The sequence below is a fragment of the Mucilaginibacter sp. genome, from assembly GCF_039921305.1.
Classification (GTDB): domain Bacteria; phylum Bacteroidota; class Bacteroidia; order Sphingobacteriales; family Sphingobacteriaceae; genus Mucilaginibacter.
In genome coordinates, this window is sequence record NZ_JBDSCA010000022.1 from 1 (window position 1) to 57671 (window position 57671).

The window sequence follows — 57671 nt, forward strand, 5'->3', positions numbered from 1 at the left end:
ATTCACATCCTTACCCAATGAAAGCTCCGCATTTAGGCCCTGCGCCTAAGGGTAGCGGTGCTAAAAAAGGTGGTGGCGGCGGTGGTCCACGTGGCGGCGGCAGTAGTGCTGGCCGTGGTGGTGCCAAGAAGCATGGTGAGTTTAGGAGTAGGGCCCGCAGGGACTAAATATTTTCTTACAATTCCCCCCCCTTTGTTAATGATTGAAGGATTGAATGAATGAGGGATTGAATGGGATTGAGTAAATAAAGTATTAAAGTTTCTTACAATATCCCCCCTTTACTCTTTGTCATTTCGAAACGATTGATAAATCTTCTGCGCGCGGCTTTGCAAGTGATCGTGTCCCATGCAGAAGATTTCTCTCTCGTACCTCGTTCGAAATGACGGTCAGGGTTTGTTGACTGTTAACAAGTTAATAACCCCAAGTTGCTAAACTCACAATTTTGAAATAATTTTAACCGGATAAATTATTAATTTAGTTGCTATGAAACGGCTTGTAGATCTGCTTAAGAATAAGTTCTTTTTAGTGACCATCGCTTTTATTGCCTGGTTGTTGTTTTTAGATAAGAACGATCTGTATTCGCAATATACGAAGCATAACCAGGTGGTTGAGTTGCAAAAGCAGCGCGACTTTTTGGTGACAGAAACCGCCCAGGTTTCTAAAGATCTGGATGAGTTAACTTCTAATCGCGAAAAGCTGGAGAAATTTGCCCGCGAGAAATATTTGATGAAGAAGGATAACGAGGATGTTTTTGTGATTGTGAAGAAGGAGAAAGAGGAAAAGTAAGCTATATCAGCAATACTTTCCAGGCTTCATTTACTCTACCTTCATCCAATAACTGTTTGGCTTTTAAATGTAATTGAAGATCGCGGGTTTGGCTGTCGCCGATGGTTGCATCAAGCAGTTGTTTGATCTCATCAGTTTGGCTATAAGCTTCTATTTCTTCGTCTGATGGTAAGGCTTCTACATTACCTAATTGGCCAAGGTTATTCCCGGTTAATACATTTGAGTTACGGATAGCTTTTGGTAGGGCATCAACGCCAATACCTATTGTGGTAACGGGTTTAGCTACTTTAAACAAGTTATCGGCAGTTACACGGCAATACCAATCGCCGCCTAAACGGGCCACATGGTTAACTTTATGCTGAACGATTTTGCCATCGGTGTCCAGAATGTCATCACTTAAGTGGATGCGTTTGATCTCGGCAATAACCAAATTGCCAGAGCCGGGGCCTTCCCCTAAAGATATTACATCTTTAACCACACACTCTAATTGTATGGGCGATTCGGCAACTCTTGGCGGGCGAACTAACTCGGAAGGTAACTCGGTAAAGCCAGCTTTGGTAAATTCGTTTATGCCTTTGGGATACTCCACACTGGCTAACGAGGCTTGCTGAACCATCTCGTAGTTCACAATATTGATCACACACTCAGGTACTTCGAGGATGTTTTCGAGTGTGTGCTTGGTGGTATTATCGCGCACCCGCCTTGACGGTGAAAACACACAAATAGGCGGATTAACGCTGAATACATTGAAATAGCTGAACGGGCTTAAATTAACATTGCCCGCACTATCAATGGTCGAGGCGAAGCATATCGGCCTTGGGGCGATGGCGTGGTTTATATAATTATGAAGCTCGGCTATGGATAGTGATTCAACTTTGACGGTTTTCAATTTTTGTTGTAATGTTAGAAGGTTGGAAAGTTAAACGTTACCCAGGAGCTTCGTTTTTTCATTTGTATTTTTAGCAGCTTCGAATTTCTTTAGATAATCTATCAGGCTTTTTATTTTGGAAGAAAGTTCAAAACTTCTGGAGTAGAAGGTGTCAAATGTTTCGTTGGAGATTTTACCAGCCAGACTAAGAATGGTTATCTTATTCCTAAATTCGCCACAAGAACCTTTTGCATACTTTAAATATCTGATAAAATCTGGATTGTTATTATATTCAAAGCCTTCGGCAATATTGTCTGATATTGAACACGCTGCTCGTCTAATCTGATCTTTCATTCCCCAATCGGATTTTAGCGGTTCATTATCACAAAGTAAATAAACATCCACCGCGATAGATACCCCTAATTTCCAAATATCTAAATCTTCAAAACGATCAACTTTAGCCATTAAAAATAAACCTTATAACCTTTCAACTTTACAACATTCCAACTTCATTTCCCTTTTTGATGTCTAGAATTGAGAACTCGTCTTTGGCTTTGATGATGGTGTTGCTTAGTATACCTAAGCCTGTTATTTCCATTTCTACTATGTCGCCGTCTTTAAGCCATTGGGTTTTGTAGCTGGCATCATTCAATAAGCCGGTACCATTTAACTCTAAGAAGCATCCGGTACCAACCGTGCCAGAGCCTATTACATCGCCGGGCAATACATCGCAACCGTAGGCGCAACGCTCTATGATTTCGGCGAAGGTCCAGTCCATATCCGCCATTGATCCGTTTGAAACCTGTGTGCCATTAACCCAGCATTTCATTTTCAAATCGTAAGCGTTACCGGTATGGCCATCTTTTGGTGCTATTTTATATTGCTCCAATTCATCGGGAGTAACCAACCAGGGGCCAATAACGGTAGAAAAATCTTTTCCTTTAGCGGGGCCAAGGTTGAGCAGCATCTCTTCCATTTGCAGCGTGCGTGCGCTCATGTCGTTCATTACCATAAAGCCTGCAATATAGCTGTCGGCTTCGCTTGCGCGGATGTTACGGCCTTTTTTATTAAGCACTACGGCTACTTCGAGTTCAAAATCAAGCTTTTCGAAATGATCGGGCATGCATTCGATATCACCGGGACCTTGTATGGCGTTGTGATTGGTGAAATAGAATATGGGGTATTGGTCAAACTCAGGGATCATATCAACCCTGCGGTTACGGCGTGCCGCGGCCACGTGCTGCCTGAAGGCGTACCCATCCCGGCAAGATGTTGGGTGTGGAACGGGAGCGATAACCTCGTAAAAAAACTCCTCTTTGGCCTGTATCTTGCCCGATCGGATATCTTCGTTAACGCGCTTGGCGTGTTCCATTAACTCCTCGCCCTCAAATAAAAAATCCCGCATATTATCGGGAATCAGTTTATCGCAGCTATTCAGGTTGTAAATATGGCCGTTTATAAAAACACCCAGGTGTTCGCGCTCTTCTGTTTTATAGGATACGAGTTTCATACAGGTTGAATTTGTTGGTTAATGGTTACTCAAATTTAAACAATTTACAATCATCAATTCCAATAGTTGGCTCAAAAAATTATGCTTGCATAATAAACTAATTCCATCTAACTTTGTTGTACCAATATATGAATTTTAATAAGTGTCAATATCTTAAACAAGGGCTCATTGCAACCAATGTGGCATCGGAGTTTAGGTATGCTATGCTTACCAAAATTATCTTCGCGCAATATTCGCTATAATTTTTGTTGATCTGTTTCGGGATTGAACCCTTGTAAGCTGTTGCTTTACAAATCAATTCAAGCATCAGCAAATTCTCTTCTATCCCGAAAGTAACACCAATTAGCTTTCAAACCTTATCAACTTATTTAAACCTAAAAATAAAGCATATGCCTATTTACCATACATTGGGTACCATTCCGCATAAAAGGCACACCGTTTTCAGGAAGCCCGATGGTGAGCTATACGCCGAGGAACTGGTTTCTACCGAAGGTTTTTCGAGCTTGTATTCGCTGGTTTATCATTGCTATCCGCCAACTATCGTTAAAGAATTAGGCGAACCTTATTCGGTAGAGCCTAAAATAGCCCGCGAAAAGCATCTTAAACACACCAGTCTGATCGGCTTTAATGTAAAGCCTGAAGACGATTACCTGCAAAGCCGGAAACCTGTGTTGGTAAATAAAGATCTTCATATCTCTCTGGCCGCTCCGCGTAAATCTATGACGGATTACTTTTATAAGAATAGCCAGGCTGACGAGGTTATTTTTATTCATGTGGGCTCAGGTACATTAAAGACGGGTTTTGGTGAGATCAAATTTGAATACGGAGATTATTTGGTTGTACCGAGAGGAACTATTTACCAATTGGAGTTTGATAGTGAAGATAACCGATTGTTCATTGTAGAAAGTTTTAGCCCAATTCGTCCGCCTAAGCGTTACCGTAACCAATACGGGCAATTAATGGAGCATTCGCCTTATTGTGAGCGTGATATTAAGCGACCAATCAACCTGGTTACCCATGATGAAAAAGGCGATTTTAAAATATTGATCAAAAAGCAAGGACTGATCTATCCATACATATACGGTACCCACCCATTCGATTTTATTGGTTGGGATGGGTTCCATTACCCATGGGCGTTTTCTATTCATGATTTTGAGCCGATCACGGGGCGTGTACATCAGCCACCACCCGTACACCAAACCTTTGAAGGAAATAATTTTGTGATCTGTTCATTTGTGCCGCGCAAGTACGATTATCACCCTGATTCTATACCTGCTCCCTATAACCACAGTAATGTGGATAGCGACGAGGTTTTATACTATGTGGATGGCGATTTTATGAGCCGTAAGAGTGTGGTAAAAGGACAGATCACGCTGCATCCTGGTGGTATCCCGCATGGTCCGCATCCGGGTACTGTCGAGAAATCTATCGGGAAAGAAAAGACAGAAGAACTGGCTGTAATGATAGACCCCTTTCATCCCTTGATGATAACCGAAGAAGCCATAAAAATTGAAGACGAAAACTATTATAAAAGCTGGCAAACAAGCTAATACCTAATTATGGAAACACAAACAATAGATAAACCGGTAAATAAGACTAACGATTTTCTTCCCCTTAACGGGACAGATTATGTAGAGTTTTATGTAGGTAATGCCAAGCAGGCAGCGCACTTTTATAAAACGGCTTTCGGTTTTCAGAACCTGGCTTATGCCGGACCTGAAACAGGCGTTAGGGATAGGGCATCGTACGTTTTACAACAAGGTAAAATACGTTTGGTACTAACTGCACCTTTGCACTCCGATCACCCGATTGCCGAGCATGTTAAAAAACATGGCGATGGTGTAAAGATACTGGCCCTTTGGGTTGATGATGCTTATGATGCTTTTGAGCAAACCGTTAGTCGGGGTGCCAGGATATTTCAAGAGCCGCAAACTATTGCCGATGAGCATGGTGAGGTACGTACCAGCGGTATTTACCTTTATGGCGAAACCGTTCACTTATTTGTTGAGCGCAAAAACTATACTGGTGCATTTTTACCCGGCTATAAAGCTATAACATCGGATTATAATCCCGAGCCAACAGGTTTACTTTACGTAGATCATTGCGTGGGTAACGTAGGCTGGCATAAAATGGACCAGTGGGTTAATTTTTATGAAGATGTAATGGGTTTCAAAAACATCCTCACCTTTGATGATAAAGCCATTTCAACAGAATACTCCGCTTTAATGAGCAAGGTAATGAGTAATGGAAATGGTTACGTTAAGTTTCCAATAAATGAACCTGCGGAGGGCAAAAAGAAAAGCCAGATTGAAGAATACCTCGAATTTTACGAAGGCGAAGGTGTACAGCATTTAGCCCTGGCAACGCATGATATTGTTGATACTGTAACCAAATTGCAAAGCCGTGGTGTTGAGTTTTTAACCGTTCCAACAACTTATTATGATACCTTGGTAGATCGTGTTGGTCATATTGACGAAGATTTGGAACCGCTTAAAAAGTTAGGTATTTTGGTTGACCGGGATGATGAAGGTTACTTATTACAAATATTTACCAAACCGGTTGAAGACCGGCCTACGGTTTTCTTTGAGATCATCCAGCGTAAAGGAGCCCGCTCCTTTGGAGCCGGTAATTTTAAGGCCTTATTTGAGGCTATTGAACGCGAACAAGAGTTAAGGGGGAATTTGTAATCGGTTACCGCTAAAACTTTAATAATGAGCCGGGTATATCCCGGGTTTTTTGTGCATAATTCACTTTGTAATTTTTGTATTACCATTAATATTTATATTTTTACCAAACCATATAATAATTGTGATTAGTGTTGAATGCTATTTGCATTCTTTTTTTGATTCTGATTATAACCAATTGATGCTTAAAAGTTAATGTGTGCGGGTGATTGGGCATCGTGTTTTGATTGCAATTTATAACAAGATATTATAATATAGCCGTTATTATTAACTCCAAGCTGTTAATACTATTGGTTTGCGAAAACGTATGTCTGATGAAACTTACATGAGTATTGGTGATAACCCAATGGGCTTTTATGCGCTTGCTGATCAATACCTGGTAAACCAACAGTTGCATAACCTGATTGAGAGTACCAATACAGGTTTGTGGGAGCGTAGTATTACTACGAATGAGGCTTGGTGGTCGCCTAAGTTTTGTGAATTGCTAGGCTATGCCTACGGCGAGCTGGAATCTAATTACCTTATTTTTATTCAAAAAATAGTTCATCCGCATGACAGCGAGATGGTGTTTAATGCATTTCAGAGCCATCTTAAAACCAATACTCCTTACAAAGTTGAATTGAGGTTGCTTACCAAAGCCAATGGTTATCACTGGTATGAAAGCTCGGGTAAGGCCTGGCCAGATAAAGACGGCGAACTAACCCGGATGATTGGTGGTATTATTGATATTGATACCAAAAAACGTAACGAGATCAAACTTAAGCGTAACGAAATTCAGTTACGCGAAAACAACAAAATAGCACATATCGGCGGCTGGGAATTTGATACCAAAACAAATGATCTTTTCTGGTCGCCCGAGATTTATGAGATTCATGAGTTGGATCACGATACTGATATAAATGTTAGCAATGCTATCAACTTTTATGAGCCTCCTTATCGCAATATCATAACTACGGCAGTTAATAACGCCATTGAACATTGCAAAGCATATGATCTGGAATTGCAGATAAAAACCGCTAAGGATAATGTGATATGGATACGCACCAAAGGTGTGCCTATTATTGATGAGCATGGTAAATGCATTGCCCTTCGCGGGATATTCCAAAATATTAACGAAGCTAAATTAAGAGAGCTTGAGTTACATAATTCGGTTGATTTGTTAAGCGATCAAAATCGTCGCCTGCAAAACTTTGCACACATTGTATCGCATAACCTGCGCTCACATACAGGTAATCTGCAATTTATGGTGAATTTATTTGAGGAGGTTAGCGAAGTTGAGGATCAGAAAGAGATCTTTAACAACATCCGCACCATTAGCGAGAGCCTGGCCAATACCATTGAGCATTTAAACCAGATTGTTAAGATACAAACAGAGATATCAAACGAAAAGCAGGAGTTGCATTTTGAGGACTTTTTTAACAATACCATAAACGCTATTGATAATAATGTGGCCGAAACGGGCGCTATAATCTGTTGTGATTTTACCAGCTGCCCTACAGTAAATTATGTGCCAGCTTACCTTGAAAGTATCTTCTTAAACTTAATAACTAATGCGCTTAAATACAGGCATCCCGATCGTAAACCACAAATAATTTGTGAAACTTATTTGGAACTTGGGCATACTTATTTAACCTTTGCCGACAATGGCCTCGGCATCGATCTGGAAAAATACGGTGACAAGGTTTTTGGGATGTATAAAACCTTCCATAAAAACGCCAATGCAAAGGGCATTGGTCTCTTTATCACCCGTAACCAGATAGAGTCGTTAGGCGGAACTATTAAAATTGAAAGCACCGTAAATGTTGGCACAACATTTATAATTAAGTTAATATAAATTCCCCTATAACACGAATGACTATTGTAAAACCTATTAACACCGTTTGCGTAGTAGACGATGACGAGATCTATGTATACGGAATAAAAAAACTCATCAATTTAAAGCAATTGTGCCCTAATTTGATCGAATTCCGTAATGGTAAAGATGCCATTGAGTTTTTAATGAACCCCGAAAATAACGACCAGCTTCCTGATGTTATCTTTTTAGATATCACCATGCCCATAATGGATGGCTGGGATTTTATGGATAATTATGCGAAAATTAAACCCCAACTGAGTAAAAAGATCACCGTTTATATGGTAAGCTCATCTATAAATGATGAGGATATTAAACGAGCTAAAGCTATTGCTGATATTACTGATTATGTGGTAAAACCAGTTTCTTACGATAAACTATTGAAGCTATTTCAATTGGCAGCATAACGTAAAGAAGGGCGGTTGAACCTGCCCTTCTTTATTTTGAATTGCCCTGATTTCTGTTTTTAGCTCGTTATGCCGTTGTTAGGCCTGTCTGTTTTTAGTTATATCGAATAAATTTTATTCAATATAGCTTTCAAGTATTTTGAAACCGGTAGTTGTGCTAATAATAATGTTATTTACAGTGTTAGGCAACAATATGCATTCGCCCATTTTTACATTATAAGTATTACCGGCATGTGTAATAGTATAGGCACCGGCAACGCAAACATGTATTACAAACGAATCCAAATTTGAGTAATCCTTTGTAGTTCCTTCAGTAAAATCCATCACATTGGTAGTGAAGTAAGGGCAGGTAACTAAGTGTACATCCTCGTTTTTAACAGGGTTATATCGGGTTTTATAATCGGGGTATTGTTTGTAATCTATAGCAGCAAGGGCTTCTTCTGTATGTAGCTCCCGTTTATTGCCTTTGTCATCAACACGATCAAAATCATAAATGCGATATGTAATGTCTGAGGTTTGCTGGATTTCGGCTAATAATAATCCTTTACCTATAGTATGTACGCGTCCGGCTGGTAAAAAGAAAACATCATCGGCGTTAGCTTCTTCCTTATTCAGGATATCTTCTAAATGACCGCTATTAAACTTTTCAAGATACTTCTTCTCGTCAAGTTCCTGATTAAAGCCAGCGATCAGGGTTGAACCCGGATCCGATTCAATAATATACCACATTTCGGTTTTACCGAATGAGTTATGGCGTTTTTTAGCCAGTTCATCATCAGGGTGGACCTGGATGGAAAGCCAATCGTTAGCATCAATAAACTTCACCAATAACGGGAAGATGTTGCCAAACCTGTCGTAAACCTTTTTACCAACCAGTTGGTCTTTATATTTTTCCAAAATATCCGCTAAAGATTCACCTTGTAAAGCCCCGCTGCTTACTACAGATACATCAGATTTTACTCCCGATATCTCCCAGGTTTCGCCGCAATTTGGCAGGTTCCCAAAATCTTTACCTAAATAGGTTTTGATTTTTTGACCGCCCCAAATTTTATCTTTATAAATGGTTTTAAATTTTAATGGATATAATGCCGACATAGCTTTGTTTTATTGTAAGATGCTAATATATAAGTTAATACTTGTTATCAAAACGATTTAAACTTCGGGCTCCTGCTGGCTTAAACAATGGAAGCTTCCCAGGCCCCAAATAATATCTGTAGAATCTATCCCCACTACTTTTCTATCGGGAAAGCATTGTTCTAATATTTGCAAAGCCTTATCATCATTCTTATCACGATAGGTTGGAACAACTACCGCCGCGTTGCTAATATAAAAATTAGCGTACGATGCCGGTAAGCGCTGGTCATCATAAATTACCGGTTTGGGCATTGGCAATTCCACAATATTTAGTTGCTTGCCGTTAAGCAGGCGCATTGTTTTAAGTGTATCTAAATTCTCTTGTAGCAAGTGGTAGTTATCATCGTTCTTGTTCTGTTCAACAACAGTAACAACGGTATCATTGTTTACAAAACGTGTAATATCGTCAATATGCCCGTCGGTATCGTCACCAACAATACCATCGCCAAGCCATAATATTTGCTCAACGCCATAGTAATTGTGCAGGTATCGTTCTATCTGCTGCTGATTTAAATTAGGGTTACGGTTTTCGTTTAACAGACAGGCGGTAGTGGTTAATAAGGTACCTGCCCCATTAAAATCAACCGAGCCACCTTCCATCACGATGCCAGGATTAAACACTGGTAAACCGAAATGATTCCCGATTTGTGTCGGGATAACATCATCCAGATCAAACGGCGGATACTTACCGCCCCATGCATTATATCCCCAATCAACAATAGCCTTTTCCTTAGTTTTACGGTTAACTAAAAATGCCGGACCATGATCTCTGCACCAGGCATCATTGGTTGCAAAATGAAAGAACTCAATCTTATTCAGATCAGCCCCAACTTTATCTAATTGCTCTTTAGCGAACATTTCCATTTGAGCATCAACCACATTAATACGCACCAATTGCCCGGTAGAAACCACCTTAATAAACTCGCAATAAGGTTGATAAACAGTTTCGATCTTACCTGGCCACGATTCCTCTTTGTGAACCCAGCTTAACCACATAGCCCTTTGCTTTTCCCATTCGGCAGGAAAAATAAATCCCTGTGATGCAGGAGTTTTAGTCAGATCAATCATTATCGATAAGTCTCTTTGTTATAGGTTGGTATGAGTCAATGCGTCTGTCACGTAAAAAAGGCCAATGTGTCCTATAATAATCCGTTTTATTCAGATCCAATTCATGGATGATATTCTCTTCTTTGTTATGCGATGCCTGATAAAGTATGGTACCAAAGGGGTTTGATATAAAAGAACCACCCCAAAATTCAACCCCTGCTTCTTCGCCAACACGGTTAATGCCGATGACGTGAACGCCATTAGCAACAGCGTGCCCGCGTTGTATGGTTTGCCACGCGTTGTATTGCTCAACGTTGGTCGTTTCATCCTGTGTTAAGGCCCAACCTATGGCGGTTGGATAGAATAAGATCTCGGCGCCCATTAAAGCGGTAATACGGGCCGCTTCCGGATACCATTGATCCCAGCAGATCAATACACCTATGGTAGCGAATTTGGTTTTGAAAACCTTGTAACCCAAATCGCCGGGGGTAAAGTAAAATTTTTCGTAAAAACCCGGATCATCCGGTATATGCATTTTGCGGTACTTGCCTAAGTAGCTGCCATCGGCATCTAAAACGGCGGTAGTATTGTGGTAAACGCCTTGTGCGCGTTTCTCAAATAATGAAGCAATAATTACTACACCAAGTTCAGCCGCAACTTTAGATAACTCATCAGTCGACGGGCCAGGAATAGATTCAGCCAAACTAAAGTTATCATGATCTTCAACATCGCAAAAGTAGAGCGAAGTAAATAACTCCTGTAAGCAGATGATCTGCGCACCACCTTTTGCTGTTTCCCTAACCTTCGCAATCGCCTTAGCCAGATTATCTGCCTTGCTTGCAGTGCAACTCATTTGCACCAGGCCAACTTTCACTTTTGCCATACCGCTTTCCTCGTTTTAATATTTGCGCAAAAGTAAAACTTTAATGTTAAATCGAGTGTCATAAATGAGAGTAGATTTGAGTCTGCCTGTCGGCAGACAGGTATTCAGATAAGAGACTTTAGACAATATCGCTTAATAACGCCGAAATATTTACGAGTTTATCGCACCCATTCTGTTTGAATCCAACTTAATGAGTGTAAACAGTAACAAGGTAAAACTCCATAATGAAGAACCGCCATAGCTAACAAATGGCAGTGGGATACCAATTACCGGCACGGCGCCAATAGTTAAGCCAATATTGATAAAAAAATGGAAGAATATAACACAGGCTACGCCATATCCATATATCCGCGAGAAAGGGGAACGCTGTCGTTCGGCCAGGTAAATAATCCGTAATATTAAAAAGAGGTATAAGCCAACTACCGTTACCGATCCTGCAAATCCCCACTCTTCACCAACGGTACAGAAAATGAAATCAGTACTCTGCTCGGGTACAAACGAAAAGCGGGTTTGTGTGCCTTGTAAATAGCCCTTACCCCAAAGCTTACCCGAGCCAATAGCTATTTTTGATTGGTTAACATTATAACCGGCTCCCTTTAAATTTGAGGCGCGGCCCAGCCATTCGTCAATACGCACGCGTTGGTGTTCTTTAATGATATGGGTATAGATAAACGGAACCGTTAAAATAAAAGCGATGGATAACACCATGGCCGCGCTGGTAAGCAGTATGATTTTCTTATTTCTCCGGAAAATGGCAATTGCCGTCCCTGCGATAATTAATATTGCACCTATAATATAAATAGGCTTCATTAACAAGCCAAAAATGAACAAGGCTATAAATATTCCGGCCAGTATCAAAACATTTGCCGATAGGCCTTCCCGGTAAAGCACAAATATGAGTGAACAAAATACCAGCGTTGAGCCATCGTCAGGTTGCATTTTGATCATGATCATGGGCACAAAAATGATCATCAATGCTATCAGTAACGATTTTAACTCCGTTACCTTAACATTCACACTACTCAAATATCGCGCAAGCAACAAGCATGTAGAATATTTGGCAAACTCGGATGGCTGCAACCTGAACGTACCGATGGCTATCCAGGCCTGATTACCGCCAACGTTACGGCCTACAACCAGTACAAGTACCAATAAAACTAAAGTAACACTGTAAAACACAGGTGTAAGGGCGCTAAAAAAGCGGCTATCCAGCAATAGTACAACACCGCCCAAAACAACACCACCAATTATCCAGATAAATTGTTTGCCATATTGGGTAGCGGGATCAATGATGCTTGGGTGTGTTTCATCATAAACCGCGGCATGAATATTGAACCAGCCAATGGTGCACAGGGCAAGGTATATTAACACCGTTATCCAGTCCACATTAAAAAAGAAACTACGCTGGTTATTCATGTTCCTTCCGTTTTGTTTGTACAGCTACCAAATTCTTAGTATCGCGTTTTGCTTTACGCGATGCACTTTTTATTTGCTTTGTGCTATCTGTTTGTACTTTTTTTAAGGAATCGGTAATGATTTTTTTGGGATCAGCAACAGGGGCGTCTGTTTTCAAAGCAGGCAATAAATTCTGCGCGCTTAACCATTCTATTGTTTTACCCGATGGCCGTGTTGTTGTGGTATCTTTCAAATATTTTTCGACCATATAGCTGGCAATAGGGGCGGCCCATTCTGCACCCTGGCCCGAGTTTTCAACTATAACAGCTATCGCTATTTTAGGGTTATCGCGCGGTGCAAAGGCTACAAAAATGGAGTGATTTTTACCGTGATTATTTTGAGCCGTACCCGTTTTACCACACATAATAATACCTGGTATTTTTGAAGCCGCGGCAGTACCGCCTTCAACCACCTCTTGCATGCCATCAATTACAGGTTCAAAATATTTCTGATCAATCCCCACATTATTCTGCACCTTAAACTCTTTCCTGATTACCTGCTTATCGCCAACTGCCTTAATTAAATGGGGTTTGTAAAAATAACCATGGTTGGCAATTACGCATTCAATATTTGCCATTTGCAATGGAGTAGCTTCTAACTCACCCTGACCGATAGCTAATGATATAAAGGTACTTGATCGCCATTTGCTTCCGCGAAAAACCTTATCGTACCGTTCGGGGATGGGTACATAGCCTTTGCTTTCGTGCGGTAAATCGATACCTAATTTTGAGCCAAAGCCAAACAAATTCACTTTGCCTTTCCAATCGATAAAATTAGGCCTTGTGTTTTGCGATCCGTTTTCGTTCATCAACTCATCAAAAACGCTACAAAAATAAACATTGCACGAACCAGCTATCGCACGACTAAGATTAGTAACCCCATGGTGGTGCGTACAGGCAACCGGGTGATTTCCGGCCCAGTAAACGCCGTTACAGGTAAAGGTAGTTTGCGGTGTGATGATGCCTTCTTGTAAAGCGATCAAAGCGCTTAAAGGCTTAAATGATGAGCCCGGTGGATATTTAGCCTGTATGGGCCTAACAAAAAATGGATTATATGGGTTTTTACTTAATTCTACCAAATTATTCCCCCTTGCGCGCCCAACCATCAGATTAGGGTCATATCCAGGGCTGCTTATAAAAGCCAGTATTTCGCCGGTTGAAGGTTCAATAGCTACTATGCTGCCAACTTTATTATGCATTAATTTTTCGCCCAATTTTTGGATACGCAGATCAAGGGAAGAAATCAATGGGTCACCTGCAACTACGGCGGTATCTTCTAATCCGTTAAGGTATTTTTCTTTTACAACACCTTTTGAATCTACTAAAGAGTTTTGTACTCCCCGCTGGCCACGTAACGAATCTTCGTAAGCGCGTTCAACACCGGTACGGCCAATATAATCGCCACGTTTGTAATATCCGTGAGAGCGCTGTATATCCCTGTCGTTAACTTCATCAACATAACCTAAAAATTGCGCTGCAACGGAATCGGGATAAGTACGTACGCTGCGCTGCACTCCAGTGAAGCCACGAAACTCATATGATAGTTCTGAAAAAGCGGTGTAAGACCTTAGTGGCAATTGCTTTTCGAATGCTGATGGGAGTACTCTTGAATAGGTAAATGCTTTTCTTAAACGTTTTTCGACCCCGGCTTTATCAATACCTAATAACTGGCAAAGTTTTAATGTATCAAATGGTTTTACCTCGCGGGGAATGACCATGATATCGTAAACGGCCTCGTTACGTACCAGTACACGGCCGTTTCTGTCAAAAATTGCCCCACGGGTAGGGAAAATTGTTATTCGTTTTAAAACGTTGTATTTTGCCGATGCGGTATAATGATCGTCAATGAGCTGAATGTAGAATAAACGGCTTAGCAAAGCCAAAGCCATTACAATAAAAATACCCTGAATAACGTAGCGGCGTTCAAAAAAATTATTCATTATCGTTCCTTTTTCCTGAAAAACAATAATCCGGAAATCACGATCAAAAATACTGTAAAAACTGAACTTAGTGCAAACCTGCCTAAGGTATATTGTATTTCGGATAGGCGGAAAACTTCCAGGTTGAAAAGGAAAAAATGATGAATGAGTGTTAAGATGAGCACATAGGCAAAAAACCACCTGAAACCCATTACACTCAACGTTGGTTCGGGCTCATTATCAAAGCCATCTTTTTGTACGGTTATGTTGATGAACAATATTCTAACAAAAGCAAGTAAGGTACATGCGGCGGAATGCAGGCCCGGAGTATCGTAAAAAGCATCTAAAGTGAGCCCCAATATAAACGAGAGGGCGAATAAAAGCACGTTAGGTATTTCAAACGGCAGCAGTAATATAAACAGAATGTAGGTATAAGGCGTAGCCAGATCATAAAGTGTAATGTTCTTCAACAAAAACACCTGTAGTGATACCAGCACCACAAACCGTAGCAGGTTGATCAATATTATTCTACTCATCCTTCTCCTTCTTTGGCATGGCCTCTACTTCAGCCTGTTCTTTAGCTAACTTATTTACCACCACGTAAACATATTCCAGTTTACTGTAATCAACGGCCAATTCAAGATACATATTTAAAAACAAACCGCCTTCTTTGGCATGTAGGTCACTTATTTTACCAATAGGTATACCGGTTGGGTATAATGATTGGCCCGATGTTACCACCCGCTCACCCAGTTTAGGTTTAACGTTGTTTGATACATCCATTAACAAGCCCTGATGCGGATCGAGGCTACTTGTCCAGGTAAAGGTACCTATCTCTTTGGTATCAGCCAGCATGGCGCTTACGCGCGCGTTACCGTTTAATACCGATTGTATATTGGAAAAATGCTCGGTAGTTTTAACTACCAAACCAACTACGCCTGAGCTGCATATCACCCCCATGTCTTTAGCTATGCCATCTTTACTGCCACGGTTAATGGTAATGTAGTTGTTATGTTTATTAGTGGAGTTACTGATTACCTTGGCGGGGATATAAGTGTATTGCTGTTTATATATCGTATCGGTAACGGTGCGTTTAGCCAGGGTGTCAATATAAAAAGATGTTTTTAACTGGTTGCGCAATAAGGCATTCTCGCGTGCTAAGCTATCATTAACACGGCCCAATGATAAATAAGCGGTAACCTCGCTAACTTTAGTGTTTATGGCACCCGTAACATCATTTGAGGATGTGATATATGAAGCCTTTTGGAAAGAGTTATAGTTGAGCAGCAATATGAGCGATATAACCTCAAATATAATAAACAGGAAGAATGCGTTGTACTTGCTGATAAATATCAAAAGGTTACGCATATCGTCAGTTGTGAGTGGTGAGTGGAGAATGGTGAGTAGTGAATTTCAAACCATTCACCGCTCACTATTCATTGCTCACTAAATTATTGCATTAAAAATTTAAAGTTACCTATATTTTTCAAAGCTATACCTGTACCACGTACCACAGCGCGAAGTGGATCTTCGGCAACGTGAACCGGTAATTTTGTTTTAGCGGCAACACGTTTATCTAAACCACGCAACAGCGCACCACCACCGGTTAAGTAAATACCTGTTTGGTAAATATCAGCCGAAAGCTCAGGAGGGGTGATCTCTAAGGCCTTTAATATTGCTTCCTCTATTTTCGAAATAGATTTATCCAGGCAATGTGCAATTTCGGTATAGGATACGGTGATCTGTTTAGGTACACCGGTCATCAAATCACGTCCTTGAACCGCGAAATCAGCAGGTGGCTCAGCCAATTCAGGTAAAGCTGCACCAACTTCAATTTTGATCTTCTCGGCAGTACGGTCACCAATCATAATGTTATGCTGGCGACGGATGTATTGAACAATATCGCTGTCAAAGTTATCACCCGCAACACGGATAGATTGATCACAAACGATACCCGATAAAGCGATAACCGCGATCTCGGTAGTACCACCACCGATATCGATGATCATATTACCCATAGGCTCTTCCACATCAATACCAATACCTACGGCCGCAGCCATTGGCTCGTGTATCAGGTAAACCTCTTTAGCGCCGGCAATCTCGGCTGAATCGCGCACGGCACGTTTCTCAACCTCGGTAATACCCGATGGGATACAGATAACCATACGTAACGACGGGAAGAACCAACCCTTGCCTTTGTTTATCATGCGGATCATATCGCGTATCATGTGCTCGGCAGCGTTAAAGTCGGCTATAACACCGTCTTTAAGCGGGCGAACGGTACGTATATTATCGTGTGTTTTACCCTCCATTTGCATGGCCTGGCGCCCTATTGCTATCACCTTGTTGGTGGTACGGTCAAAGGCTACTATAGATGGTTCATCAACAACAACTTTATCATTATGTATAATAAGTGTATTCGCGGTACCTAAATCAATGGCAATTTCTTGCGTGAAAAAATTAAAAAGACCCATATTCGTTTGTGTTCAAAGAATTTGCAAAGTTAAATAATAAGAACGTATTAACACGAATTTCACTGAACATGATGAACAGTTTAATCCATATTTAACAAGTTCAATTTAGTAATGCGTGTAGGTTTAAGTATTCTCAGTAATATCTATATCAGTGCAAATTAGTAATTTATAAACTATTTTAATGAAATATCTACATCTCATTAATGTTTAAAATGGCGCACCCCGGTCATTACCATAGATATACCTTTTTCGTCGGCCATTTTTATCGAATCCTGATCTTTTATTGAACCGCCCGGTTGCAATATAGCAGTAATTCCGGCATCGGCAGCAATTTCTACACAATCATTGAATGGGAAAAATGCATCTGATGCCATAACAGCCCCCTTCAAATCAAAGCCAAAAGCCTCAGCCTTAACAATAGCTTGCCTTAACGAATCAACCCTTGAGGTTTGCCCCACGCCGCTGGCTATCAGTGTGTTGTTTTTAGCAAACACAATGGTGTTTGATTTGGTATGTTTTACAACTTTATTAGCAAAAAACAGGTCGCGCAATTCATGTTCGGTTGGTTGTTTTGTGGTAGCTGGTTTCATTAGGTCCGGTCCTTCAACGGTTGAATCTTTATCTTGTTCGATAACACCGTTCAGCAAAGTTTTAAATTGCTTAACAGGTAACTCAACCGGGTTACGGATCAGGATGATGCGGTTTTTCTTTTCAGTAAGATAAACCAAGGCCTCATCAGTATAAGCCGGGGCTATTAATACTTCGAAGAATAATTTGCTTATTTCGGCAGCGGTTTCGGCGTTGATCTCGTCGTTAGCGATGATCACACCACCAAAGGCCGAAACAGGATCGCAAGCCAGAGCATCTAACCAGGCTTCTTTGATAAATGAGCGCGAAGCAATTCCGCAGGCATTGGTGTGTTTTAGTATCGCGATGGTTGGCTCTGTAAACTCATCGATCAAAGCAACGGCGGCGTCAACATCAACTAAGTTATTGTATGATAATTCTTTACCGTTCAGTTTGGTGAACATGGCATCAAGGTTACCATAAAAAATCCCTTTTTGATGCGGGTTTTCGCCATAACGTAAAACCTGGCTACGTTGTATACTTTGTTTAAATACCGGCTGCGGGTCTTCCTGGTTAAAGTAGTTGAAGATAGCGCTATCGTAATGTGATGATGTATTGAAAGCTTTTTTAGCGAGTGAGCGGCGCTGATCAAAAGTAGTTTCGCCGTTTTGTGTTTTCAGGATGTTTTCCAACTCAGCATAATCATCTTTTGACGCGATGATGGTTACATCTTTATAGTTTTTGGCTGCTGCGCGGATAAGCGAGATACCACCGATATCTATCTTCTCGATCACATCATCATGGCCCGCGCCCGATTTTACGGTTTCTTCAAACGGGTATAGGTCAACTATAACCAGGTCAATTTCCGGGATCTCATATTGAGCCAATTGCTGCTGATCGCCTTCAAAACTGCGGCGGGCTAAAATACCACCAAATACTTTAGGGTGCAGGGTTTTAACACGGCCGCCTAAGATGGATGGATAAGAGGTCAGGTCTTCTACGGCTATAACATCAACACCTAAAGCACGGATAAAATCTTCGGTACCACCGGTTGAATAAATTTTAACACCTAGGCGTTTAAGCTCCAAAATAATGGGCTCCAGGTTGTCTTTATAATATACAGAAATTAGGGCGTTTTTGATAGCTACAGAACTGCTCATGAATTTGTTGTTTAAGAGCCGCAAAAGTAGTAATTTTTATAGCGGATACCGAAGTAAAAAACTGAATATTAGGTATTAATTTAACAAAAAATTAATGGATGGATATGGAATGAGAATACGCCAAATTATTAATTGGAAAATACTATCTTCAAACCAGCAATTATCAACCTGATGAAAAAATACTTCCTGATTATTTTGCTTTTTAAATGCGTCAATGTATTCTCGTCTGATTCTTTTAAAAAAGGCGATGTTTTAAATGTATGGAATATAAGCGGCATTCCTTTATTACATGAGCCCGGCAAAAACGATAAATTGTTAACAATAGCTTATGGTGCGTCTGTTACAATTATCGATGTAGCAGTTACCACCAAATCATTTACTGTTCCTTTTGTAAACCAGGTTACCAAACACCCTTATCCTTTAAAAGGCAATTGGATAAAAGTTAGTTATGGCAATAAGCAAGGTTATGTTTTCAGCGGATATTTATCGGCAATGCCCTGCTTCTTACAAGATAGAAGTAGATATTCAGACAGCATGGATAAAGGAAGAGTTTATTTTTTTGAAGATGACGATACCTATTTAAAAAGATTATATGGCAAACCGAAAATTACTATAAAAAAAAGTATTGTACGCAAACAGCCCCTGATAGTTACGACACATACTTATAAAAATGGCATCACAGAAATCGTGTCAGAATATGATGGATGCCCGGATGTATCGTTATACATGAATAACTTATCTTTCCAGGAAGTTTTGCTTTTTGAAGAAGTGTGGTTGTTTATGGAAGATGCAGCACAAGAAGTAAAAGCAAAACAGTTAAATGGCGGCAAGATCAAGCTATCTTACTATTCATGCGATTAAAATAAATTTCAAAAAAGTTCTAACTTCGCCGACTGTATTAAAATCATTTTAATTTTACATGAAATTACTCGAAGGAAAAACGGCACTCATTACCGGCGCATCAAAAGGCATTGGCCGCAAGATAGCTGAGAAATTTGCTGAACATGGCGCTAATGTTGCCTTTACCTATTTATCGTCGGTTGAAAAAGGACTGGCACTTGAACAGGAACTGCAAAGCTTTGGTACCAAAATAAAAGGCTACCGCTCTGATGCTTCTAAGTTTGACGAAGCCGAAAAACTGATCAGCGATATTGTTGCCGATTTTGGCACTTTACATATCGTGGTAAACAACGCCGGTATCACTAAAGACGGCCTGTTAATGCGCATGACCGAAGAGAACTGGGACGAAGTAATGAACGTGAACCTGAAATCGATTTTTAACGTAACCAAGGTAGCATCTAAGGTAATGATGAAAAACCGTACAGGTGTGTTTATTAACATGAGTTCGGTTGTGGGTGTACAGGGTAATGCTGGCCAGAGCAACTATGCCGCTTCAAAAGCGGGTATCATTGGTTTCTCAAAATCTATTGCCAAAGAGTTAGGCTCACGTAATATTCGTACCAATGTAATTGCTCCGGGTTTCATCAAAACAGAAATGACGGAAGTATTAGACCCTAAAGTGGTTGAGGGCTGGGAAGCAGGTATCCCGCTAAAACGTGGCGGCGAGCCCGAAGATGTGGCTAATTGCTGCGTGTTCCTGGCATCGGACATGGCATCGTACATCACCGGCCAGGTTATCCCGGTTGACGGTGGAATGCTTTAATAGAACGCAAGCTATAAGCTTCAAGTCGCATGCCTAATTTGTAGCTTATGCCTGCAGCTTGAAGCTCAAATTAAAATAACATACAATTCCCTTTGCCGGTTATTGACTTAGAATAAAAAACAGCATATTTACAAAACGATATGCTGTTTTTGTTTTCTATAAGCTGGGGTTCGGTTTCGGGATGGTGGGTTTTAGCCTGCCTGGCCCTTGGTGCTGTTTATGCATGGTTGCTGTACCGTAAACCCATCAATCTTTCCCATACAGCTTTATACCTGTTGAGCGTTGCCCGTGCCATTACTGTTGCTGTAATTGCGCTGCTTTTGCTATCTCCGTTAATCAAATCGGTAAGCAGCCGCCCCGAAAAACCTTTGGTGCTGGTTGCCCAGGATAATTCATCATCTATCCCGCTATTCAAACCCAAAGATTTTGACCCAGTCAAATTTGTAAACCAATTGGGTGAATTAAAAAAGGCTTTGGGTAACGATTATGACGTTCGCGAGTTCAACTTTTCCAACGATCTTAAAGATAGCCTGTCCACCAAATTCAATGGTAAGCAAACCGATATCTCGGCCGCCTTCCGGGGATTGACCGACCGGTTTGCCAATCAAAATATAGGCGCTTTGGTTTTAGCTACCGATGGTATTTATAACAAAGGCAGTAGTCCGCAATACGTTGCTAAAAATCTAAAGACCAATATTTATACCATAGCTTTAGGCGATACCATACCTAAGCGCGATTTGCTTATCGGCAATGTAAACTACAACAAAACCGCCTTTTTAGGTAACGATTTTGAAGTTGAGGTTTTAACCGAAGCTTACCAAAGCAAAGGCGAGAATATCAGGATGAATGTGAGTGAGGATGGCGCATCCATTTCTAACCAAACCATTGCTATTGCAGCGAACGATTTTCGTAAGGTTATTCCTTTAAAATTGCATGCGGATAGAAAGGGGATTCACAAATTTACCATCAGTCTGCAACCTATCGCCAACGAAATATCCACAGCTAATAATACCGAAACCATTTATGTAGAGGTGTTGGATGTGAAGCAAAAGATTCTGTTGCTGTATAATAGCCCGCATCCGGATATCGGCGCTATTAAACTATCGCTGGAAAGCAATCGTAATTACGAGATCAAAGCCAGCTTGGTTACCGATGCTGATCTTACTAAACTGAGCAGTTACAGTTTAGTAATATTGTACCAGTTACCTGCCGCCCGCTCGGTAATGCCTTCGGCTTTACAAGGCCAGTTGGCTAAATTGAAAATGCCGCTTTGGTACATTGTAGGCGCGCAATCTGATATTTACCAGGTAAACCGACTGCAGAAGATCATCCAGATCAATGTTACCCGTTATGATATGCAGGAGGTTTTTGCCGCTCCTAAGCCTGATTTCTCGGCCTTTACTTTGAGCGATTCAACCCGCAGGCAGTTGGCTTTGTTGCCCCCTTTGTTGGCCCCTTTCGGGAATTATAGCGCGCCATCTGCCCAGTCTGTCTTATTAAAGCAAAAGATAGGCAGTGTAGAAACATCGTACCCCTTACTGGCCTTTGGCGAAGATGCCGGAACCCGTATAGCCGTATTAACCGCCGAAGGTATCTGGAAATGGCGCCTGGCCGAATACGCCGCCAATGGTAACTATAACGCGGTTGACGAACTACTCAGCCAATCTGTACAATACCTAACCGCTAAAGGCGATTACAGCCGTTTTAGGGTGTATCCCGCCAAAAACGTATTCGACGAAAGTGAGGATGTGATTTTGAATGCTGAGCTGTATAATGATGCTTTGGAATTGATCAATACACCCGATGTCAAAATAGATTTGAAAGGTAAATCAGGCAAAACCTATAGCTTCATTTTTACCCGGAACGGGCAGAGCTATCAGCTTGATGCGGGCACTTTACCACCCGACGATTATACTTATACATCGAGCACCAAACTGGGCGACAAAACGTTAACAGCAACCGGGCAACTGGCAGTAAAGCCACTTAATGCAGAAACCCGCCAAAGCGCTGCCGACCATCATTTGCTTTATAACCTGGCTAAAGATAACGGCGGCCAAATGTTAATGCCATCGCAAATAGACCAACTGGCGGCCTTGATCCGTAAGAACGAGAACATCAAAACCATTGTTTACGACGATAAAAACTACCGTGACCTGGTGGATGAGAAGTGGGTATTTGCTTTAATACTGGCCTTGCTTAGCACCGAATGGTTTATGCGCAAACGCGAAGGGGAATTGTAAAATTGAGTTCGGATAAAAATCTCGATGTCATTTCGACGAACAGGGATGGGGAAGAGCATTGGGGTGAGGAGAAATCTTCTGCATCATTCGCTTCGTCTTGCTAATCGCAGAAGATTTCTCTTTCGCGCAACCGCTAATTCCTGCCCTTGCTCTATCGAAATGACATTATCGATATTAGATCCCTAAAACACCCTTTAACTTTACATAACCAGTTTTACTCACCGGAATTTTAGCCCCTGATTTTAGGATGGCGATATGCGCGTCTTTCTCATAAGGATCAATCCGGGTGATCTGTTGTACGGCTAAGATGTAGGAACGGTGTACGCGGACAAATTGACGGGGATCAAGCGTTTGCTCAAAGAAGCTCATGGTTTTGTTTTTGAGGAATGAACCTTCCTGAGTGTGGATACTTACGTAATCATCATCAGCTTCCAGGTATTGCACATCCTGAACAGGGATGATCTTCACCTTAGTACCCGTTTTAACCACAATACGTTCATGTTGCGCCGGCGATGCCGCAACGGTTGAGTTGAGCATATCATCGGCAATTTTTTGTGCCTGCGCAGGTGTGGATTGACTAAGGAATTTGTCAACCGCTTTACCAAAACGCTCTTTGCTGAATGGTTTTAACAGATAATCAACAGCATGGGTTTCAAAAGCCTTAATAGCATATTCATCAAAAGCGGTAGCGAATATTACCGATGGTGGATTCTCAACCAACTCAAGCATTTCGAAACCGTTTATTTTGGGCATTTGTACATCCAAAAATATCAGGTCGGGTTGGTATTGGTTTATGGCTTTTACGCCTTCAAAGCCGTCGCCACATTCTTGCAGAACTTCTATTTGTGGGTAATCCATCAAATACTCCCTTACAATTAAACGGGCCAGGGGTTCGTCGTCAATAATTAAAGCTCGTTTCATGTTTTTGTTACTAACTGGGGTATTTTGATAATGGTTGTATAAGTGTTGTCTTCGGCATGGGTTTCAACCAGATCGTTGCGGGCGAACAGCAGGTATAGGCGGCGTTGTACTCCGCTTAAGCCAAAACCTGTTCCGGCACGCGGACGGGTGGTTTGTGAATCGTATGGGTTTTGTACCATCAAAACTAAATAATTATCGCTAACCTCGGCACGTATGCTTATGGTTACAGCTTCGGTGGTATCGTATAAGCCAAATTTAATAGAATTTTCTACAATTGGCTGCAATAACATGGCAGGTAATATAGCTTCGTTACTTTTCTTATCACAACTGATCTCGGTTATCAAACGATGACCAAAACGTACCTTTTCAATATCTAAGTACAATTGCAAATGGGCCATTTCATCAACCAAAGGAACCAACTCCTGATCATCCTTTTTTAATGTTCCGCGTAAAAAGTCGGAGAGTTGGTGTATCATTTTGCGGGCTTCGTCCGGGCGGATCCCGATCAAGGCATTGATAGAGTTTAGGCTATTGAATAAAAAGTGTGGCTGTAATTGCTGGCGCAGGTTATATAGTTCCGCTTCGCGGGCAAGGCGCTCGGCTTCAAATTTGCGTTTCTCGGTTTTCTTTTGATCTACCTGGCTATAAAAGATAAAGCTTATCATGGCCATGCACCCCACCGCTAAAAAACTAATAAAGAAACGGATAGTGAGTGAGTTTGAAATGAAATACTTATACCCCTTATCCTCAATAATTAACGGTAAACCCCAGCGGGCTATCGCGATACATAATCCCGATAAGGCGGCGCACCAAACTACCAGGTTGATATAGCCTTTGGTACTTGGCTGATAGTAGCGTAAATTGTTGTTAATGAGCCAGCAGGCCGCCGCTAATAATACGGTGTAAATGGCGCTGTCTGTTGCGGCTATATACCAGTTAAACCCAAAACTATAAACAATATAGGCATGCATAGCGGCCCATACCAGCATGCATGTTGCTAATATTATGCTTATTTTTGAGTATGTAGACTGGTAATTTGCCAAGGTTATTGCTTAACAGGTTGCGTGCGCGGCATTGTTTAATAGGGCCGATTTATGATGTGTCCATTTGATGTATAGTTCGGCATCGGCTTCTTCGTGAATGTTGTAGTATAGTTCGGCACCGTCGGTTAATTCACTCACCGGGTTCAATTCGGCCACATCAATAAACTGCCATTGCACGGTTTGTTTTTGAACGTTCTCAAACCTGTCCTGATTTTGGCGACCCATGTTGCAGGCTTTTTCAAAAGCTTGCTTTTCGTTATCGGCGCTTACCAGGCGCAACTGCTCGTCAAACTGTGGCTGGTGATTACCCTCGCCACTTATTATCTGAAAAACTATTTTTGCTACGTACCAATTCATAAGGTTAGGTTGTTTTCGTTAATAAATTAATAACTGCGGATCTCGATCCCTGCGAAGATAGACGTACCGGTTATCATCAATACTTTATCGCCGGTTAAGTTTTTTTGTTTGCGCTTATCATCAAAGCCTGCAAAAAGGGATACCGTATCCGATGTTACGTGCCAGTGTGGTGGTACTAAGAGTTTTATACCGCCGAATATCTGGGTAACATCGATCACTACCTGTCCGCTAATGTCGCTTTGGGTAAAATCAATTTCGGCACCACCGAAGATGTTCACGATCTCGCCGCCGCGAAAGGTTTTGGTGAAGATGGTTTTGTTGGCGCTCCCGAAAATGGAAGTGGCATCTAAATAATCTTCAACAGGGTAGCCTTTGTATGTTTTTCCGTAAGCTGTTTTGGTTTGCTCCGTACTGGTATAAGATGTTGTATCAGCAGGTTCTTCAATTATAGGCTCGGTTGGGTTATCGGGATTTACTTTTTTATCCCAGTTGTATTGCTGGTTTTGCTCCCATTTATCGCTTTCACTCCACCGATTACGGCGACCTTTGCCAAAGCGTTTGTTATCCCACTGGTGGTTACGATTCAATATCATCAGCAAACCTGCGCTAATAATAAGAATTGGCCAAAACATGTGGTGAAAATTAACATCGGGAAAAATATCGTCCAGAAGGAATAGCACTCCTATAATGAATAATATATATGACATGGGTTTGCGGAAGTTATGCTTTGCCCCGCTGTATAAGCCAATTACAATTAAAAACATTGGCCAGCTGAATATCCAATAAGGTAAAATGTAGGCCCCTAATTGTTGCAGCAATAGGCCCCCGCCTATTACCAGTAAAATAAAGCCGGCAATAACTTTGCCGTTGTTGCGGCCGGGTATTGGTTGTTGTTCTATATCGTTTTGCATTTGAGTAAGTTCTGTATCCTGAAAATTTAATAACCAAAAGTAAGTTAACATTTACGGTTGTACAAAGTAAAATTGGCGATAGGCTTTCAATTTTCGGTGAGTGGAGTGATTTTGTCGGTGAAAAAATTATTTGCCTGCAGTTTATTTAGCCTTTGGTGCTATTTATAGTTTTACGGTTATGCAATAGTACCTATATTTCTCCCCGCGCATTGGCCGGGGGGGATAAAGTAAGAATTTTTCCAGCCCTTGCAGATGAACTCTCCAAAGCACCTGGCTCATCACCATGTGTCAAAGTATCCGCTATTACAGTCTCAGCAACAAGTTCTCCCTCGCCATTCACAACAAACCCTTCTTCATCCTGATTCTCACATCCTGATTCTTGAATCTCCTCAAAAGCTTCCTGCTTCAAACTTCCCGCTTCCTGCTCTTCCCCCAAACTCACAACCGGCAACTCACCACTCACAACTTCTGCCACTTTACCCTGAATCTTTGCTCCTTGCTCCTTACTCTTGGCTACTCCATAAAACCCCACATGCCGCGCAATCTTATCCAAAGCGCTCATCTTATTATGTAGTTTTATCCGGCTCAGCTCACCAACCCGGTTACCATACTCGTCAGTGGAATCCATGATCTGGTACTGGCTGATAGCCGCTTTCTCATCGCTTGTTAGTAGGCTCATGGGCTTCAAAGTAGCAGTATCATCATAATAATTACCCATATTACTAAAAGCGATCTTGGCCAGTTCGCGTAATATCATATCATGGGTAACCTCCAAACGCTGCCTTGCCTTGTCCATGCCGGCCTTCAGGTAAGCCTGTATCTTAGGCTGGTGCAGCATGTCACCCTTGCGTGCCGTATTCTCACTATAACCGGCACTCAATGCCGCGCGGAAAGCGTTAAAGCACACCAAATACTCATCACAAAAACGTTGTTGTTGTAAAGTCAGTTCATCAAAATTGTTCATCGGTTCATTTATTTTTAGGTGAGACAATTGGGATCCCGCAGACGCGGGATCCAGAAACACAAAGGTACAAATAAACCAACAAAATCTAATCAAAAAATAGATGTAATTATTTGATTATTAAATAGTTACAATAACTTAATAAATTAAAATAACTAAAGATATCAAACTAACCAACCCGAAAATAAGTAGAGGTGGGTGTCACACTGAGGTACTCGAAATGCGGAGCGGTGGCTTCTCCACGCGACCCATAACCAACTGGTATCCGAAATTTAATTTGAACCCGATTTTTGTCAGCAAAGGGAGCTTCGGACAAAGCGGACAGAACGTGTAGGGCGGTGCGGTAGAAGGGGCCTCTTAGCTTTGCCCGGGCGAGCCTGTGTGATATAGAGCAAAGCTAAGGAAGCCCGTGAGTTCTGCCCGCTTGTGTGCAAGGCCGTGCGGCAAAGAAGCCTTTTTGCTGACTTGACTTTTTGTTTCTTTTGTGTCAAGAGGAGACTATATACGTGTTAGACCAAGTTTATTTAACAAGTATTTTCTATTGATAATTACAAGTATCAGCGGTAGGGCTTGAAGCGCAGCAGAAAGGTATTCATGGTCATATAAGTGCCAAAATACTGCAACAATGATTATAATAATAAGTAGTACAAATCCAACTACTTTAATTTTTCCTTTTATTGTATTCATAGTGCTACTTTTTAGGTTTTTGTTTGGTTTTAGGTTTTTCCTTCTTCTCCACCTTTTTAGATACCGATACTTTCATAATACTATGAAATGTTAGATGCTTCTTTGGAGTTTTTCTTATCTTCTGCCATTTATGTAAAGTTAATAACTGTATGGGTTGGGGCAAACACTCTATGAAATATTATACATATTCTATATGTTGCGACATAAAATCCGTGCGTGCATAATATAAAAGATAAATTGTTTCCCTGTCATCGGGATCTATTAATATCTGAACAATATCTTCCTTTTGTATACCGTTCTTATTAATGAACGCTCCAATTCTTATAGGGCAACTTTGTTATGGCCTTTAACCCAAAAAACCTGAGTAAACATTTTTCATTTGCTTAACATTAAAATATAAATCGTCGAGGCACCGACCTCTAAGTTATTAATATTATTTCCTTATTTTTGTTATACAACATCCTGAAGTAGCCCCTAATGAAATTAGATATGTTGTTTCCGGAGTGTGGTCTGTCTTTTGGGATGTGGAATTTGAATATATAAATCAAATTACAGAAGAAAAAAGGCGTTATATAGTCTCTGTAAAACTTAATAAAACAGAGGTGAAAATCCACCTTACCCAGTTTATAGCAGGAATGACAATATTCCTAAATAATCCATGGTCTAACACGTATGTAGTCTCCTGTCAAGACAAAAGAAATAGCCTCCGTGTCAATTGAGCGGGAACTATGCAAGTCTAACATACAGATCCGATTGATGTATTGACGAGAGTTTTACATCTCACATCTTCGGTGAAATCGCTTTAATATTTTATAGCGGGTAGGAGGCACCTATGGAGCCATTTTAGCCATACTATATTTCTATAAACAGGATACTCCTACGGAGTAGTAGCACACAATTCTGTCTTAGTTCCGTAGGAACTTCCTGTTTATAGATACGTTCACAAAGTTTTTTGGCTCCGTAGGTGCCTCCTGTTAAAAAGCTATTTCCCTGCTCACATCCACACGTGCTCAAAAGGTTTAAACTTCAGGACAATCTGCCCTCAGCGAGGGCTACCTATTTGTAGAAATATAAAATTCCTTATTTTATGCCCCGGAGTGGGCTACCCTTTACCAAAGCGACAAACAATTTGTCCCAGCTATCGCAAGTTTAGCGTAGCGTAATTTGTGAGCATCATGTACACATCCACACTTGTTCAAAAGATTTAAACTTCAGGACAATCTGCCCTCAACGAGGGCTACCTATTTGTAGAAATATAAAATCCATTGTTTTATGCCCCGGAGTGGGCTACCCTTTACCAAAGCGACAAACAATTTGTCACCCAGCTATCGCAAGTTTACGCAGCATAACTTGTGAGCATCATCCAGCAAGTTTCTAACTTGCAAAATAAACATTTTCCATCTTACCTCTCACATCTTCCATCACAACTACATATTCCTTCTGTACTGTCCGCCAACCTCATAAAGCGCATGCGATATCTGGCCCAACGAACAATATTTACAAACCTCCATTAGCTGCTCAAATATATTATCCCCGGCAACAGCAGATTTTTGCAAGGTTTTGAGTAGCAGTGGTGTGATGGTTTTGTTGCGTTGCTGAAAAGCATCCAAAGCGCTGATCTGAAATTGCTTCTCCTCTTCGGTGGCCCGTATCACTTCGGATGGAATAATAGTCGGTGAGCCGTTCTTATTCAAAAAGGTATTTACACCAACTATGGGGTATTCACCAGTGTGTTTAAGGGTTTCATAGTAAAGGGATTCTTCCTGGATCTTACCACGTTGGTACATGGTTTCCATAGCACCTAAAACACCACCACGATCATTAATTCGCTTAAATTCGGTTAGTACGGCGTTCTCTACCAGGTCGGTTAGCTCTTCAATAATAAAGGCGCCCTGTATCGGGTTCTCATTTTTGGCAAGGCCTAATTCCCGGTTGATGATGAGTTGAATAGCCATCGCCCTGCGAACAGATTCTTCGGTAGGTGTGGTTATGGCTTCATCATAAGCGTTGGTATGCAGACTGTTGCAATTATCATAAATGGCGTAAAGCGCTTGCAGCGTAGTGCGGATATCGTTAAAGTCGATCTCCTGCGCATGCAATGAGCGCCCGCTGGTTTGAATATGGTATTTGAGCTTTTGCGATCTGTCGTTACCCTTATACTTGTTCTTGATGGCTTTAGCCCATATTCTCCTTGCCACACGCCCAATAACGGCGTATTCCGGATCAATGCCATTGGAAAAGAAGAACGAGAGGTTAGGCGCAAAATCATCAATATGCATACCACGGCTCAGGTAGTATTCCACGTAAGTGAAACCATTTGAAAGAGTAAAAGCCAACTGCGTAATAGGATTCGCACCCGCCTCGGCAATGTGATAGCCGGATATGGATACCGAGTAAAAGTTGCGCACCTTTTCGGTAATGAAGTATTGCTGCATGTCGCCCATCATCCGCAAAGCAAACTCGGTAGAAAAGATGCAGGTGTTCTGAGCTTGGTCCTCCTTTAAAATATCCGCCTGAACAGTCCCCCGAACGGTGGCTATGGCATAGGCTTTTATTTTAGCATAAACCTCAGCAGGCAAAACCTGGTCGCCGGTAAGGCCCAACAGCATCAAGCCGAGGCCATTATTACCTTCGGGTAATTCCGTTCCGGTTAGGGATTGATAGGTAGGCCTTTGCAGGCCTTTATCATCATATAACTCTTTGAATTTAGCTTCAACCAGGTGTTCGAGTTTATGCTCTGTAATATATTTTTCGCATTGCTGATCAATGGCCGCATTCATAAAGAAGCCCAATAGCATTGGTGCGGGGCCATTAATGGTCATAGATACCGATGTTGATGCATGGCACAGATCAAAGCCGGAATACAGCTTTTTCGCATCATCCAAAGTAGCGATACTCACACCAGAGTTACCTATCTTACCATAAATATCCGGACGGATATGCGGGTCTTCCCCGTAAAGCGTAACCGAATCAAAAGCGGTTGACAGTCTGTGCGCCGGCTGACCAAGCGATACATAATGGAAGCGTTTATTAGTACGCTCAGGGCCGCCCTCACCGGCAAACATACGGGTTGGGTCTTCCCCCTCGCGCTTCAGCGGGAACACACCGGCAGCATAAGGGAACTCGCCCGGTACGTTTTCGGTTAACAACCAGCGCAATATATCTCCCCATGCTTCATATCGGGGCAATGATATTTTAGGAATGCGCGATTGTGAAAGCGAGGTATAATATAACGACTGCCTGATCTCTTTATCCCTAACCTTAAAAATGAACTCGTCGGCTTTATAAGTTTCCAAAGTTTTGGGCCAGTCACGCAAAAGCTGGCGGCATTCGCCATCCAAACTTTCTTCGAGCTGAGTATATAAAGCGCTTAGAGCCTCACCTAAATCCTCTCCAAAGGAGAGAACTTTCCCGTCCTGGTTTTTAACTCCCTCTCCTTTGGAGAGAGTTGGGGTGAGGCTGATCACACCCTTCACCTGGTACATCTGCTGGGCAATTTTGCACTGTCGATTAACCCAATCATTATAAGCCGCGCTGCTCTCGGCAATTTCGGCAAGGTAGCGGGTCCGGTCCGGCGGAATAATATATACCTTATCTACATCTTCACCAGCCAATTCCATTTTGGTATGAAAATCGATCCCGGTTTTAGCTTTGATGGTTTTGATCAACGCCACAAACAAACTGTTCATCCCCGGATCATTAAACTGCGATGCCATAGTGCCAAAAACCGGCAGGTCTTCGTCTTTAGCCTCAAATAATTTATGATTACGTTTGTATTGCTTGCGCACATCGCGGATAGCATCCAGCGCGCCACGTTTGTCGAATTTGTTGAGTACTACAATGTCGGCAAAATCCAGCATGTCAATCTTTTCCAATTGTGTTGCCGCGCCAAATTCAGGTGTCATTACATAGAGCGACAGGTCGCAATAATCAGTGATCATCGTATCCGATTGACCGATGCCCGATGTCTCCACAATGATCAGATCATAACCCGCGGCCTTACAGATATCAATAGACTCTTGAACGTATTTGGATAGAGCAAGGTTAGCCTGCCGGGTAGCCAGCGAACGCATATAAACCCGCGGGTTATTAATAGAGTTCATCCGGATCCGGTCGCCTAATAAGGCACCGCCTGTTTTGCGTTTGGATGGATCAACAGAAATAATAGCTAAGGTCTTATCCGTCTCCATCAGATAACGGCGAACCAACTCATCTACTAATGATGATTTACCCGCGCCACCAGTTCCTGTAATACCCAATACCGGGATATGTTGAGTATTGAGTTTTTTGAGTTCAGTTAAAAACTCACCCGCGTTGGCTGGATAATTCTCTACCACACTTATTGCCGTTGCAATGGCTTTGTTATTCTTTTCGTGCAGGTATTTGATCTCGCCATTTAAATGGGATGTGATAGGCCGGTCGCATTGGCGCATCATATCATCAATCATCCCCTGCAAACCCATGTGGCGGCCATCATCCGGCGAATAGATGCGCGCGATACCGTAATCCATCAGCTCTTTAATTTCATACGGAAGTATAACCCCACCACCACCGCCAAATATTTTGATATGGCCGGCGCCTTTCTCCTGCAGCAAATCATACATGTATTTAAAATACTCAATGTGCCCGCCCTGGTATGATGTTAAGGCAATACCCTGAACATCCTCCTGTATAGCGCAATTCACCACCTCGTCAACAGATCGGTTGTGTCCCAAATGGATCACCTCTACACCCGATGATTGCAAAATGCGGCGCATAATATTAATGGTAGCATCGTGCCCGTCAAACAAAGAAGTAGCCGTTACAAAGCGAATTTTATTTTGCGGTATATATGGACTGGAGTTTTCCATGGATATAAATGGTTATTGAACAAAATTAACTAAAATACCCGAATTAGAATCAGGTTTGAGAATCAAGAATCAAGATGCAAGAATCAAGATAGTAACTGATAATCAAGTCTGTTAAAGTTTTTGTCTTGATTCTTGCATCTTGATTCCTGCATCTTGTTCTTAATTCTTGCTTCTTATTCCCTATCTTTGCAGCAATGCAAAACGAATTAACAGCAACGCCGCCTGGTTTTAAAAGTTATAACAATTACGGGGCCTGGCTACGTGAAAAGTATGATGGACAGCGTGTGTTTAAGGTAATAGTTGATGGCGGCTTTACCTGCCCCAACCGCGATGGCTCCAAAGGCTTTGGCGGCTGCACCTATTGCAATGTTGATTCGTTCACTCCATCGGTTTCACGCGAAAACCCATCCATCCGCGAGCAGGTGATTAAAGGTATGGAGCGCGCCCGCAAAGGTAACCGTGCCGATAAATTCATCATTTACTTTCAGCCCAATACCAATACCTACGCGCCCACGCATTATTTAAAGATGCTGTATGATGAGGCCCTGAGCATTGAACCCGAAAACATTGTAGGCCTGTCTGTAGGCACCCGCCCCGATTGTATTGATATGGAAAAGATAGCCCTGTTAGAAAGCTATACCGATCGTTTTGATGTTGATCTGGAAATGGGGATGGAAAGCATCTACAACGATACCCTCGGGCAGATCAACCGCGGCTGTACACACGATGAACTGATCAAAGCTTTAGCTATGCTGGAAAACTCCAAGCTTGATGTTTGTGTGCATACCATATTCGGTTTCCCCTGGGAAACTAAAGAAATGATGCTCGCTTATGCCGACGAGATCAACCGTTTTCCGCATATCAAGTTCGTCAAGTTCCATCACCTGCATATTGTTGAAGGCTCTATAATGGGCGTGAAATATAAACGAGAACCATTCAAGTTATTCAGTTTGCCAGAGTATGCCGATTTTTTATGCGAACTGCTTCCCTTGGTCCGCCCGGATATTGTGATCCAAAGGTTATTCGGTTTGTCAGATCGTGAGCTTCTGATCGCGCCAAACTGGGACCTTAAAAAATCGGAGATCCAATATTTTATTGACGAAACCATCCGCAAGCGCGGAATAGTTCAAGGCTCGGCCTTATTGTAGTACGATTAGTGGCACTGGCTTTGTGCATTTAACAACATAATTTATTAGTATTTGAAATTAAATTATACAAAGCTTTGTCGCAAAAAACGTTACAGAACTATATTCCTGCCTTAACGGGTGTGCGTGCTTTGGCGGCATATCTGGTATTTATTTCACACTTTGGGTATGTTTTTGATGAATATCTTCCCCAAAGTGGGCAACGTTTTTTTCGCGAATTCCACATTGGGGTAACCATCTTCTTTGTCCTTTCAGGTTTTTTGATCGCTTTCCGTTATTACGATAGTTTTTCTTTAGATAAATTGTGGTTTAAAAAGTACCTCAAAAACCGGGTAGCCCGCATTTATCCCATGTACTCCATTTTAACTATTGGGGCATTCATCTACTACGCCTTTACGCATATCCCGGCCATGGTTGGTGGCTTGCAACCTGTTGTAGCCTTCATCATGAACATCGTTTTTTTACGTGGTTTTTTTGATGGGTTAAAGTTTACAGGTATCGCGCAAGGCTGGTCGCTTACGGTTGAAGAATGCTTTTATTTCTCCGCGCCATTTATGTTTTACTTCGCTAAAAAGTATGGTAAATCATGGTTGCAGCCCTTTGTAATTACCGGTACAGGTGCTTTGCTGGTGCTCATATTCCGGAATGTTAATTTCTATGGCTTCTTCGGCAATTTTACTTTTATGATGCTCTTTACCTTTTTAGGGCGTTGTTTTGAGTTTTTTGCGGGTATATTATTAGCGTTATATATCAAGAAAAACGGGTTGGTCCGTACCAATAAATTTAAATTTACCTACCTGGGTTTTGTACTCATTTTTGTCTGCATCTGGATCATGTCCATACTGCCAATACTTCCCGGTAACGAATTTGGACAGCAACATCCGCTGGGCATCATCACCAATAATTACTTGCTGGCTGTATCCATCACCATCTTTTTTTATGGTTTGATAACCGAGAATGGCACAATTTTGAAAGGTATACTGGCTAATAAGTTTGTAGAATTACTGGGCAAAAGCTCGTACATATTTTACCTGATTCACTTAGGTTACATGTACAATATGCTCAATTTTTCGGTGAACTGGTTAAACGATGCTGTTTTCAATTTATATGATAAATGGGGCGTTGATTGGATCTCGCCTTTTCAATATGAACAATTGAACCTGCTTTATCTGTTTATTGCTCTGAATGGTATCGCTATTCTATTGTTTAAGAATATAGAGGAGCCGGTTAATCATTACATACGCCAGTCAGACTTTTTGGTGAAAAATCCCAAAAGAAATCCCGACAATGATTCCACCCTTTTAAAGGCTAACTAATACTGAAAATGACATTTAAACATACCATCCTTTTAATACTTATGCTTACCGTACACGTATGTGCTGGTAATAAGCTATTTGCACAAAAGGGTGGTGGCGATGTTGTAGTTAAAGAAATGGCCCTAAGTAAGGATGCCATTTTTAAACCCGACTCCACAGTTGCATACGAGTTTGAAATGCAGAATAACTTTAACCGTACACAGCAAGGCAAGTTATCTTACCTCATCAAAACACCGCATGGGGTTTTCATAGCGCAAAGCTCAATGCCGGTAAAGCTGAATGCAAACACAACACAAACGGTTACCTTACGAATGCCGGGTCAAAAACCAGGGTTTTACAAGGTTAGTTTTTCGGTTAACCTGAATGATTATGATGATACCATCCGCAGGGTATTTGGTGTTGGGATAAACATGATCAGATCTAATCATCCTAAACCTGCCGATTTTAACCTGTTCTGGAAAACTGCAAAAGCTCAATTGGCTCAAGTACCGGCGCATTATAAAGTAACCGAAAAGCCTGAGCTGGATCAAGCTGATTACAGGGTATATCAGGTAGAAATGCAATCATTGGGTAATATCACTATCCGCGGATGGTTAACTATGCCTAAAGATAAATTACCGCAAGAGAAGTTACCTGTTTATTTAGTGCTTCCCGGTTATGGTGCCGAGTTATCGCCTATCCCCGGTGTGCCTCATTTTGCCTGTTTGGCGCTTGATGTACGCGGGCAGGGTATCAGTAGGGATGTAATTGCTCCGGCTAAAGATGATTTTATTACCTATGGCATCCAAAGCAAAACGCAATACATTTTACGCGGCGTAATTATGGATTGCGAGCGAATGATCGATTTTATAGTTAGTAATAAAGATTTTGATCCGAAAGCTATTTGCGTAACCGGCGGTAGTATGGGGGCCTATTTATCGTATGTTTTAGCCGGATTAGATTCGCGGGTTGCATTGGTTATTGCTGATAATCCTACATTTTCCGACTGGCGGTGGGCCGTTGGCGATGGTACCTTCCCGATGACTAATATTGAGAGGTACGCAAAGGCGAATGGCTTGCCAATGGCATCAGTACTAAAAACCCTGGATTATTTCGACCTGAAAAACTTTATGCCTGCCGTTAAGGCCAAAAGTATAATGGCTATAGGTTTGCTTGATAATTTTGCTCCGCCAAATACGGAACTCGTAGCTTATAATAATTTGGTAGGCGATAAGCAAATGTTTATCTATTCAAACTTAGGTCACGAGATAGATCAAAGTTTAGGCAACTTTAAAGGTAAATGGTTATACACCAATTTTGATATGTATAACAGGGTTGTTGCACTTACCGATGGCGGTACCTATAAACAGGCAGAAGTTACAACCGCGGCAACCGCAACTGCCGCTGCAATTACTAAAGCTGTACCCCTTAGATCTCCAGTTACCAAACGAGGCCGTACTACTTCTAAAAAGAAGGTAGAAACAATCACTGCGGATAATAATACTTATGCTAATAATCCTCTTCCTGCTGCCCCAACCCCTGCTGTCGAAAAGGAAGAGGTACTTAAAGATGATGCAGGCAATGGTACCAGGTTCAATTCAAACCCGGTAGGGTTTGCGGCGCATTCTGGTTCTAAAGGTTCTATTTTTAAAAGGAACAGCACCATTTATTATGATGTTGATCTGAAGAACAATACCTCGGTTTTACAAAAAGGAACAGTTACCTGCGCGGTTACCACTAAAAGCGGCGATCATATTTCTATCACTACCGCTGCTGTACGCATGGCATCCCAAACGGCGCAAAAATTCAGAATGAATTTGCCTTTGCAAAAGGGCGGCTATTTTAAGGCTACATTCATATTGAACCTGACTACTTTTAAAGATACCATCACCCGCGATTTTGGAGTTGATGTTGATAATATGGGCACCAGTACCGAATCTGGCGAAAAGGGGAAAATTGGTATCAAATTACATCCTGGAGCAAAGGATGCTGTATTTAACAGTAAAAATATTATTTATTACACCTTTGATCTGAAGAATAATTTTGACGTACAGCAAAATGGCAACCTCGGTTTTGAGGTAAGAACAATGGACGATAAATTCGTTTCTTTAACATCAATAGCTGTGCGTTTGGCGCCTAATGCTGTTACAAGTGATGTGCGTATCAACTTGCCCACACAAAAAAGCGGGCAGTATAAGGGTAATATCATTATCAAAACGTATGGCTATCGCGATACCGTAAAAACAAATTTCAGTGTTGATGCCGATCCGGTTAAGCAAGTTGCTGCTCATATCTCCGAAGACGAAACCATAAGTTTAATTGAGCGCCCCGGTAATAAAGATGCTACCTTTAAGAGCAGCAGCAATATCTATTATAATCTCGATCTTAAAAACAATTTCACCACCCAACAAAGTGGCCGTGTTGCCTGCCAGATCACTACGATGGACGATAAGGTATTATCCCTTACTTCACTGGCGGTAACTTTGCAGGGCAAGGCCAGTAAACAGGTGAAAATGAATTTACCTACCCAATCCGTAGGTTTTTATAAGGTTAACTTTATCATCAACACGCCCGATTATGATGATACCGTTCGCCGGGTAATGGGGGTCGATATTTTTGATATCCATTCGCCGCATCCGGCACCTGCTAATTTCCACGAGTTTTGGTCGGCCGCGAAGGAAGACTTAGCCAAGGTTGACCCTAAATTCAAAATGATAGAAAAGCCGGAACTGTCTCGTGGCAACGATCAGGTTTATCTGATCGAAATGCAATCGATCGGAAACCTAACGGTTCGTGGCTGGTTAACTTTACCTAAAGACAGGCGCGCCAATCAAAAATTCCCCGTTTATTTAGCCTTGCCGGGATATGGTGCCGATCAGAAACCGTTTCATGATATGCCCGATTTTGCCGCTATTGCTTTAAACATTCGCGGGCAGGGTAACAGTAACGATGTATTGAGCATTGGTCGCGAAGAGTTTTTGACCTACAACATCCTCGATAAAAACAAATACATATTGCGCGGTGCCATAATGGATTGCGTGCGCGCGGTCGATTTTATATTTAGCCGCCCCGAGTTTGATTCTAAATCTATTTACTCCAATGGTGGTAGCATGGGCGGGTATTTTTCGTTGATATTAGCCAGTTTAGATCACCGGATAACGGTATGTACCGCCGGTAACCCGGCCTTTAGCGATTGGCGTACTTTGGTTGATCATAACGATTTCCCAATGGGATCTATTCAGCGTTATGCGCGCGAAAATGGTGTGAGCCTGAACCGGATATTGGATAACCTGGATTACTTTGACCTTAAAAATTTTGTAGGTGATATTAAATGTAAAACCCTTGTAGGCGTTGGTTTGCTGGATAATCTTGCTCCGCCACATACCGAACTACCGGCTTACAATAACATTCAGGCCACCAAAAAGATATTTATTTTTCCGAATCTGGGCCACCAGGTAGGGGACACTTTCGGGACATATACGGGGAAAATGGTATATGATAACTTTGGGATATTTTAGTTTGCTGTAATATTTGTAATATTGCATTAATTATATACTCTAAAAGTAATTATCCCCGTAATTATGAAACTTGTGTACCCCTTGCTTTTTGCATGGCTGGTTATTTTTCAGCTTTGCTTATGCCAGTATGGCTTTGCCCAAGCCAGATCGGAAAGCAGTGAGGTAGTTATTAAAGAATTCCCGAAAGGTAAGAATGCTATTTTTGATAAGGATAGTACGGTATCTTACAGTTTTAACCTTAAAAACACTTACAGAATCAAGCAAGAGGGAAGGTTATCTTACCAGATAAGCACTATGCGCGGTAAGTTTATCGCGAAAAGTTCTGTAGCGGTAAGCCTTGATCCTTTATCATCAAGCATGGTAAATCTAAATATGCCCGGACAAAAAACCGGGTTTTATAAGGTTAACTTTATGCTGAATGTGAATGATTATGACGATACGGTACGCAGGGTTTTTGGTGTGGATATCAATCATATTAAATCGGATGTGCCCAGGCCGGTTGACTTTGATGCTTTTTGGAATAAAGCAAAAAGCGACCTGGCAAAAGTTCCCCCTAATTTTAAGGTGACGGAAAGGCCGGATCTATCAAGCGCCACCGACCAGATTTTTTTGGTAGAAATGCAATCGTTGGATAATGTCACCGTAAGGGCATGGCTCACTTTGCCCAAAGACAGATTGCCCGATGAAAAGCTACCGGCCTACATTATGCTCCCTGGCTATGGTGCCGAACTGGCGCCGTTTAGAAACGTGCCACATTTTGCGTGTTTGGCAATTAACGTGCGCGGATTGGGCAATAGTAAAGATGTAATTGGCCCAACCCGCGATCAATACATTACCTATAACATTCAGGATAAGAACAAATACATATACCGCGGCGCGATAATGGATTGTATCCGCTTGCTTGATTTTGTAGATACACGGGCAGAGATGGATCCATCATCGGTGTTTTTAACCGGGGGTAGTATGGGGGCGTATCTGGCTTTGGCGGTTGCGGGTTTGGATAAGCGGGTTACTTTGTGCTCGGCCAATAATCCAACTTTTTCTGATTGGCATACGCTGGTTGGCTCGGGCGAGTTCCCAATGTATGATATTGAGAAATATGCCCGGCAAAGATCCATGAAAATGGAAACCGTATTGCACACGCTGGATTATTTTGACCTGAAAAACTTTATGCCCAACATTAAATGTAAAAGCATTTTTGCCATGGGTTTGCTGGATAAGTTTGCACCACCCCAAACCGAAATGGCCGCTTATAACAAAATAGACTCCAACAAACTCCTATTTATTTATCCAAATCTGGGCCACGAAGTCGACCCAGGTTTAAATGCCATAACCGGTAAATGGGTTTACGATAACTTTAGGATATACGAAAAGGTAATGGCGCAAAATCCGCTGAATGCTGAAAACGCTGTTCAGGGTGATACGCATAAAATAAAGGTGGATGAAATATCGATACAAGAAGTGCCCGCGGTTAAGGATGCCATATTTAAGGCCAATAAAAAGGTAACTTATACCATTGATGTCCGCAATTATTACAACACCACACAACAGGGCCATATAGGGTACCAAATAAGTAGTACCGATAATACACCCATTTCACAAGAATTGTTTGCCATCAAGCTTGAGCCAAAGTCATCTAAAAAGGTAACATTAGATATGCCTGTGCAGCAAAGCGGCTTTTACAAAGTGAACTTTACCATTAATGTTACCGATTATGATGATACCATAAGGCGTGTGTTTGGGGTTAGCCCTGAGCATATCAAATCCAACACACCTAAACCGGCCGACTTTGAAGAATTTTGGGAGAACTCCAAAAAAGAATTGGCTAAAGTTGAACCCAATTTCAGAATGGAAGAGCAGCCCGAATTGGAGCGCGATGGTATAGATGTGTTTTTGGTAGAAATGCAATCATTAAATAACATAACCATCCGGGGATATTTAACCATCAGGCATGATAGGCGGCCCAATGAAAAATTCCCGGTTTGGATACTGGTACCGGGGTATGGTATAACTGGAGTGAAGCCAATTTATGGATCATCCGAGGTAGCCGTTCTTTCACTAAACGTGCGGGGAGAAGGTAATAGCCGGGATAAAATAGCGCCAAGCCGTATCGGATATTTAACTACCAATATCGAAAATAAGCTGAAATATATTTACCGTGGCGCTATTATGGATTGCATTCGCGGGATAGATTTTGTGTGCTCAAGGCCGGAGTTGGATTCCAAATCTATCATTTATGCCGGTGGTAGTATGGGGGCCTATTTATCGCTCATCGCGGCAAGTATTGATAAACGGGTAAAATTATGCTCGGCCAATAACCCTGTTTTTTCTGATTACCGCTCATTAGGCTACGATGTTTGGCCAATGAGGGATATTAAGCAATATGCCGAAGATAACTCGCTTGATATGGAAGCGATATTGAATAACCTCGATTACTTTGATCTTAAAAACTTTACCTCTAAACTACGCGCTAAAACGTTATTAGGTATAAGCTTGTTAGATAACTCGGCGCCGCCGTATAACGAGTATGTGATGATCAATGCCATGCCAAACAAAAATAAGATGTTTATTTACCCCAATTTGGGGCACGAAGTTCCCCCTTCGCTCTTTTCATATTTAAGTTTGTGGATGATGGATAACTTTGGGCTGTTTTAGGTGCTTTATGCACCTTTGGAACAATCTTTGCCTATAAAAACTTATCAGCAACATTAAAAACGCTATATTTATAGCAATGCATTTTTTCTTTACTAAAACACATAAGCATATCAATATTTTTACCAGGGCAGCCCTGTTTCTTGTTTTTTTCACGACATTGCTTAGTGCCAATAATGAGGTATACGCCGGTGGTAAACCGGTAGGTAAAAAGCGCTTGTTTTTAATACCAGCCGCCGCGTATTTTTTTAACAGTAGTTACTGGGATAGGAGTGGGGTTTACCGCAGTTATAACAATGATCTGCACTTTGGTTCTAAAATCTTATCTATCAACAGCGAATACGGTTTTTCCAGGCGTGTTTCGTTAATGGCATCAATTCCTTTTATTAGCAACAGTATATCACAATCAGGCTATTCTGCAAGTGTAAGCGGTTTTGGCGATGCCGAATTGGGAATAAGATATTATTTGGCCAACATTAATTATAACGTTTACTTTTCTGTTCAGGGTAACATCGTGGTGCCATTATATAGTAACGAAGTAGGTAAAAGTTTAGGCTATGGCTCGCTTGGTACAGATGTTAAGTTGATAGGTGCGGGTGATTTTTCAATCGCGTCACAAAAGTTTTATTGGGAAATCAATACCGGCGTACGGCAATTTTTAGATGATAGCGGTCCGTTCCAATTGAAAAACTCTTTGAGTTTTAGCTATTCTATCAATAAAAAGAACCAGGTATCTTTAGCGGGTACTTCGTTGTACTCATTTAGCACGCTGAAACAGCCACTCAATGTAGATAACCCTCTGGACGTTGCCAGTACTAAAGACTTTAATTTTAATCAGCTTACAGCCAGCTACGCCTATAGCATTAAGCGTAACAAGAGTTTGTTTTTTAGTTTCAGCAAGTTTATAACAGGCAGAAATACAGGTGCGGGTACAACGTTATCAATAGGGTACGTTTATAAATACTAACCTATACTCATACAAGGTGAAGTTAAGTTTCAAAATATTTTTATCGTTCAGCATATTCTTATTAAGCGGATATAGCACATTTGCGCAATTTATTTTACCCGAAAATTTTAACAAAAGCAAAGTAGATAGTATTGCCGTTCATCATGATGCTAACGAGGTGCAAGGCGATGTATATATCAATATCAGACCAGGCGAGCGTAACGCTATTTTTAAAACCGACGTTAATTATACCTTAAAGGTTACCAATGCCTATAAAGTACCACAAGAGGGCTATATCAGTTGTTTTGTTACTACCGACGAGAACCGAAAGGTATTTGTTGATTCGATTTTTGTTAAGCTTGATAAGAACAGCAAAAAAAGTGTTCATTTTAAAATTAACGCCAGTCAGGATGGTTTTTATAAAATTGGTTTTGCGTTCCATTTAACCTATTATGATGATACGGTTAGGCGCGTGTTTGGTATCAATCCATCCAGGCTAAATACACAACTTCATAAGCCTGCTGATTTTGAATCGTTTTGGCGTAAAACCATTGATACATTAAAAATGGTAGCTCCCCAATATAAGGTGACTTTAGAGCGGGCGCTATCTATCAATAATAAATCGGTTTATTTGGTCGAAATGCACTCCTGGGGTAACGCGGTGATACGTGGCTGGTTAAGTATTCCGAATGATCATGGTAAAAGGATCGCTGTTAAATACCGTTTGCCGGGATATGTTGTTAAAGCCGAACCGAGCTTGGATGATGATGATTTTGCCGTGTTCAATATTAATGTGCGCGGTAATGGTAATAGCAAAGATGCCATTGATACGCATGGCGAATACAACCTATACAACATAGAAAACCGCGACCAGTATGTTTACCGTTCTGTGTATATGGATTGCGTACGCGGCCTCGATTTTTTATGCTCGCATGCCAATATGGGGCTTGATACTACTAAAATAATGGTTGACGGTGCCAGCCAGGGTGGTAGTTTGGTTATTGCCTTAGCCGCTTTGGATAAACGTGTGAAAGTGGTTACCTGCGAGGTGCCTTTGTATGCCGATTTTAGAAAAGCCCTGGCCATAACCCGGTTAAATCCCACATCGCAAACGCCGATTGGGATGATAGCTAAGTACATGCGTAGCCACCCCAGTTTTACCGATGAAAAACTGTTTAATGTTTGGGATTACTATGATCCACTAAACTTTGCCCCTATGGTAAAGTGCCCTGTGTTAATGGGTATTGGTTTATTGGATGAGTTTTGCCCGCCGCAATGCAGTTTTATGATGTTTAACCAGATGAAGAATAAGGATAATGTAGCCTTTGCCAGTCCGGATAAAACGCACGAGGTTGATGGGATATACTATACTTTTCAGTATTTATGGTTTCAGGATCTGTTGAGGCTGCCGTAGAAATAGTTTTGCATTTATTTTTCAGATACGTATCTTTGTTTTAAAGGCACGTGTTATGACTACAAAACTCACATTGACAGTAGAAAAAGGCGTTATTCAAAAAGCCAAATCCTACGCTAAACATACAGGGCGGAGTTTATCCGAACTTGTTGAAAACTATCTTGAAACACTTACTGAAGAAAGAGAAGATACAAAGCACCTTTCTCCGAAACTGAAAAAGTTAGTAGGTATAGTTAAGCTTCCTGATGAGTTTGATGAAAAAAAAGAATTAAGAGAGTATTTTGAAAAGAAACATTTATGAAATCAGTATTTGTTGATACAAATATTCTGATTGACTTTCTTGCCGACCGGAAACCGTTTAGTAAGTTTGCTATAGATATTTTTGATCGTGCTGAGAACAATAAGGTTAAATTGTACATGTCCTCACATTCCTATGCAACCACTCACTATTTGTTAAAGAAGTATCTGGCCGAAGAAGATATTAGAGGGGCACTTCTTTCTTTGTTAGATTTTATAGCTATAGTTCCAATCGATTTCGAGATCATTAAAAAAAGTTTGATGTCCAAACACAAAGATTTCGAAGATGCCATTCAGATATTAGCTGCTCATTCCATTAATAATCTGGATTTTATAGTAACCCGTGATTTGAAGGATTTTAAAGATGCCGGAATTGCAGTTTTACCGCCTGATGAGCTAATTAAATACCTTGATTAATTATTTTTGTTTATAAACACCAAATAGATCGTTTACTGCCTTTATGCGGTAAGCGAATACATTTTTCACTTCTTTTTCTACTAATATGGCGTTAGCTAACCGGCCTATAATGCCAAAGGGTATGGCGTAGGTTAAAATATCAGTCATACACACACCGCCGTTTATTTCTTTAAAATGATGTTCGTGGTGCCAAATGGCGTAAGGGCCGGTGCGTTGTTCGTCAACAAAATAAACATGTTCTTTAACGTGAGTTATCTCGGTAACCCAATTCATTTTGATACCAAACACAGGCGATACTTTGTAAGATATAAGCATGCCAGGATACATTTTGATATCGGGAGTGAAATTGGATGTAATAATAAAATTCATTTTGGCCGGGGTGATCTTTGACAGATTTAGTGGCGATGAAAAAAAATCCCAGGCTTCGGCTAATGGAATAGGAAGATTCTGCTCGAATCTGAATTGATATGTCTTCACTTTAAAGGAACGAAAAACAGCTTAAATGGTTTCCTTTAATTTCTTTTTAAGTAAAGCTATCAATTCATCAAAATCTTTGGGGCTGTAGCCGATAGATTGATAAATGACTTTTCCATTTTCATCTAAAACTACATTACGCGGGATAGATTGTGTTGCGAACAGGCTGAATATCTTGCGCCCCTCATCCGGCAGCATCGGGAAGGTGTATTTGTTGGCATCCTTAAAAGTTAGAACCTTGTCCCAGCCCTCTTCACGACCAAAAATAAAGAGCGCGAATTTTGGATTGGCGCTAAACTTTTCCCAAACTTCCTTTTGTACCCTTGGTAGCTCCATCCGGCAGGGTGGGCACCATGTGGCGAAGAAGTTGATGAGCACTATTTTGCCCCGGTAATCTTGTATACTAACGGTTTTGCCCTTGTCTATTTCGAAACTGAATACAGGAGCGGTATCACCGATCTTTAACAAAGTTGAAGGGTCGGTTTGCTGGGCCCTGCTAAAAAGCGGGATTAAAAGTGTAAATGCAAATACAGCTAAATTTTTCATCAGGATGTTATTTTAAGCAAGATACAACATCCCCATCAAAATTACTGTACCATTTTGTTTGCGCAATACGAGCTGGCGAAAGCCTCGGGCTTGGCCTTAAATACAAAGCCCATACTTAAAATATAACCCATTGCTTCGTGCAGCGCCTGGTTCGATTTAAACATAGGGTTGGTATTAATATCGGCATGCACCTCCAGGTCAACATCATACAAATCAAGCAGATCGCAAAGTTTGTAAGCAATATCGATAGATTTTTGCACTTCGCTAAGCATGCGTTCTTTGATGCTCATTTTTTGCGAGGTACGTTCCTGATGGATAAACATAAAACCTCCGCGTTGCTCGCGTAAAAAAACAATAACGGTTGCAAAATCAGTTACGGAGCCTTTTACCTGCGAATCTGTGCCGATACAAACCTTTAATTTGTTGCCCAGGGCGGCTTCTCTTTCAATGGCCTTTTCTACTTCTTCAATAATGGGGAGCTGAATAATCTCGCCGCTAAATTTTCTCCAGGTCATAATGTTATACGGTTATTTTAAAGCAACCCAACATTGAGTTTACTAAAGTTAAGGCTTAAGTATCCTACTAACGTAAACTGTGCGTCATTTATTTGTTAACATCTGTCTATATATCAACACTTTAAATTGTGTTTTTGATTCGTTAAGACAATTATGCGTTGTCTTTTTTACTATTTAGGTTATATGTACTATATCTGTAAGGCAAACAAATTCGTTAATTAGGTTTTATAGCCATATTTTTGGCCATTATCAAAATAATGAGATTACAGGGCAGGGTTTATTTATGGGTTGTTTGTTTTGTGCTTTGCGCAATGGCAGCATGTAAGCCAAACAGTAGCGATTTACCTGCTGCGCAACCCCCTACAGGACTTGTTGCCTATTTTAACCTGATACCCAATGGTAGCGCTATTAATTTTTATATTAATGGTAGCAGGCAAAATGCTAATAAAATTGCCTATAACGAGTACTCTGGCTATATAACCGTTCCATCCGGAGAGCAATCGGTTTTGTTTAAAACAGATAGTTTGCGTAATAATCTTTTTGATCCGGTAACCGCTACCTTAGCTACCGATTACACTACCATATTTGTAACAGGGAATTCTGCAACCAACCTGATCTATGCCCGGGATACCGCCGTTATTGATGCAAGTAATTACAAACCTAAATTGAGGTTTATTAATGCATCGGCCAATTCGCCAGGTTACGATGTGGTTTTAAAAAATGTATCTATAAACAATACAGCATATAAAGGCATATCCAAATTTGCCCGTGTTGATACTGGTACTATTGCTGTTAATATTAAGTTGACTGGGAGTTCTACCAGTTTGATAACTAAAACTGTAAACCTGGGGTCTAACCGGGTTTATACTCTGTTTATTTATGGCACATATAGCGCTACAGGCGCAGGTTTAAATTTAGGAGTGATAGCTAATAAATGATATAAGAAATTTGAATGTGCAATATTTAAGCATGTGTTATAAATATTTAAAACTATTGTTGTTGATAGGCTGTGCTTTTACAGGCTTGATACTGTCATCATGCAATAACAATAATGCCGTTAGCCCGGCTGGTTCAACTACCAAAATAGTAGTTGTAAATGCTATTCCGGATATTGGGCCTTTAGCTTTACTTTTAGATAACGCGCAGTTGGGCGGTACTACAGTTGCGGTTGCCTCACGAACTTATTTTAGGTATACAAGCACACCTGCTTATTACAGCATAAAAGCTCAGGATAGTATCTTATTCCAATTACAGGCATATCCTATTAAAACAATCACCAAGCTTAGTTCCATTCATTCTACACGGTCTAATACAGGTTACACCCTATTCTTAACAGGTTTGGCATCGGTAGATAGCTTATTTGCTGTTTTTACAACAGATACTGCGGCCCTGCCACCTTTAGGGTATGGTAAAATAAGATTCATCAATGCATCACCACGCACGCCCGAACTCAATGTTTCTATCAATGGCAGTGCAGGGTTTTCTAAAATAGGTTTTACCAAAGTATCAAACTATGTTGAAGTGCCCGCGGGACTGTACGAGTTTAAGCTTACGGCAAACGGTGCCCCTACTAATGTGCTCAATACCTTATCACGCGTTACCGTGCTCGATGGTAAACTTTATACCTTATATACCAAAGGGCTGGTAGGGCGTATAGATTCGGCAGCTATCGGCTTAAATGTAATTACAAACGTAAATGCGCTTATATTAAAATAGAAGCGATATATTGCTATTTTTGCGATAATAAAAACCACAATATTTTGGAACTGATTAAAACTATTATTGATTTTATACTACATATTGATAAAAACCTCGCGGTTATTATTCATGATTATCAAGGTTGGACCTACCTTATTTTGTTTGCTATAATTTTTGCTGAAACAGGTTTTGTAGTGACACCTTTTTTACCCGGCGACTCGTTATTATTTGCTGCCGGTGCCTTAATTGCAGGCGGTAACACAGGGCTGGATATTTACTTCATGGCCTTAATATTGATAATTGCGGCCTTTGCCGGTAATACGCTAAACTACTTTTTAGGGAACTATCTGGGCGTAAAGGTTTTTAAAGCCGAAAACAAGGTTTTGAAACTGGATTACTATCTACAAACACAAAGTTTTTTTAATAAACATGGCGGTAAGGCTGTAATATTCAGTCGGTTTGTACCTATTATCCGTACAATTGCTCCGTTTGTGGCGGGTGTGGGTAAGATGCCCTTTGGCCGCTACAGTTTGTATAATATCATAGGTGGCGCATCATGGATCATTATCTTTTTGTTTGCCGGTAAGTTTTTTGGTGAGATACCTTTCTTCAAAAATCACTTCCCCTTGGTTTCTTTAGCAATTATATTAATATCGGTTATACCAGCTGTATATGCAGCCGTTAAAGCCAGAAAAAGCTCTAAAACTGCTTAGTTTATCCAAATAGCAATCTCGATTTTTTCCCCCGGTAAGCATACCAAAAGCCATATGTTGGGCCTATTAAAAAATAGATAAAGCCTGCTATGCCCGAAATAGAGGCGGGTAAAATTATAGCTAACAGGATGCTTATACAACCTATGATCATACTCATCAGGTTTACATAAGTAGTAGTTTGGGTTTCAAATAATTCTTTGGCTGTGAATTCTAATTCAGTGGCATGCCGTTCCGCATTCTTGTACATTAAAAAGAAAAGCAAGTAGATGGCTACATAACCGGCTCCATAAATTATCAGTAAAGCCGGAGCCTGTGCAGGGGTCATTCTTTTGATCAGTTCGCCGTGTTCTATATAGCTATCTTGCAAAAGCAGAGTGGATAGAAATTTGAGCGGGTATATGTAAATAAGAGATATAAATAATAGGATCCCATTAAGAACTGTGGTGTATCTATCGTTTAGACCATACCGCCTGAAGAAAATATTTTGGCTGCTCCATATCGTGAACAGTAAAATAAAGCACATGCCAAAGCTTAACGTACCCTTCATTAGTTCAGTAAGTTCGGTGAAGCTTTTAGGTACTTCTATAGACATAACGATGAGCGTTAGCGCGAATGCGAATACGGCATCACTAAAAGTTTCGAGGCGTAACGGCTCGTGACAACGCCAGCGGATACGATCTGTTGTATGTTTTTTGAAGGTAAGTTTTTCTCTCATGCTTTATTTCTTTTCGCGTGATATAAGTTTCCCTTGTTTGTATAAAAGCTGTTCGTAATTTACGGCATTTTGTTGATTTGTATTTAAAAGATTTTTGTCTATCAGCTTATTCAAATCAGGCTGACCTGCATCTACCCATGCCGAAAACCAAAAACATCCAACCTCTAATATAGCCGCACGCATTTGCCGTTCTATCATTCCATGTAGTGCTTTTTGATACGCGGCCGAATATTCAACAGAATAATCTTTATTGGTTTTACCATTACGTTTCACCATTTCATATTTTTTATCTGCTGGGAAAAGTACGCTTAAATTCCGCTCAAAAACCAATACCGAATCGACACATTTAAACGTGCGGCGGCTTATTTTCCAGGCCTCTTTAAGCGGACTCTCAATGTAATGTGCACGGCCAACATAATAATTGTACTTGTCGCTGAAAAGCTCAGGTACACGGGTTTCCCAAAAGGAGTGGATTCCGAGTTGGTTGGTAAATTGCCCATTGTAATTCTCTGTCATATGTAAAGGTACGTGTGCATCGGCTATGTAGTGGCCCAGGTTGGCCGATGTGCGCAAAATAGCAGTGGTATCTTTATCCTTAAAAGCCTGAACAAGCTTGTAATAATAATGTTGGATCGTCCACGGAACGGTTCCGTATTTGTTGAGGCTATCGGCACTGTACTGGCGTTCCGCCTCGGCCCAGCGTTGTGGCATTTTATCGAAAGGTTTTTTACCGTAATGGTCGGCATCGAAAAAGTGTCGCGGACCTTCGGTTGAATCTACATAACGCTTTTTATCGGGGTCTACAGCGTGTTCTGTAATGAAATCAATATTGACTTTGTAAAAAGGCAACATTCCGGCAGGGAGCGTAAAAACAGCTATACGGTTAATGCGTTTATGAGCGAAGAAACCCCATGAAGCGCAAAGGGTAATAATTATTACGCATAACAGTAAAAGAGTAAGCTTTTGCTTCATGCTTTAAATATGCGCGAAAAGTTTTGGAGTTTACTTTCTCACTTTTTTAGGTGTAACAATACCAGGTCGTTTTTTAGCTCGGATATTGATTTTACGATGGTTTGGCTTTCAATCATTTTAGCATCGGGTTTTAGTTTAGCCATGGAGTTGGCATAAGCTTCTGCTAATAGTTTTTTAATGTAAGGTTCAGGGAAATTAGATGGGCTGATTACTTTGATGTACCGGTATTGACTGCCTTTACCGAGTAATAACTTTTCAGGATCAGAGATTTGTGAGCCCCGGTAAAAACCGAAATGTACATCTTTATTGCCATACACGGCAATGGAACAAAAAGTATCGCCCAGTTTTTCGGTAGGCGACCAGCCGAAGGCTACCGCGTTATAGTTATCGTAAATTAATTCGTTACATTGAGGATATTTATCCCAAACATAAGCACGTAGCCAAAGTGCCAGCTGTTGGATATCCTCATTAAAAGCTGATAGAAATTTGATCAAATCGGTTGTTTGAGATTTGGGCATGAGTAAATTTAAACATAAGCCGTCTGATTTGCAATGTATTATTAGATAAAAGTTGAGGGTGTAGGGGTTTGGTCTATTTGGTTACCTGGTTGTTTTGAGGAAAGATGCGGATAGTTTTGATATACCTTGATTCGTAATAAATGCTATGGAAATCTGTTTCGGTTACGCCATAAGCTTTGCCGGATGTTGAATGTATAAACCGGAGCGGCTCTTGCGGTAATGAAGATATGATCCCCATGTGGCCTACAACTCGCACTGTGGTATCGGTTCCGGTGAATAATATCAGATCACCTAATTTGGCATCCTTTAGCTCAATTTCATGCTCTACGGGTGTAAAGTCAACTGAGGTGCGGGGAACCTTTACATTAAAATGATTGAATACATAGGTTACAAAACCAGAACAATCAAAGCCTTTTTGGGGATCGATAGATCCGTATAAGTACGGTGTACCTTCGAGCGAGCATGCAAAATTGACCATTTGCTGCGGTGTGGTTTCACCTGTTTCAATGTGGATTATGTGCTCTGCCTGGTAAGGTGTCAAACGGGTAGGAGCGTTGCCTGGATTATCGCAGGCATATAGCATACCAATAAACACCAGCATATTAAGTTGTTTCCACATACCAGCTTAACACCATGATAGATGTTTTGTTGGTATTATTGCCTTAAATAAGAAAGCCCCCGGGTAATCAGTCCGGAGGCATCACTTAACAAATCAAACAAACAACAATCTTTATTACAATCCGTTTGCACGGACGGTAATTTCCGCAATATCTAATACTTGTATCTCTTGTTCCTTTTCAAAGTGCTTAACACCATCCCGCAGCATGGTCATACAAAAAGGGCAAGCAGCGGCAACTACTGTGGCTTTAATGTCAATAACATCTTGTATACGTTCAACGTTAATATCTTTGTTCCCTTTTTCGGGCTCTTTAAACATTTGGGCGCCACCTGCACCGCAACATAAACCGTTTGATTTACAGCGTTTCATTTCTACCAGTTCAGTATCCAGTATCTCTAACGCTGCTCGCGGAGCTTCGTAAATACCGTTACCACGCCCTAAGTAACATGGATCGTGATAGGTTATTTTTTTGCCTTTGAAACTTTCGCCACCCTCGGCTTTAAGTTTACCATCGTCAATTAATTGTTGAATGAGTTGGGTGTGATGGATGACATCGTAATTACCACCTAAACCAGGGTATTCGTTTTTTATGGTATTAAAACAATGCGGGCAGCCCGTAACTATTTTTTTAATGTTGTAGGCGTTTAGTGTTTCAATGTTCACCATAGCCTGCATCTGAAATAAAAATTCGTTACCTGCACGTTTGGCCGGGTCGCCGGTACAGCTTTCTTCGGTACCAAGTACGGCGTAACTAATCCCTACATGATGCAAAATTTTACAAATGTCGCGGGTTATTTTTTGAGCACGCTCGTCAAAGCTGCCTGCGCATCCAACCCAAAACAAAATTTCGGGTTGTTTGCCAGCTGCTACCATTGCGGCCATTGTTGGTATTTCCTGCATCGTCATTACTTCTCGTTATATTTAATTGGTCTACTCGCTTATCGCGGATAAAAACTCATCAACACTGCTGTAATCTTTAAACTTGATGGTTGAGCTGCTGTTTTTTAACTGAGTTAGAATATCAAATGCAACTTGTAGCGATTCAATCTCCAGGCCAAGCATATTGGTATCCCAGTTAATACCGGCAAGTGTATCGTTCTCGCTCATGCCTACGCAGCCGCTTTCTAAAAACTCGGATAGCGGAATCATAGCAGGTAAATAGCCTTTCCATTCGTTCCGTGCACAAAGTTTAGCATCAGCCTTGTCCGACCAGAACGGGATCACATCAATCTCCTCACTGTCGTTAGAATGTGAATTTGCCCACCCGTCTTTATTTTTCAATCCCCACACCAAATTTGATGCAGCTGTTTTTTCAACGAATAGTTTATATTTAGCGTCTGTAGTATCGGTATTTGGTAACATATGTTCTTTTTATACTTCGTTATTTGCCCAGTTTAACCTGTCGGCGTTTGAGTACTTCCATGGGGCGCCATTATTTTCTACGTTGCCAAACATGTTGTTGATGCTGGCTGGTGCCTGTGACTCTTCCATTACAGCGAATTGGCGCAGGCCTATGATAATTTCCAGTGGGTTAATGTTAACCGGGCAGGCCTCTACGCAGGCGTTGCAGCTTGTACAGGCCCAAATTTCTTCTCGGGTAATGTAGGTATCTAAAAGCGACTTGTCGTCTTTAAATTCTTTGCCTTGTTTATCTATATTGTTACCCACTTCGGTAATCCTGTCGCGGGTATCCATCATTATTTTACGTGGTGATAATAGCTTGCCTGTAATATTAGCCGGACATACAGATGTACAACGGCCACACTCGGTGCAGGTGTAGGCCTCCATCAGGTTTTTCCAGGTGAGGTCGGTTACATCTTTTACGCCAAAGCGGCCCGGCTCGACGGCGGCTTCCGGTACAAAAGTTGGATCCAGCATGGCTTTTACCTCGCCGGTTACCGATGCCATATTATTGAACTTGCCTTTAGGGTTTAAGTTAGAATAATAGGTGTTTGGGAAAGCCAGCATAATGTGAAAATGCTTAGAGTAAGGCAGGTAATTTAAAAATGCCAGTATACCAATGATATGAAACCACCAGCAACCCCGTTCTATCATCTCTAATGCTCCGGTGCTGGTTGGTAATAGCGGAGCTAAAAAACTACTTACCGGGAAACTGCCCGCCTGAATGTAATGGCCGAAGTTTAATAATTGCAGTTTGTGATCGGCAGCATTCATGGTGAGGAAGGCCGACATTAATAAGATCTCGGTAATGAGGATATAATTGGCATCAGACTTAGGCCAACTGGTCATTTCCACACCACTAAAACGCTTTAATTTAGCAATGTTCCTTCTGCACAAAAATACAACGCAGGATACTAATACCAATATTGCCAGTATTTCGAACGAGCCGATCAGCAAGCTGTATAAACCACCTAAGGATTTAGAAAAGATGCGGTGTGAGCCGAAGACACCATCGATCATGATCTCCATTACCTCGAGGTTGATGATGATGAAGCCCGCATAAACAAAGAAATGTAGTATAGCGGCAAAAGGCCGCTTCACCATTTTGGTTTGGCCGAGCGCAACTTTAGCCATAGTTTTCCAGCGTAGAGCACGATTATTCGACCTATCCGTATCACGGCCTAACAATATGTTACGCCTTATTTTAACTACGTTTTTACTGAAAAGATAAACCGAAGCGCCAAGAATGAGTATAAAAATGAGTTGTGCAATCATTATGCATGCATAGTATTTTAAATCTAAAGTAGATAAATCCTATGAATTGCAAAAGGTTTTTTTAAATTTTAAAATGTTGGTTAAAAGCCGTGTATATGGTGCTATACCTGTTTTTTGAAAAAAAGTTTCGATAAATAAAAAAAGACGCTACATTTGCAATCCCAAACGGGCAAGGTACCATAGCTCAGATGGTAGAGCAATGGACTGAAAATCCATGTGTCGCTGGTTCGATCCCAGCTGGTACCACACATCAACAAGCTTCTTAGTTAATTCTAAGGAGCTTTTTTTATGCCTTAAATACACTTTGTGAACTCAAAACGCTGTTTTTGAAACCTGTTAATTTATAAATTATTTGACAGAGGTCCGTACGGACTTGGACAATGCTATCAAGCTTCAGGTAAAAAAACAGGTCATAATGGTGATGATGTTAAAGCAACGTTTCTTCAAACTGAGGAGAAAGTATTCTATTCTGCAAATCAACCAACAATTAAATCTATAAAATCTACCTTTTTTATGGATTTAATTTTGATTATTCATTTTCATCCTTACATTTGCCTTGGTTATTATGTTAAAACAAGGTACCATAGATCAATTTTTAATGCGAATGCCTCTTGCTCAAGAGGTCATGTGTAGCTGTTGTCGTTAATTCCGCAGGCTAAAACACATTCATTAACTATTCAGCTGATATCTTACATGTCTCATTTATTATTTCCACGTACTTTTCGTTTTCGCTTCTTTGGTATTCTACTGGCAGCAAGCACTATCGTCTTATTGTTCAGCTCGGCCATCCGAATGACCAATAACGCTGCTTTTCATCTTTCGGTAACACGTCACAATATACAGCTGGCGGGGCGTCACCTTAATTACCAGGCCACTGCCGGTTACCTAACCATTAAGGATGAAGCCGAAAACCCGTTTGCTAATATCTTTTATACCGCATATGATCTGGAAAGTGGTCATCCGGCCGATCGCCCTATAACGTTCGTATTCAATGGGGGACCGGGTTCTGCGGCCATCTGGCTCCACATGGGTGCTTTTGGTCCCGTAAGGGCCTCGGCAGATAAAAGGGGTTATAGCTCAAACCCAAATTCATGGATCGGCTTTACCGATCTGGTGTTCATCGATCCGATAGGTACAGGTTACAGCAAACCGGCCGATGGCATTGATGAGCGTCGATTTTTTGGGTATCATGAAGATATTCGTAGTATAGCTCAGTTCATTAAACTTTACTTGGCCGACCATCATCGCGAAAGCAGCCCCAAATTTTTGGCCGGCGAAAGTTACGGTGCCGTACGTGCTGTGGGTTTGGCCGCTTATTTACAAGACAGTTTGCAGGTCAGCCTTGCCGGCTTAACGCTCATCTCACCAGCACTTAATTACCGCTTGGTCACTTTTCGTTCAGGTAACGATCAGCCTTATGCCTATTATTTGCCAACTTATGCTATGGTTGCACAAAGCCACCACCGTTTATCTGCGGAATTAGAGCAGCTGGCCCCAGAGCAATTAATGGCTAAAGCGGCTACTTTTAGCAGAGGGACTTATACCAACTTCTTAAAAAGTGGCCAGATCATCTCATCGCAACTTATTGATAGGCTAAGCTATTTTACAGGTTTGGATAAAACGCTATTGAAACTGCTGAACGGCCGCGTTACCGATAGCCAATTTACCAAGGCCTTGCTACATACCGATCACCAGGTGGTAGGTACCTTTGATGGCCGCGCGACCGGAAACGACCTGGCCGCCGACCCAAGCGAAACAGCCATCCGGAGAGTATTCACCAATGCTTTCCGCAAGTATGTGGGCAGTCAATTAGCTTACGAGAATCACCTGCCTTACCTGGCCACCACGGCCATGGGCAACTGGAACTACGGTGCCGAAGCGGCCAACGGTTACCTTGATGTTACAAGCACACTTAAACGGGTGATGGAGCAAAACCCTACTTTAATGGTGAAAGTAGCCAGTGGCTATTATGATCTGGCCACGCCCGCGGCCACTACAGATGAGGTGATCCGCAACCTGGGTTTAATTCCGGGGTTACAGCAACATATTTCGGTAGATCATTACAACGGGGGGCACATGATCTATCTAAGTACGGGGGCCAATGCCTTGTTCCGTGCGCAAAGCGAGCAGTTCTATCAACAAACTTTAAAAACATCTACCAGGTCATAAGTCATGTTAAATACAAGGTTATTTATGCTATAAAGCGATGTTAAAAGGTTGGCTGGCCGAGCGGTTAGGCACAGGTCTGCAAAACCTGATACAGCGGTTCGATCCCGCTGCCAACCAACCTCACCAGGTGGAGTGGCCGAGTGGTTAGGCGGAAGTCTGCAAAACTTCTTACGACGGTTCGAATCCGTCCTCACACCTCATAACAAAAATAAAATGATCTGCTACTACCCAACATTGCACAAAGAACATCAGTCAGTTGTTAAAGCAAAGCCGAAACGATATATTAGGCAATATATGATAAAGTCGTGCTTTGTTTTCCTCCTCATTATTTTCACAAGCACACGCCTTTTTGCTCAAAATGCGGCATTACACGGCGTGGTTATTGATAAACAGTCGGGTAAGACTTTGGAATATGCCAACGTCAGCTTGTTTCGGTCAGCCGATTCGTCGCTGGTAATCGGTAGCATTACAAAAGCCGATGGTGTATTTAATTTTACCGCCTTAAAAGGCGGAAGTTATTTTATAAAAGCAAAGTTTATTGGATATAACACCAAATTGTTAGACGGTATTTTGTTATCTAAAGCACAAAAGCTCAATATTGGTGAGATAAGTATCAGCCCCAACAAAAAGTATCTAAACGAAGTTAAAGTTACTGGCCAAAAAGCCGCAGTAATTAACAAAATTGATAAGCAGGTTTATAGTGCCGGACAGTTCCGATCGGCAACGGGCGGCAATGCCATTGATGTATTAAAAAACATGCCGTCGGTAGCTGTGAATTCGCAGGGTGAGATCAGTGTTCGCGGTTCAAGTGGTTTTTTGGTACTCATCAACGGTAAGCCGGTGCAAGCCGATGCCGAAACTGTGCTAAGCCAGCTACCGGCGAATTCCATTGAAAATGTAGAAATAATTACTTCACCGTCAGCCAAATACGATGCCGACGGCAAAGGCGGGATTATCAACATTACTACAAAAAAAGGAACCGGAAACGGTGTTTCGATAGCAGCTAACGGGCAATATGGCCTACCCGAAACACATGATTATGGCAATAAGGTAACACCCGGCCGATATGGGGGCGATGCCACCATAAATTATAAAGTAAACCAGTGGGATATTTCGGTTGGCGGAAACTATTTACGTAATGATATTGCAGGGCAGCGCGAAGGGGATGTAAATACTACCATAGCTAACCGTTATACAACTTTTCCGTCTTTTGGCGAACGAAGTTTCAGGAGGAGTAGTTATGCGGCTCGGGCAAATGTAACCTACGCACCCGATAAGAACGACGCCATAACAGCAGGATTTTACCATGGTAGCCGTACGCAATATCGTATTGCAAACCTTGTGTATAATAACACGAAAACTGATATCAATATAGGTAAAAACATCGGGAAAACCACGTATTACAACTCAAACCTGGTAAAACGACAGGGTGATTTTACTTTAGGCAACCTGGACTATATTCACACCTTTAGTGACAAATCTACCATCGCATTGTCTGGGTTGTTGGAGTATGATGAGTTGGATGGCTTTACACACAATCGTAACCTCAACTACCCGGATACCAATACGTTACAGCAATACACTGCCAATACCAATACTAATCCCTTGCACGGATATCGTTTTCAGGCCGATTATGCGGTTAATTTAGGCCAAGGTAAGCTGGAGGCCGGTTACCAGATTAAATACCAAAAGCAAAATGGCTCTTTTTTAACACAATTGCAAAGCCTGGCATCAGGGCCGCTGGTCGATCAATCGTATAATGTTACCGATGTTACCAATACCGTGCAGGGGTTATACGCCCAATACTCGGCTAAGGCAGGCAACCTGCAGTATACAGGCGGGCTAAGATATGAGTACGCTACACGCTGTTTTTCGGCAAACCAAAGTCAGGGTTTGTATAACCTGTACTTGTCAAACCTATTTCCATCTGCTAACTTGTTATACACTTTAAAAGATGGTTTGAAATTGAAAGCCGGATACAGCACACGGGTACA

49 protein-coding genes and 3 tRNA genes (1 of these 52 running past the window's edge) are annotated in these 57671 nt (G+C 41.3%); 24 read left to right on the forward strand and 28 right to left on the reverse strand.

The window, feature by feature from the left end; all coding sequences use genetic code 11:
- Window positions 1-483 precede the first annotated feature (483 nt).
- Window positions 484-786, forward strand: a complete 303-nt coding sequence (locus ABIN91_RS05495) for a septum formation initiator family protein (RefSeq protein ID WP_348049305.1) — start codon at window positions 484-486, stop codon at window positions 784-786.
- A 1-nt stretch (window position 787) separates the two neighbouring features.
- On the opposite strand, the gene ABIN91_RS05500 is transcribed toward ABIN91_RS05495, so the two are convergent.
- From ABIN91_RS05500 to ABIN91_RS05510, 3 genes are read right to left on the reverse strand one after another with little or no spacing between them, the layout of a single operon-like run.
- Window positions 788-1675 carry a flavin reductase family protein gene (locus ABIN91_RS05500; RefSeq protein WP_348049307.1) on the reverse strand — a complete coding sequence of 296 codons (888 nt, stop codon included), beginning with the start codon at window positions 1673-1675 and terminating at the stop codon, window positions 788-790.
- 30 nt (window positions 1676-1705) lie between these two features.
- On the reverse strand, window positions 1706-2119 hold the full coding sequence (locus tag ABIN91_RS05505) for a four helix bundle protein (protein WP_348049309.1): 414 nt from the start codon (window positions 2117-2119) through the stop codon (window positions 1706-1708).
- A gap of 28 nt (window positions 2120-2147) precedes the next feature.
- Window positions 2148-3164, reverse strand: a complete 1017-nt coding sequence (locus ABIN91_RS05510; RefSeq protein ID WP_348049311.1) for a fumarylacetoacetate hydrolase family protein — start codon at window positions 3162-3164, stop codon at window positions 2148-2150.
- Window positions 3165-3553: 389 nt separating this feature from the next.
- Between ABIN91_RS05510 and ABIN91_RS05515 the strand changes: the two genes are divergently transcribed.
- The 4 genes from ABIN91_RS05515 to ABIN91_RS05530 all read left to right on the forward strand — a co-directional run bounded on the left by ABIN91_RS05515 (window position 3554) and on the right by ABIN91_RS05530 (window position 8107).
- A complete protein-coding gene (locus ABIN91_RS05515; protein ID WP_348049313.1) occupies window positions 3554-4714 on the forward strand; it encodes a homogentisate 1,2-dioxygenase in 1161 nt (386 codons plus the stop codon).
- Window positions 4715-4723: 9 nt separating this feature from the next.
- Window positions 4724-5851, forward strand: coding sequence for a 4-hydroxyphenylpyruvate dioxygenase (gene hppD / locus ABIN91_RS05520; RefSeq protein ID WP_348049315.1), 1128 nt, complete (start codon window positions 4724-4726; stop codon window positions 5849-5851).
- A gap of 304 nt (window positions 5852-6155) precedes the next feature.
- On the forward strand, window positions 6156-7682 hold the full coding sequence (locus tag ABIN91_RS05525) for a PAS domain-containing protein (protein ID WP_348049317.1): 1527 nt from the start codon (window positions 6156-6158) through the stop codon (window positions 7680-7682).
- Window positions 7683-7699: 17 nt separating this feature from the next.
- On the forward strand, window positions 7700-8107 hold the full coding sequence (locus ABIN91_RS05530; protein ID WP_348049319.1) for a response regulator: 408 nt from the start codon (window positions 7700-7702) through the stop codon (window positions 8105-8107).
- A gap of 114 nt (window positions 8108-8221) precedes the next feature.
- On the opposite strand, the gene ABIN91_RS05535 is transcribed toward ABIN91_RS05530, so the two are convergent.
- The 9 genes from ABIN91_RS05535 to purH form a co-directional block, all read right to left on the reverse strand.
- Entirely contained in the window at window positions 8222-9202 is a 981-nt protein-coding gene (locus ABIN91_RS05535) for a type I phosphomannose isomerase catalytic subunit (RefSeq protein ID WP_348049320.1), read from the reverse strand.
- A gap of 57 nt (window positions 9203-9259) precedes the next feature.
- Entirely contained in the window at window positions 9260-10309 is a 1050-nt protein-coding gene (locus ABIN91_RS05540) for an agmatine deiminase family protein (protein ID WP_348049322.1), read from the reverse strand.
- Window positions 10302-11171 carry a carbon-nitrogen hydrolase gene (locus ABIN91_RS05545; RefSeq protein ID WP_348049324.1) on the reverse strand — a complete coding sequence of 290 codons (870 nt, stop codon included), beginning with the start codon at window positions 11169-11171 and terminating at the stop codon, window positions 10302-10304. The genes ABIN91_RS05540 and ABIN91_RS05545 overlap by 8 nt, the downstream gene beginning before the upstream one ends.
- A gap of 150 nt (window positions 11172-11321) precedes the next feature.
- Window positions 11322-12587 (reverse strand): rod shape-determining protein RodA, encoded by a 1266-nt coding sequence (rodA, locus tag ABIN91_RS05550; RefSeq protein ID WP_348049326.1) that lies wholly within the window; start codon window positions 12585-12587, stop codon window positions 11322-11324.
- Entirely contained in the window at window positions 12580-14565 is a 1986-nt protein-coding gene (mrdA, locus tag ABIN91_RS05555) for a penicillin-binding protein 2 (protein WP_348049328.1), read from the reverse strand. The genes rodA and mrdA overlap by 8 nt, the downstream gene beginning before the upstream one ends.
- On the reverse strand, window positions 14565-15080 hold the full coding sequence (locus tag ABIN91_RS05560; RefSeq protein ID WP_348049330.1) for a rod shape-determining protein MreD: 516 nt from the start codon (window positions 15078-15080) through the stop codon (window positions 14565-14567). Before ABIN91_RS05560 ends, mrdA begins: the two co-directional genes overlap by 1 nt.
- On the reverse strand, window positions 15073-15912 hold the full coding sequence (gene mreC, locus ABIN91_RS05565) for a rod shape-determining protein MreC (RefSeq protein ID WP_348049332.1): 840 nt from the start codon (window positions 15910-15912) through the stop codon (window positions 15073-15075). The genes ABIN91_RS05560 and mreC overlap by 8 nt, the downstream gene beginning before the upstream one ends.
- An 83-nt stretch (window positions 15913-15995) precedes the next feature.
- Window positions 15996-17018, reverse strand: coding sequence for a rod shape-determining protein (locus ABIN91_RS05570; protein ID WP_348049334.1), 1023 nt, complete (start codon window positions 17016-17018; stop codon window positions 15996-15998).
- A gap of 200 nt (window positions 17019-17218) precedes the next feature.
- The gene (gene purH, locus ABIN91_RS05575) at window positions 17219-18745 is read right to left on the reverse strand and encodes a bifunctional phosphoribosylaminoimidazolecarboxamide formyltransferase/IMP cyclohydrolase (RefSeq protein ID WP_348049336.1); all 1527 of its coding nucleotides are present in this window, start codon (window positions 18743-18745) and stop codon (window positions 17219-17221) included.
- Between the two features lie 171 nt (window positions 18746-18916).
- Between purH and ABIN91_RS05580 the strand changes: the two genes are divergently transcribed.
- The 3 genes from ABIN91_RS05580 to ABIN91_RS05590 all read left to right on the forward strand — a co-directional run bounded on the left by ABIN91_RS05580 (window position 18917) and on the right by ABIN91_RS05590 (window position 22648).
- Window positions 18917-19606 carry a hypothetical protein gene (locus ABIN91_RS05580; protein ID WP_348049338.1) on the forward strand — a complete coding sequence of 230 codons (690 nt, stop codon included), beginning with the start codon at window positions 18917-18919 and terminating at the stop codon, window positions 19604-19606.
- Between the two features lie 58 nt (window positions 19607-19664).
- A complete protein-coding gene (fabG, locus tag ABIN91_RS05585) occupies window positions 19665-20408 on the forward strand; it encodes a 3-oxoacyl-[acyl-carrier-protein] reductase (RefSeq protein WP_348049340.1) in 744 nt (247 codons plus the stop codon).
- A gap of 140 nt (window positions 20409-20548) precedes the next feature.
- Window positions 20549-22648, forward strand: a complete 2100-nt coding sequence (locus ABIN91_RS05590) for a hypothetical protein (protein ID WP_348049342.1) — start codon at window positions 20549-20551, stop codon at window positions 22646-22648.
- Between the two features lie 174 nt (window positions 22649-22822).
- Here ABIN91_RS05590 and ABIN91_RS05595 read toward each other — a convergent pair whose 3' ends face one another.
- The 6 genes from ABIN91_RS05595 to ABIN91_RS05620 form a co-directional block, all read right to left on the reverse strand.
- Window positions 22823-23569 (reverse strand): LytTR family transcriptional regulator DNA-binding domain-containing protein, encoded by a 747-nt coding sequence (locus tag ABIN91_RS05595; RefSeq protein ID WP_348049344.1) that lies wholly within the window; start codon window positions 23567-23569, stop codon window positions 22823-22825.
- A complete protein-coding gene (locus ABIN91_RS05600) occupies window positions 23566-24558 on the reverse strand; it encodes a histidine kinase (RefSeq protein WP_348049346.1) in 993 nt (330 codons plus the stop codon). Before ABIN91_RS05600 ends, ABIN91_RS05595 begins: the two co-directional genes overlap by 4 nt.
- A gap of 63 nt (window positions 24559-24621) precedes the next feature.
- A complete protein-coding gene (locus ABIN91_RS05605) occupies window positions 24622-24969 on the reverse strand; it encodes a DUF4288 domain-containing protein (RefSeq protein ID WP_348049347.1) in 348 nt (115 codons plus the stop codon).
- Window positions 24970-24995: 26 nt separating this feature from the next.
- Window positions 24996-25880 (reverse strand): DUF5668 domain-containing protein, encoded by an 885-nt coding sequence (locus ABIN91_RS05610; RefSeq protein WP_348049349.1) that lies wholly within the window; start codon window positions 25878-25880, stop codon window positions 24996-24998.
- 190 nt (window positions 25881-26070) lie between these two features.
- Window positions 26071-26844, reverse strand: coding sequence for a terminase small subunit (locus ABIN91_RS05615; RefSeq protein WP_348049351.1), 774 nt, complete (start codon window positions 26842-26844; stop codon window positions 26071-26073).
- Between the two features lie 2111 nt (window positions 26845-28955).
- Window positions 28956-32378 (reverse strand): methylmalonyl-CoA mutase family protein, encoded by a 3423-nt coding sequence (locus tag ABIN91_RS05620; RefSeq protein WP_348049353.1) that lies wholly within the window; start codon window positions 32376-32378, stop codon window positions 28956-28958.
- Between the two features lie 194 nt (window positions 32379-32572).
- On the opposite strand from ABIN91_RS05620, the gene ABIN91_RS05625 reads away from it, so the two are divergent.
- The 8 genes from ABIN91_RS05625 to ABIN91_RS05660 all read left to right on the forward strand — a co-directional run bounded on the left by ABIN91_RS05625 (window position 32573) and on the right by ABIN91_RS05660 (window position 44062).
- A complete protein-coding gene (locus ABIN91_RS05625) occupies window positions 32573-33526 on the forward strand; it encodes a TIGR01212 family radical SAM protein (RefSeq protein ID WP_348049355.1) in 954 nt (317 codons plus the stop codon).
- 74 nt (window positions 33527-33600) lie between these two features.
- A complete protein-coding gene (locus ABIN91_RS05630; protein WP_348049357.1) occupies window positions 33601-34839 on the forward strand; it encodes an acyltransferase in 1239 nt (412 codons plus the stop codon).
- 8 nt (window positions 34840-34847) lie between these two features.
- Window positions 34848-38336: an acetylxylan esterase gene (locus ABIN91_RS05635; RefSeq protein WP_348049359.1), complete on the forward strand. Its 3489-nt coding sequence runs from the start codon at window positions 34848-34850 to the stop codon at window positions 38334-38336.
- 63 nt (window positions 38337-38399) lie between these two features.
- A complete protein-coding gene (locus tag ABIN91_RS05640) occupies window positions 38400-40991 on the forward strand; it encodes an acetylxylan esterase (RefSeq protein ID WP_348049361.1) in 2592 nt (863 codons plus the stop codon).
- Window positions 40992-41067: 76 nt separating this feature from the next.
- A complete protein-coding gene (locus ABIN91_RS05645; protein WP_348049363.1) occupies window positions 41068-41955 on the forward strand; it encodes a hypothetical protein in 888 nt (295 codons plus the stop codon).
- Between the two features lie 16 nt (window positions 41956-41971).
- The gene (locus tag ABIN91_RS05650; protein ID WP_348049365.1) at window positions 41972-43348 is read left to right on the forward strand and encodes an acetylxylan esterase; all 1377 of its coding nucleotides are present in this window, start codon (window positions 41972-41974) and stop codon (window positions 43346-43348) included.
- A 55-nt stretch (window positions 43349-43403) separates the two neighbouring features.
- On the forward strand, window positions 43404-43649 hold the full coding sequence (locus ABIN91_RS05655; RefSeq protein WP_348049367.1) for a DUF6364 family protein: 246 nt from the start codon (window positions 43404-43406) through the stop codon (window positions 43647-43649).
- Window positions 43646-44062, forward strand: a complete 417-nt coding sequence (locus ABIN91_RS05660; protein ID WP_348049369.1) for a PIN domain-containing protein — start codon at window positions 43646-43648, stop codon at window positions 44060-44062. Before ABIN91_RS05655 ends, ABIN91_RS05660 begins: the two co-directional genes overlap by 4 nt.
- On the opposite strand, the gene ABIN91_RS05665 is transcribed toward ABIN91_RS05660, so the two are convergent.
- From ABIN91_RS05665 to ABIN91_RS05675, 3 genes are read right to left on the reverse strand one after another with little or no spacing between them, the layout of a single operon-like run.
- Window positions 44063-44539, reverse strand: coding sequence for an SRPBCC family protein (locus ABIN91_RS05665; protein WP_348049371.1), 477 nt, complete (start codon window positions 44537-44539; stop codon window positions 44063-44065).
- A 21-nt stretch (window positions 44540-44560) separates the two neighbouring features.
- Window positions 44561-45082, reverse strand: a complete 522-nt coding sequence (locus tag ABIN91_RS05670; RefSeq protein WP_348049373.1) for a redoxin domain-containing protein — start codon at window positions 45080-45082, stop codon at window positions 44561-44563.
- Window positions 45083-45123: 41 nt separating this feature from the next.
- Window positions 45124-45597: a ribonuclease H-like YkuK family protein gene (locus ABIN91_RS05675; protein WP_348049375.1), complete on the reverse strand. Its 474-nt coding sequence runs from the start codon at window positions 45595-45597 to the stop codon at window positions 45124-45126.
- Window positions 45598-45908: 311 nt separating this feature from the next.
- Here ABIN91_RS05675 and ABIN91_RS05680 point away from each other — a divergent pair, with 311 nt between their 5' ends.
- From ABIN91_RS05680 to ABIN91_RS05690, 3 genes are read left to right on the forward strand one after another with little or no spacing between them, the layout of a single operon-like run.
- The gene (locus ABIN91_RS05680) at window positions 45909-46535 is read left to right on the forward strand and encodes a DUF4397 domain-containing protein (RefSeq protein ID WP_348049377.1); all 627 of its coding nucleotides are present in this window, start codon (window positions 45909-45911) and stop codon (window positions 46533-46535) included.
- A gap of 31 nt (window positions 46536-46566) precedes the next feature.
- Window positions 46567-47313 carry a DUF4397 domain-containing protein gene (locus tag ABIN91_RS05685; protein ID WP_348049379.1) on the forward strand — a complete coding sequence of 249 codons (747 nt, stop codon included), beginning with the start codon at window positions 46567-46569 and terminating at the stop codon, window positions 47311-47313.
- A gap of 44 nt (window positions 47314-47357) precedes the next feature.
- Window positions 47358-48008, forward strand: coding sequence for a VTT domain-containing protein (locus ABIN91_RS05690; protein ID WP_348049381.1), 651 nt, complete (start codon window positions 47358-47360; stop codon window positions 48006-48008).
- Between the two features lies 1 nt (window position 48009).
- On the opposite strand, the gene ABIN91_RS05695 is transcribed toward ABIN91_RS05690, so the two are convergent.
- The 7 genes from ABIN91_RS05695 to ABIN91_RS05725 all read right to left on the reverse strand — a co-directional run bounded on the left by ABIN91_RS05695 (window position 48010) and on the right by ABIN91_RS05725 (window position 53508).
- Window positions 48010-48723 carry a TMEM175 family protein gene (locus ABIN91_RS05695; protein WP_348049383.1) on the reverse strand — a complete coding sequence of 238 codons (714 nt, stop codon included), beginning with the start codon at window positions 48721-48723 and terminating at the stop codon, window positions 48010-48012.
- 3 nt (window positions 48724-48726) lie between these two features.
- Complete coding sequence (locus tag ABIN91_RS05700; RefSeq protein ID WP_348049385.1) at window positions 48727-49695, reverse strand: zinc dependent phospholipase C family protein; 969 nt, start codon at window positions 49693-49695, stop codon at window positions 48727-48729.
- Between the two features lie 38 nt (window positions 49696-49733).
- Window positions 49734-50213 (reverse strand): hypothetical protein, encoded by a 480-nt coding sequence (locus tag ABIN91_RS05705; RefSeq protein ID WP_348049387.1) that lies wholly within the window; start codon window positions 50211-50213, stop codon window positions 49734-49736.
- Between the two features lie 73 nt (window positions 50214-50286).
- Entirely contained in the window at window positions 50287-50832 is a 546-nt protein-coding gene (locus tag ABIN91_RS05710) for an NlpC/P60 family protein (protein WP_348049388.1), read from the reverse strand.
- Between the two features lie 114 nt (window positions 50833-50946).
- Window positions 50947-51732: a (Fe-S)-binding protein gene (locus ABIN91_RS05715; protein ID WP_348049419.1), complete on the reverse strand. Its 786-nt coding sequence runs from the start codon at window positions 51730-51732 to the stop codon at window positions 50947-50949.
- Between the two features lie 30 nt (window positions 51733-51762).
- Window positions 51763-52194: a DUF2750 domain-containing protein gene (locus ABIN91_RS05720; protein WP_348049390.1), complete on the reverse strand. Its 432-nt coding sequence runs from the start codon at window positions 52192-52194 to the stop codon at window positions 51763-51765.
- A 9-nt stretch (window positions 52195-52203) separates the two neighbouring features.
- Window positions 52204-53508, reverse strand: coding sequence for a (Fe-S)-binding protein (locus ABIN91_RS05725; protein ID WP_348049392.1), 1305 nt, complete (start codon window positions 53506-53508; stop codon window positions 52204-52206).
- Between the two features lie 173 nt (window positions 53509-53681).
- Between ABIN91_RS05725 and ABIN91_RS05730 the strand changes: the two genes are divergently transcribed.
- From ABIN91_RS05730 to ABIN91_RS05750, 5 genes are all read left to right on the forward strand, one after another.
- Window positions 53682-53754: transfer RNA gene (locus tag ABIN91_RS05730), tRNA-Phe, on the forward strand.
- A 447-nt stretch (window positions 53755-54201) separates the two neighbouring features.
- Window positions 54202-55677: a hypothetical protein gene (locus tag ABIN91_RS05735; protein WP_348049394.1), complete on the forward strand. Its 1476-nt coding sequence runs from the start codon at window positions 54202-54204 to the stop codon at window positions 55675-55677.
- 46 nt (window positions 55678-55723) lie between these two features.
- Window positions 55724-55794 (forward strand) — tRNA-Cys (locus ABIN91_RS05740).
- Window positions 55795-55803: 9 nt separating this feature from the next.
- Window positions 55804-55875: transfer RNA gene (locus ABIN91_RS05745), tRNA-Cys, on the forward strand.
- 96 nt (window positions 55876-55971) lie between these two features.
- Window positions 55972-57671, forward strand: the 5' portion of a protein-coding gene (locus tag ABIN91_RS05750) for an outer membrane beta-barrel family protein (protein WP_348049396.1). It continues 754 nt past the right edge of the window; 1700 of the gene's 2454 nt are visible here — the first part of the coding sequence; its start codon is at window positions 55972-55974; its stop codon lies off the right edge, out of view.

Coding starts and splice junctions, on each gene's coding strand:
- ABIN91_RS05655 (WP_348049367.1), top strand. CDS start 43,404: ATGACTACAAAACTCACATTGACAGTAGAAAAAGGCGTTATTCAAAAA.
- ABIN91_RS05535 (WP_348049320.1), bottom strand. CDS start 9,202: ATGTCGGCATTATATCCATTAAAATTTAAAACCATTTATAAAGATAAA.
- ABIN91_RS05570 (WP_348049334.1), bottom strand. CDS start 17,018: ATGGGTCTTTTTAATTTTTTCACGCAAGAAATTGCCATTGATTTAGGT.
- ABIN91_RS05700 (WP_348049385.1), bottom strand. CDS start 49,695: ATGAAGCAAAAGCTTACTCTTTTACTGTTATGCGTAATAATTATTACC.
- ABIN91_RS05580 (WP_348049338.1), top strand. CDS start 18,917: ATGAAAAAATACTTCCTGATTATTTTGCTTTTTAAATGCGTCAATGTA.
- ABIN91_RS05560 (WP_348049330.1), bottom strand. CDS start 15,080: ATGAGTAGAATAATATTGATCAACCTGCTACGGTTTGTGGTGCTGGTA.
- ABIN91_RS05675 (WP_348049375.1), bottom strand. CDS start 45,597: ATGACCTGGAGAAAATTTAGCGGCGAGATTATTCAGCTCCCCATTATT.
- purH (WP_348049336.1), bottom strand. CDS start 18,745: ATGAGCAGTTCTGTAGCTATCAAAAACGCCCTAATTTCTGTATATTAT.
- ABIN91_RS05635 (WP_348049359.1), top strand. CDS start 34,848: ATGACATTTAAACATACCATCCTTTTAATACTTATGCTTACCGTACAC.
- ABIN91_RS05600 (WP_348049346.1), bottom strand. CDS start 24,558: ATGCTGGTATGGGCCGCTATGCATGCCTATATTGTTTATAGTTTTGGG.
- ABIN91_RS05605 (WP_348049347.1), bottom strand. CDS start 24,969: ATGAATTGGTACGTAGCAAAAATAGTTTTTCAGATAATAAGTGGCGAG.
- ABIN91_RS05610 (WP_348049349.1), bottom strand. CDS start 25,880: ATGCAAAACGATATAGAACAACAACCAATACCCGGCCGCAACAACGGC.
- ABIN91_RS05620 (WP_348049353.1), bottom strand. CDS start 32,378: ATGGAAAACTCCAGTCCATATATACCGCAAAATAAAATTCGCTTTGTA.
- ABIN91_RS05670 (WP_348049373.1), bottom strand. CDS start 45,082: ATGAAAAATTTAGCTGTATTTGCATTTACACTTTTAATCCCGCTTTTT.
- ABIN91_RS05590 (WP_348049342.1), top strand. CDS start 20,549: ATGCTGTTTTTGTTTTCTATAAGCTGGGGTTCGGTTTCGGGATGGTGG.
- ABIN91_RS05615 (WP_348049351.1), bottom strand. CDS start 26,844: ATGAACAATTTTGATGAACTGACTTTACAACAACAACGTTTTTGTGAT.
- ABIN91_RS05710 (WP_348049388.1), bottom strand. CDS start 50,832: ATGTGGAAACAACTTAATATGCTGGTGTTTATTGGTATGCTATATGCC.
- ABIN91_RS05545 (WP_348049324.1), bottom strand. CDS start 11,171: ATGGCAAAAGTGAAAGTTGGCCTGGTGCAAATGAGTTGCACTGCAAGC.
- mreC (WP_348049332.1), bottom strand. CDS start 15,912: ATGCGTAACCTTTTGATATTTATCAGCAAGTACAACGCATTCTTCCTG.
- ABIN91_RS05510 (WP_348049311.1), bottom strand. CDS start 3,164: ATGAAACTCGTATCCTATAAAACAGAAGAGCGCGAACACCTGGGTGTT.
- ABIN91_RS05525 (WP_348049317.1), top strand. CDS start 6,156: ATGTCTGATGAAACTTACATGAGTATTGGTGATAACCCAATGGGCTTT.
- ABIN91_RS05595 (WP_348049344.1), bottom strand. CDS start 23,569: ATGAAACGAGCTTTAATTATTGACGACGAACCCCTGGCCCGTTTAATT.
- ABIN91_RS05660 (WP_348049369.1), top strand. CDS start 43,646: ATGAAATCAGTATTTGTTGATACAAATATTCTGATTGACTTTCTTGCC.
- ABIN91_RS05685 (WP_348049379.1), top strand. CDS start 46,567: ATGTGTTATAAATATTTAAAACTATTGTTGTTGATAGGCTGTGCTTTT.
- ABIN91_RS05640 (WP_348049361.1), top strand. CDS start 38,400: ATGAAACTTGTGTACCCCTTGCTTTTTGCATGGCTGGTTATTTTTCAG.
- hppD (WP_348049315.1), top strand. CDS start 4,724: ATGGAAACACAAACAATAGATAAACCGGTAAATAAGACTAACGATTTT.
- fabG (WP_348049340.1), top strand. CDS start 19,665: ATGAAATTACTCGAAGGAAAAACGGCACTCATTACCGGCGCATCAAAA.
- ABIN91_RS05540 (WP_348049322.1), bottom strand. CDS start 10,309: ATGATTGATCTGACTAAAACTCCTGCATCACAGGGATTTATTTTTCCT.
- ABIN91_RS05705 (WP_348049387.1), bottom strand. CDS start 50,213: ATGCCCAAATCTCAAACAACCGATTTGATCAAATTTCTATCAGCTTTT.
- ABIN91_RS05515 (WP_348049313.1), top strand. CDS start 3,554: ATGCCTATTTACCATACATTGGGTACCATTCCGCATAAAAGGCACACC.
- ABIN91_RS05495 (WP_348049305.1), top strand. CDS start 484: ATGAAACGGCTTGTAGATCTGCTTAAGAATAAGTTCTTTTTAGTGACC.
- mrdA (WP_348049328.1), bottom strand. CDS start 14,565: ATGAATAATTTTTTTGAACGCCGCTACGTTATTCAGGGTATTTTTATT.
- ABIN91_RS05505 (WP_348049309.1), bottom strand. CDS start 2,119: ATGGCTAAAGTTGATCGTTTTGAAGATTTAGATATTTGGAAATTAGGG.
- rodA (WP_348049326.1), bottom strand. CDS start 12,587: ATGAATAACCAGCGTAGTTTCTTTTTTAATGTGGACTGGATAACGGTG.
- ABIN91_RS05680 (WP_348049377.1), top strand. CDS start 45,909: ATGGCAGCATGTAAGCCAAACAGTAGCGATTTACCTGCTGCGCAACCC.
- ABIN91_RS05720 (WP_348049390.1), bottom strand. CDS start 52,194: ATGTTACCAAATACCGATACTACAGACGCTAAATATAAACTATTCGTT.
- ABIN91_RS05695 (WP_348049383.1), bottom strand. CDS start 48,723: ATGAGAGAAAAACTTACCTTCAAAAAACATACAACAGATCGTATCCGC.
- ABIN91_RS05715 (WP_348049419.1), bottom strand. CDS start 51,732: ATGCAGGAAATACCAACAATGGCCGCAATGGTAGCAGCTGGCAAACAA.
- ABIN91_RS05645 (WP_348049363.1), top strand. CDS start 41,068: ATGCATTTTTTCTTTACTAAAACACATAAGCATATCAATATTTTTACC.
- ABIN91_RS05725 (WP_348049392.1), bottom strand. CDS start 53,508: ATGATTGCACAACTCATTTTTATACTCATTCTTGGCGCTTCGGTTTAT.
- ABIN91_RS05530 (WP_348049319.1), top strand. CDS start 7,700: ATGACTATTGTAAAACCTATTAACACCGTTTGCGTAGTAGACGATGAC.
- ABIN91_RS05735 (WP_348049394.1), top strand. CDS start 54,202: ATGTCTCATTTATTATTTCCACGTACTTTTCGTTTTCGCTTCTTTGGT.
- ABIN91_RS05625 (WP_348049355.1), top strand. CDS start 32,573: ATGCAAAACGAATTAACAGCAACGCCGCCTGGTTTTAAAAGTTATAAC.